The organism is Streptomyces sp. TRM70350, assembly GCF_019219825.1.
Lineage (GTDB): Bacteria > Actinomycetota > Actinomycetes > Streptomycetales > Streptomycetaceae > Streptomyces.
Window position 1 is genome coordinate 1 of sequence record NZ_JAHUXH010000040.1, and the last position, 54,690, is coordinate 54,690.

The following is a 54,690-nucleotide window of genomic DNA, read 5'->3' on the forward strand; positions in this document are numbered from 1 at the left end:
CACACCCGGCGGCGGGCTCACGATGGTGCTGAGCCTGCGGATGGCGCCGGGCCGGGCCGCGGCCGTGGTGGCCCAGGGGCGTACCGATGGTGTCAACACGCCGTCAGCGTCGGCCTGAACGGCGTCAGCATCCGCGTCAGGGGCTGCACCTGGCCTCCGGATGCCGGGCATAGCGTCGAAGGCGAGCCCCGGTCCGCCTCCCCGCGTCCGGGGCCATCACGCTGACTCCTCCGGAGGCATCCCATGACCGAACTCCTCTGCGGTGACGACCCCGAGCCCTCCGATCCGTTCCCGGCCGGACCCCTGTTCGTCCCGGTCCGGCCGGGCCCGGCGGGGTGTGCGGCCCGCGTCTTCCGCACACCGCTCGGCGACCGTACGGCCGTCGGTTTCACGTCCGCGCGCGGACCGGCCGCCGTACTCGGCACCGGCCAGCCCTGGATCAGGCTCGCCGAACCCGCCCTGCGCGCACTGACCGCCCCGCTCGGTGTCACCGCCGTCACGGTGGACCCGGCGTTCTCCGCCCCGGTCCCCCGGCAGCTCCCGAGCTGGGACGCCGAGGCGGCCCTCACCCCCGCCGAAGGGACCGCGCGATGACGACCCTTCACGAACCCGCCCGCACCGACCTGTCGGTGTGGCCCGCGTCCACCACCGAGCCCCGCCCGGGCGACCTCACGGTGGCCGGCGTACCGCTCGCCGAGGTCGCCGACCGCTTCGGCACCCTCCGCTACGTCCTCGACGAGGGCGAGGTGCGCGGGCGCTGCCGCACGTGTCTGCGCGCCTTCCCCGACGCCGATGTGCTGTACGCGGCCAAGGCGTTCCTGTGCCGGGCCGTGGTCCACTGGATGGCCGAGGAGGGAGCCTCGGTCTCGACGTCTGCTCCGCGGGTGAGCTGGGACTCGCGGTCACCACCGGCTTCCCGCCCGAACGGATCGTGCTGCACGGCAACGCCACGTCGCCGCACGACCTGCGGACCGCGCTGCGCCTCGGCGTCGGCCGGATCGTCATCGACAGCCCCTCGGAGATCGCCCGGCGGCGGTGGGGCCCGGGGCCACCAGAAGGTCATCGTGCGGGTGGTGCCCGGCATCGGCGCCGGCGGCCACGACAAGGTCCGTACCGGCACCGACGACCAGAAGTTCGGCCTCTCTCTGTCCGACGGCCATGCCCAGCACGCCATCGCCCGCCTCCTGGACGGGCCGCAGCTCGAACTGACCGGCCTGCACTGCCACCTGGGCTCGCAGATCACCAGCGTCAAGCCGTACCTGGCCGCTGTGCGCCGCATGGTGGGCCCGATGGCGCGGCTGTACGACCAGCACGGCCTGGTCCTGTCCGAGCTCGACCTCGGCGGCGGCCACGGCATCGCCCACCGGTCCGGCCCTGGACGTCACCGCCCTGGCCCGCCGGGTCCGCGCGGAGCTGATCGAGGCGTGCACGGCGGCCGGGCTTGGCGTGCCCCGCCTGCTCGTCGAACCGGGCCGGGCGATCGTGGCCCGGCGGGCATCGCCCTGTACCGCGTCCTGGCCGTCAAGCGCACCGGCCCGCACCTGTTCGTCGCCGTCGACGGCGGCATGAGCGACAACCCCCGGCCCGCCCTGTACGGCGTGCGGTACGCCCCGCGCCTCACGGCCGCCTCGGCACGGCACGCTCGGCCCGGACGACCGTCGTCGGCCGGCACTGCGAGGCGGGCGACGTCCTTGCCGCCGACGTCGAACTCCCCGCCGACGTACGCCCCGGGGACCTGCCGGCCGTCCCCGTGGCCGGTGCCTACCACCTGTCCATGGCCTCCGGCTACCACCTGGTCGGCCGCCCACCGGTGGCCGCCGTGGCCGACGGCCACGCCCGGCTGCTCGTACGCCGGGAGTCGCCGGCGGACATCCGCAGCAGGGACGTAGGCCTGTAGTCGCCCGGGGGCGTTCGGCGTCCTCCACGGCGTGCGCGGTCCGGGTGCGGGCGACCACGGGGAGTGACGAAGTCCGGACACGCGTCGGGGCCGGTGCGCGGTGGAATGCGCGTCCGGCCCCAGGTGTGTCCGGGCGGTGCGCTCTGGCGCCGCCCTTGTCGTGCTCAGGCGGCGGTCATCACCTGGCTGCCGGCCGGCAGCCGGTGCGGGGCGATGATCTGGCCGTCCGGCAGGAGCTCACCGGTGTCCTCGAAGAGCACGACACCGTTGCACAGCAGGCTCCAGCCCTGCTCCGGGTGGTGCGCCACGAGGCGGGCGGATTCCCGGTCGGCGGAGTCGGCGGTCGGGCACGGTGGCTGGTGCTGGCACATGGAAGGGATCTTTCGCTCTGTTGTGTCGTTCATGGCCGCCCCCGTTGCGATAAGTCGGTCGAACCCAGTGTTGCCCCACGGGCGTCTTTCCGCAGGGATTTCGCTGCACGGCTTCCTCACAGGTTGATGACGCATCGCCCGTGCGGACGGTTCATCCCAACTGCACTGTCCCTTCGGGTGGTTCGGGGTGGCCGGATGGGGCTAGTCCGGTGGGGGTGGAAAGCGTTTCCGGCTCTTTCGAGCGAATAGTCACTCGTACGAGCGAGCGTCTTTGCTCGGGTGAGTCATTATCTGCTCGTACGAGCAATTATCCGGGCGGGAAACGGGGCAACAGCGGAAAACGCAGCAACAACGGAAACAGAGAAAACGCCAGAAACGCCTGAAACAGCAGCGTACCTCGCCACCGGGAATCCGACGGCGAGGTACGGGAGACGGAGTTCGCTGCGTGACGTCCGGTCGGCTGTCAGGCCGGTGAGCCAAGCAGTGGGGTGGGCGGGGTCGGCGGCACCCGAAGGGTCAGCACCGGGAGCAGTTCGGCGACCCGGTGCGGGCGGTTGGCCGCGATGCCGGGCGGGGCGGGAGCCAGCGGGACGAGCAGGTCGGTCGCCGCGGGGTGGCCAGCGGTGCCGTCGGAGGTGCAGTCGCCGTGCAGCCAGAGCGTGAGCATGTACAGGCCGGGCACGGACAGCAGGCGCGGTTGGTACGACTGGGTGAGTGTCTCGGCCTGGCGCAGCGCACGCTCGGTGGAGACGACGTACGGCCCTTCGAAGAAGTGCGAGAAGGCCCAGCCGTCCGCCGTCAGCATCGTCTCCGCCGCGGCCACCGCGTGGTCGCCGGAGCGGATCAGAAAACGCCAGCCGGCCAGTCGGGTGACCGGCTCGCCCTTGGCCGTGATCCGCTCCAGTACATGGACCGGCAGCGGCAGCTCGGGCGTGACGGGGCCCTGGGCGCTGCGCAGGGCGGGGGTTCGGGCCTCGCGGACCGCGGTGGGGGAACCGAGGGCCGCGAGGACGGAGCGAAGTGCGGGCACGGGAGCCGGAGGGACATGCAGCGGCATGGTGGGTCGCCTCTCATTCGACAGGCAGGGTGGCGCGAGGGGGCGGGGGCGGACGGCGCTGTCAGCTCACGGGGACAGAGAGGCGGGGCCGGGTCTGCGAAGCGATGGTGTGAGTGTGAGGCCTGCCGGGCGTGATCGCGACGACAGTTTCCTCCGACCATGGGCGCCAGCCTTCTGCCCTGTCGACCGAGTTTATACGACATTTGTTCAGCCGGTGTTTCGTCTAACCGCTTCCGGGCACTCGCACAAGAGTTCATTCGGTCGGTGATACGTGGAAATCATCCCGATTCCGAAGGGGGAGCACCGCGATGACCTCGGAGAATGCCCGCGCCGCGGTCGGCCAATTCTCGTCGGCGTTTTTCACGAGGTCGCCGGCGGTGAAATTGCACGCTGTGCCATGCCGGTGGAATGTGCCGCCGATCTTCTCTGATCCAAGTGACCAGAGTAGCGGCTGCGGGCGTTCACCGGGGGCGTTATGGATCGCTCGGGCTGGGCATCATCCACCCTGACCCGGACACCGGCGGCCGGATCTTCGGCCTGCCCACCGAGGAGGGATGCTTCGATGGGGGAGAAGGTCGTGGCGGGCGCGTTCGACCTGTCCGATCGCCAGCGCTACCGCACGAAGCTCCGGCAGTGCCTGCGGGGGCTGGAGCGGCTGTTGGAGGAGAAGCGGTTCGATCGGCCGAAGAACCTCATGGGGCTGGAGATCGAACTCAATCTCGCCGGTGCCGACGGCATGCCCAGAATGCTCAACAGTCAGGTCCTGGAAAAGATCGCGAGCCGAGATTTCCAAACAGAACTCGCCATGTTCAACCTGGAAGTCAACATAGCCCCACACCGGCTGGGCGGGCGGGTATTCGACCGGCTCGCGGAAGAGCTCCGCACGTCCCTGGCGTATGCCCACCGGAAAGCGGGTGAGGTGGACGCCGGAATCGTGATGATCGGTATTCTGCCGACCCTCGAACGGGACGATCTGGTCTCCTCGAACCTGTCCGACGTGGACCGTTACGTCCTGCTCAACGACCAGATCGTGGCCGCCCGGGGCGAGGACTTCACGCTCGACATCGACGGGGTGGAGCATCTGACCTGCACGTCGAAGTCGATCGCGCCGGAGGCCGCGTGCACGTCCGTACAGCTGCACCTTCAGGTCACGCCGGGGCGGTTCGCCGACGTGTGGAACGCCGCGCAGGCCGCGGCCGCGGCGCAGATAGCCATGGGCGCGAACTCGCCGTTCCTGTTCGGCCGTGAGCTGTGGCGCGAGTCCCGGCCGCCGCTGTTCCAGCAGTCCACCGACACCCGCCCGCCCGAGCTCCAGGCGCAGGGGGTCCGGCCGCGCACCTGGTTCGGGGAGCGGTGGATCAGCTCGGCCTACGACCTCTTCGAGGAGAACCTGCGCTACTACCCCGCGCTGCTGCCGATCTGCGACGACGAGGACCCGCTGGCCGTGCTCGACGCGGGCGGCGTGCCCAGGCTCGCCGAGCTGGTGCTGCACAACGGCACGGTGTACCGCTGGAACCGGCCCGTGTACGGCATCGCCGACGGCGTCCCCCACCTGCGCGTCGAGAACCGGGTGCTGCCCGCCGGGCCCACCATCACCGACGTCATCGCCAACGCGGCCTTCTACTACGGCGTCATCCGCGCGCTCGCCGAGGACGCCCGGCCGGTGTGGACCCGGCTGCCCTTCGAGGCGGCCGCCGCCAACTTCGACGCCGCGTGCCGGTACGGCATCGAGGCGCGCTTCACCTGGCCGCGGCGGGGACGGTACGGCGGTACCACCGAGGTCGACGCGGTGAGCCTCGTACGCGACGAACTGCTGCCGCTCGCCGAGGCCGGGCTGGACGCGTGGGGTGTCGAACCGGCCGATCGGGACCTCTACCTCGGTGTGATCGACGAACGGTGCCGACGCCGGGTGAACGGGGCGTCCTGGCAGGTCGCGACCTTCCACCGGGCCCTGGAGAGCGGCCTGTCCCGCGAGGCCGCCCTGGCCGCGACGACGCGGCGCTATGCCGAGCTGATGCGTCACGGAGAACCGGTGCATACCTGGCCGGTGGGGGTGCCGGAGGCTGCGCGGCTGGGGTGAGCGTCGGCCGGGGCCGGGTGGGGTGAGTGGCTGGGCCCATGTCGTTCGGCTCCGCCCGGTCCGGGCCGTCGTGGATGGTCGCCGCTGTGGCGGAGAAGAGGTGTACGCGGACAACTCAGGGAGCCGTCGGCCCCCGCTACCCGACCTCCGCTACCTGGTCGCGTCCGACCCCTGCTACCTCGTCGTGTCCGGCCCCTGCTGCCTGGCCGCGGCCGTCGACAGTCCATGATGGGAGGCGTTACGCGACCACTCGACTGGAGGCAGGCGTGCAGGGTGAGGCGGGGACCGTGGAGGGGGCCGCGTCAGGCCAGGTGCCGTCGCGGCGGGTCTTGCGGGACGAGACCTTGCTCGTGCTCGGTGTCTCGCTGGGCGCCAGCGCCGTGTCCGCCGTCATCAGCTTCGTCGGGTCCGTCACCAAACCCGGTGGGCTGAAGGACCAGGCCGCCACCCTCAACGCCTCCGCCGCTCCGGGCCGCCCCTGGCTCGATCTGGCCTGGCAGCTGTTCGGGATCACCACCGCGCTCATCCCCGTCGTCCTCGTCGCGCACTTCCTGCTGCGGGAGGGGCAGAGCCTGAGGACCCTCGGCTTCGACCGCACCCGCCCCTGGCCGGACCTGGGGCGCGGAGCTGTCATCGCCGCGGTGATCGGCAGCACCGGCATCGCCTTCTACCTCGCCGCACGCGGCCTCGGTTTCAACCTCACGGTCGTCCCCGAGGCCCTGCCCGACGTCTGGTGGAAGTACCCGGTGCTGATCCTGTCGGCCCTGCAGAACTCCATCCTCGAAGAGGTCATCGTCGTCGGCTATCTGCTGCGCCGCCTCGACCAGCTGGGCTAGACACCCGGCGCCGCGCTGGTCGCCAGCTCCGTGCTGCGTGGGTCGTACCACCTCTACCAGGGCATCGGCGGCTTCATCGGCAACATGGTCATGGGCGTCGTCTTCGTCTACCTCTACCGGCGCTGGGGCCGCGTCGGCCCCCTGGTGGTCGCGCACTCGCTGCTCGACATCGGGGCGTTCGTGGGGTACGCGCTGCTCGCCGGCAAGGTGGACTGGCTGCCCACGGCCTGAGGCGCCGTCACGCGAGCAGCTCGCCCTCGATCACCGTCACCGCCCGCCCGCTCAGCAGCGTCCGGTCGCCGCGCAGCTCCGTGCGGACGCGGCCGGAGCGGGGCGAGGCCTGCAGGCCGGTCAGTTCGGCGCGGCCGAGGCGCTCCGACCAGAACGGGGCCAGCGCGGTGTGGGCGCTGCCGGTGACCGGGTCCTCGTCGATGCCGACGTTCGGGAAGAAGCACCGGGAGACGTAGTCGTACCCGAGAGCCGGGTCCTCGGCGCGGGCGGTGGCGATGACGCCGCGCGTCGAGTGGGCGCCGATGGCCTTGTGGTCGGGGCGCAGGGCGTGGACGGTCTTCTCGTCGGCGAGCTCCAGCAGCAGGTCCCCGACGTTCGGGCCGGTGTCGAAGGCCGTCCGCGGCCGCACGCCCAGGGCCTCGGCGAGCCCTTCGGGGACGTCGACCGGCGTGAGCGGGGCGGTGGGGAAGTCCAGGGTGATCGAGCCGTCGTCGCGGGGCGTCGCCATGAGGACGCCGCTGCGTGTGGCGAACCGTACCGGGCCCTCGTGGGCGCCCGTGGTGTGCAGGACGTGGGCCGTGGCGAGCGTGGCGTGACCGCACATCGCCACCTCGGTCGCCGGGGTGAACCAGCGCAGCGCCCAGTCGGCCTCGCCGCCCTCGGGCAGCGGGTGGGCGAAGGCCGTCTCGGCGTGGTTGACCTCCAGGGCCACCTTCTGCAGCCAGTCGTCCTCGGGGAAGGCGTCGAGGAGCAGGACCCCGGCCGGGTTGCCTGCGAAGGGGCGGTCGCTGAAGGCGTCGACGATTCGAATCTGCATGGGTCATGACGGTAGGAGCGCGTGAAGCCGCGGACCAAGGCCAATTCGCGGTCTCTGGACCGTTTCTGGACGCGACAAGGAGCAGTGGGCAGCCGGCCAGGACGGCGACCTCCTGACTGCGCGGACCGCGCGGGAGTTCGCCGTCACCCTGTCGCTGCTGCACGGGCAGGGAACGACATTCAGCACCCCAGCCCACAGCAGCCCAGAGGGCTTGCCAGCCGAACTGTTCCGATATATCGTTGAAGTATCGCGACAGATCAACGAACAGATGGAGTCATGGCAATGCACCACCACGGATACGAGCACGGACACAGCGGCCCCAGGCGCGGTCGGGGCGACTTCGACGGACGGCGTGCGGCCTTCGGGCCCTTCGGTCCGGGCGGACACGGCTTCGGTCATGGCGGCCCGGGTGGTTTCGGCGGCTTCGGTCCCGGCCCCTGGGGCGGACGAGGACGCGGGGGACCGAGGGGGCGGGCGCGGCGCGGTGACGTGCGCGCGTCGATCCTGGCCCTGCTGAAGGACCGGCCGATGCACGGCTACGAGATGATCCAGGAGATCGCCGAGCGCAGCGGCGGGGCGTGGAAGCCCAGCCCCGGCTCGGTGTACCCCACCCTCCAGCTGCTGGAGGACGAGGGGCTGATCGCCAGCGAGACCGAGGGCGGCAAGAAGCTGTTCTCGCTCACCGAGGCGGGCCGTGCGGCCGCCGAGGAAGGCCCGGACGCCCCCTGGGAAGAAGCCTCGCGCGGTGTCGACTGGGAGGCCCTCAGTGAGATCCGCCAGGCCGGTTTCAGTCTGATGGAGGCCTTCAGCCAGGTCTGGAAGACCGGCGACAAGGAGCAGCGCGAGAAGGCGCTCGCCGTCATCAACGAGGCCCGCAAGAGGCTGTACCTGATCCTCGCCGACGAGGACTGACAGCGGCAGTACGGCATCACAGGCGCCCCGCGGAGCGATCCGCGGGGCGCTGCCATGTGCCGTCTGTTCAGGCCACCAGCCCCGCCAGCTTCCGCAGTGACTCGGTCAGCGCGGCCGTCGCCGAGTCCTTGAGCTTGCCCGCCATCAGCGATACCGCCGCGCCGGTGAACTCGCCGTCGATGCGCACCGTCGTGGCGTCGCCGTCGGGGGCCAGGGTGTAGCGCGTGGCGACGGTCACGGACATCGGGCCCTTGCCGCGGATGGCCAGCACCCGGGCCGGTGTCAGCTCCTCCACGGTCCACTCGACCTCGGCCGGGAAGCCCATGAGCTTCATGTTCTCCTGGAAGGTCGCGCCGACCTCCAGGGTGGTGGGGCCGCCCTTGGGGAAGCCGGTGTGGGTCGCGTTCCACTCCCCGTACGCGGACCAGTCCGTGAGCTGTGCCCACACCTTCTCGGCCGGCGCCCCGATGCGTGCCTCCGCGCTGACTTCGGCCATGCGACCACCTCTTCGTGTCGGGCTTCGGTGTCGCGGAACGTAGCCGCAGGGTCTGGAACATTCAATACTGATGAACCGTCAGGAAATGGGGGCGCATGGCAAGGCTGCGCGCGCCCCCGTGGCCGAAACTGCCTGATCTCATCCGTAAGGAGGAGATTCCAGCCGGGGATGTCCCCTGTGCGTGGGACGCGAAAATGGTTCTGGCCGGGGATGACCGGATCCGAGGAGGCTGATGGGGTAGGGGGTGTGCACTCCCCCATCCCCCGGCAGCAGGCCGACGAACACTCCGGTGTGGACAACGATGCCAGGCTCAGCGCCGAGCTGACGGCGGTGGTCGCGGCTGCCCGCAGGCGGGCCGTTCGGGACGGGGACCGGCAGATCGACACCGCCCATCTGCTCCACTCGCTCCTGGAGTACGACCCCGAGGTCCGCGCCGCCTTCGACGGCGAGCCCCAGATCGCCCGGCTGCTCGGCTATCTCGTGCAGCGCAGCATCGGCTACGGCCTGCGCTGGCAGTCCGCCGTCGAGGACTCCGGCGCGATCCCCGTCGTGACCGGGGTCGCGGGCCACTCGCCGCTGGCCGCCACGGCGATGTCGTACGCCGAAGAGCGCGCCGCGCGCCGGGGCGACGACGCGGCCCGCGGGGTCGATCTGCTCGCGGGGATCGTCGTGGACCCGCGGTCGCGGGCCGTGGAGGTGCTGGAGCGTGCCGGGGTGGACGTGCCCGAGCTGTTCCTGCGGATCGAACACGGCTCGCAGGAGTACGCCGGGGGCACCGAAGCCGGTTACTGACGCCGACCGACGTCCAGCCGGTGAGACAGGAGTCATCAGGGGCGACGGTCATGTCGTCGCCTGTCATCATGTCCGGGTGCATACGTCAGTCAGCAGTCGGGGCAGCCGCGGCAAGGGCGCCGGGCTCGCGCTCGCGCTCGGGTCGGCCCTCGCCTTCGGCGGATCGGGAGTCGCGGCCAAGCCGCTGATCGAGGCGGGTCTCGACCCGTTGCACGTGGTGTGGCTGCGGGTGGCCGGCGCGGCCCTGGTGATGCTGCCGCTCGCCGTGCGCCACCGCGCGCTGCTGCGCCGCCGCCCCGCGCTGCTCGCCGGGTTCGGACTGCTGGCCGTCGCCGGTGTGCAGGCCTGCTACTTCGCCGCGATCTCCCGTATCCCGGTCGGTGTCGCGCTGCTCGTCGAGTACCTCGCGCCCGCTCTGGTGCTCGGCTGGGTGCGGTTCGTGCAGCGGCGGCCGGTGACGCGGGCGGCGGGGCTCGGCGTGGTCCTCGCGGTCGGCGGCCTCGCCTGCGTGGTCGAGGTGTGGGCCGGTCTCGGCTTCGACGCCCTCGGACTTCTGCTCGCCCTCGGCGCCGCCTGCTGCCAGGTCGGCTACTTCGTGCTGTCCGACCAGGGCAGCGACTCCGGCGCCGACGCCCCCGACCCGCTCGGCGTGATCGCGTACGGCCTCCTGATCGGCGCCGCCGTCCTGACCGTCGTGGCCCGCCCCTGGGGCATGGACTGGTCGGTGCTCGCGGACCCGGCGCACATGGACGGCACCGCCGTCCCGGCCGCCCTGCTGCTGGCCTGGATCGTGCTGGTCGCGACCGTCGTCGCGTACGTCACCGGCGTGCTCTCCGTGCGCCGGCTCTCCCCGCAGGTCGCGGGCGTGGTGGCGTGTCTGGAAGCGGTCATCGCGACCGTCCTGGCCTGGGTGCTGCTCGGCGAGCACCTCTCGGCGCCGCAGATCGTGGGCGGGGTGGTCGTTCTCGTCGGGGCGTTCATCGCGCAGTCGTCGACGCCCGCGAAGGGGTCCGTGGAGCCGGTGGTGGCCGGTGGCGGGGCCGAACGCGAGTTGTCGGCCCGGGGTACGGCCGCATAGGGTGCTGATCATGTATTCGGACGCACGCGTTCTTCCGCCTCCGGCCGCCTGAGGCGGGCCCTCCGGACATCCTTGCTCGGCGTGATCTCGCCGGGCCGAACGGTGCTGCCCGCGGAAGACGTCCGCGGACCCCGCTGAGCGGCGGTCCTTCCCGATCTTCTGCGCTCCCGCGCAACTGCGGAGAACACGCGTGTCCACTGTTGCTTCCGGCCTGCCCGTCGGGCGAGGCCTCCTGTATCTGATCGTCGCCGGTGCCGCCTGGGGCACCGCGGGCGCGGCCGCCTCGCTGGTCTACCGCGCCAGCGACATGGGCTCCGTCGCCCTGTCCTTCTGGCGCTGCGCGGCCGGCCTGCTCCTGCTGCTCGCGGCCCGTCACCTGCGCCCGCGTCCCGGCGCGGCCCCCACCCCGCGCCCGCGAGTTATCGCGGCCGCCCCCGAACCGCTCGCCCGCAAGGCCCTCCGGGCCGTCGCCACCGGCCTCGGGCTCGCGGTGTTCCAGACCGCCTACTTCGCCGCCGTGGACGCCACCGGGCTGGCCGTCGCGACCGTCGTCACGCTCGGCGCCGGTCCCGTCCTCATCGCGCTCGGCGCACGGCTGACCATGGGTGAGCGTCTTGGCCGCCCCGGCGTCCTGGCCGTCGCGGGCGCGCTCACCGGGCTCGGCGTGCTCGTACTCGGCGGCGAGGACACCGCCGTACGCCCGTGGGGCGTCGTACTCGCCCTGCTGTCCGCCGCCGGGTACTGCGCGATGACCCTGCTCACCCGCTACTGGGGCCGGGACGGCGGCGCGGACGCCTCCGACACCACCGTCCGGGCGTTCGCGGTCACGACCCTGTGCCTGCTGCCGTTCGCGCTGGCGGAGGGACTGGTGCCGCACACCGCCGAACCCGCCCTGCTGCTGTGGCTCATGGTGTACATCGCGGCGATCCCCACAGCCCTCGCCTACGCCCTCTACTTCGCGGGCGCGGCCGTCGTACGGTCGGCCACCGCGGCCGTGATCATGTTGCTGGAGCCGGTCAGCGCGGCGGTCCTGGCCGTCACCCTGCTCGGCGAGCGGCTCACCATCGCCACCCTGATCGGCACCTTGCTGATGCTGGGCTCGGTCGCGGGGCCGGCGGTGACCGAGGCGCGTGCGGCGCGGGCGGCGCCGGCCATCCGCTGACCGTGCCTCGCAGGGCGCACGAGGGTCGGCCCCTTGCTGGTGCGGGCCGACCCCCGTGGGGTCACGGCGCCGCGAGGTAGTCGGGCACCTCGGTTCCGGGCGCCAGGTCGGCGTCCGGGACCGGGGCCTCGTACCCCTTGCGCAGCGGGACCACGCCCGCCCAGTGAGGGAGGGCGAGGTCCTCGGGCTCGTCGTTGACGCCGCCGGTGCGGAGCTTGGCGGAGACCTCGTCGAGGTCGAGGCGGATGACGGCGGTGGCGGCCAGTTCCTTCTTGTTGGCGGGCCGGGAGTCGCGCGACCGGCCCGGCACGACGTGGTCGACCAGCGCGTCCAGCGCCAGCCGCTTCTCCTCGGGATCCGTGACGTCGTGGGCGATGCCGTGCACCACCACGGAGCGGTAGTTGATCGAGTGGTGGAAGGCCGAGCGGGCCAGGATCAGGGCATCGACGTGCGTGACCGTCAGGCACACCGGGAGACCGGGGTCGGCCTGACCGGTCATCCGCAGCGGGCGCGAGCCGGTCGAGCCGTGCACGTAGAGCCGCTCGCCGACCCGGCCGTACAGCGTCGGCAGGACCACCGGAGCGCCGTCGCGGACGAAGCCGAGGTGGCAGACGTAGCCCTCGTCGAGTATCGCGTGCACCAGGTCCTTGTCGTAGGACGCGCGGTTCGGGGAGCGGGTGGGGACGGTGCGGTCGGTCGGGGTGTAGGCGGCGGGCGGCGACGTCGTCTCCTGGGTCCCCTGCATGGACTCCTGGCTCCCCTGCATGGCGTCTCCATTGCACTAGTGCATACTTGGCTTTGTGCTAGGAGAGTATCCGATCGAAGGCCGGGGCGCAGCGGAGATCTCCGCGAGCGTGGAGCGCGCGGTGGCGGCGGGCGAGCTGGAACCGGGGCAACTGCTGCCGCCGCTACGGGAGTTGGCTGCGCGGCTCGGTGTGAACCCGAACACCGTGGCCGCCGCCTACCGGATCCTGCGTGAGCGCGGGGTCATCGAGACCGACGGGCGGCGCGGCAGCCGGGTGCGGCACAAACCGGCCACCACCGGGCGCGAGGAACTCGGGGTGGACGTACCGGAGGGCGTGCGGGACATGGCCGCCGGGAACCCGGACCCGGCGTTGCTGCCGTCGCTGGCCGCGGTCTTCGCACGGGCGGCGGACCGGGAGCCGGTGCTGTACGGGGACGAGCCCGTGGAGCCCGAGCTGGCCCGTCTGACGCGGGCAGAGCTGGACGCCGGGGGAGTGCCCGCGGGCCCGATCGTGGTGACCTCCGGTTCGCTGGACGCCATCGAGCGGGTCCTGGCCGCCCACCTCAAGCCCGGGGACGCCGTCGCCGTGGAGGATCCCGGGTGGGGCGGTTTGCTCGACCTGGTCCCGGCGCTCGGCCTGCGCACCCTCCCCGTCGCCCTCGACGACGACGGACCGCTCCCCGACCACGTGGACCGCGCCCTCGAGGCGGGCGCCCGGGCCCTCGTCGTCACGGACCGCGCGCAGAACCCCACCGGCGCCGCGCTGACCGCCGTACGCGCGCGTGCGCTGCGCTCCGTGCTCCGTAGGCATCCGGCGACCCTGCTGATCGAGGACGACCACGGCCACGGCTTCGTCGACCTGCCCCTGCACCCCCTGGCCGGTGTCACTCACCACTGGGCCTTCGTCCGCTCGGCGGCCAAGGCCTACGGCCCCGACCTGCGGCTCGCCGTGCTCACCGGGGACGAGGTCACGCTGGACCGGGTGCGCGGACGGCAGCGGCTCGGACCCGGCTGGGTCAGCCGGATCACCCAGCGGGCGGTGGCACGGCTGTGGGCCGACGGTGCGGTGGACCCGGCGGAGGTGGCGGCGGCGTACGGTCGGCGCCGGGGCGCGCTGATCGACGCGCTCGCACGGCGCGGGGTGACGGCGTACGGGCGCAGCGGCCTGAACGTCTGGATCCCGGTGCCGGACGAGACGGCGGCCGTCGCCCGTCTGCTGCACGCCGGGTGGGCGGTCGCCCCCGGCGCCCGCTTCCGGTTGAGCGCTCCCCCCGGTATCCGGGTCACTGTCTCGACGCTCACGGAGGCCGAGTCGGAACCGCTGGCCGAGGCGATCGCCGCGGCCGTCCGCGTGGCGTCGGTGCGGAGCTATGTGTAGGGGTGTGGAGGGGGCGGTCGTCGTTCGTCTGTTGTATGCCGGGTGGCCGCTTTGGGTTGGGCGCCCTGCCTGGTGTGCGGGGTGCTGTTTCGGCGGTCGCGGAGGCCGGGGTCGGAGTCGCTGGCCGGGGCGATCGCCGCGGCCGTCCGCGTGGCGTCGGTGCGGAGCTATGTGTAGGGGTGTGGAGGGGGCGGTCGTCGTTCGTCTGTTGTATGCCGGGTGGCCGCTTTGGGTTGGGCGCCCTGCCTGGTGTGCGGGGTGCTGTTTCGGCGGTCGCGGAGGCCGGGTCGGAGTCGCTGGGCGGGGCGGTCGTCGTGGCCGTCCGCGTGGCGTCGGTGCGGAGCAGTGCGGAGGGGGCGTCTGGGACGATGGCGGTATGGACGAGGACGTCATCCCGATCCTGCGCGTGGCCGACGCCGCCGCAGCGGTCCGCTGGTACGAGCGCCTGGGCTTCGCCCAGCAGTGGGAGCACCGTTTCGAACCGGGGCTCCCGGCGTTCGTGGAGGTGGCCCGGGGACCGGTGAGCCTGTTCCTGTCGGAGCACACCGGCGACGCCCGGCCCGACACGCTGGTCTATCTGCGGCTCGCCGACGTCGACGAGGTCGCCGCCGAGTTCGCCGTGCCGGTGCGGGAAGCCCCGTGGGCCCGTGAGGTCGAACTGCGCGACCCCGACGGCAACCGGCTGCGGATCGGCACGCCGAAGGACTGAGCGCCGGGCAGGCCGAAGGGGACGGACTGGCCGACGTATCAGCTCCGGGGCCGTACCTGCGTCAGGGCCGCCCCCGCGAGGACGATCACCGCGCCGACCGGCGTCGACCACGTCAGGGACTCGCCGAGGATGGCGACGCCCGCGGCCGTGGCGATGACCGGGATGAAGTAGGTGACCATCTGCGCGGTGGTCGGGCCGACCTCGGCGACCAAGCCGTACTGGATGAGCACCGCCAGGCCTGTGCCCAAGGCGCCCAGGGCCGCGACGGCGAGCAGCGGCACGACCGGGAAGCGGGTCGGCATGCTGGTGAACAGCGGTGTGACGACGGCCAGTTGGAGCGTGGCCAGCAGCAGCTGGGCCCCGGTCAGGGACAGATGCGAGTCGCCGGACCCGGCCAGGGTGCGGCGGACGTGGATCCAGCCGACCGGGTAGCTGAGCGAGGCCAGCAGCGCGAGGGCCGTGCCCGTGGGGTCGACGCCGGTGAAGCCCTGCCAGGCGCCCAGCACCGTCAGGACCCCGAGGAAGCCCAGGCCCAGACCCGCCACCCGCACCCGGGTGGGCCGGTCCTCGGAGAGGGCCACCAGGGACAGGGCCATGCCCCACAGCGGCGAGGTGGCGTTGCAGATGCCGGCGAGCGTGGACGGAATCGTCAGCTCCGCGTAGGCGAACAGGGAGAACGGCAGGGCGTTGAGCAGGAACGCGGCGACCGTCAGATGGGCCCAGGTACGCGCCCCGCGCGGGAGCCGCTCGCGCTTCATGGCCATCGCCGCCGCGAGCACCGCCGTACCGAACACCAGACGGCCGAGGGTCACCTGGAAGGGGGCGTAGCCGTCGGTGCCCACCTTGATGAGCAGGAAGCTGAATCCCCACACCAGCGACAGGGCGGCGAAGCGGATTCTCCAGTCGATCGTCCGGCGGGCGGGGGCGCGTACAGGACGGTGGGCGGCGTTGGTGGTGGCGGTGGTCACGGAAGCCACCTTGCTGAAAACAATCTCGTAGTACAAGCGAGATTTCGCACGCGGTATCTCGTAGCATTGCTTATATGTTGAGCCTGGACCGCCTCCGCACTCTCGACGCTCTCGCCCGGCACGGCTCGGTCAGCGGCGCGGCCGAAGGGCTGCACATCACCACCTCGGCCGTCTCCCAGCAGCTGGCCAAGCTGGAGCGCGAGGTCGGCCAGCAACTGCTCGCCAAGCACGGGCGGGGCGTGCGGCTCACCGACGCCGGCCGGCTGCTCGCCGAGCACGCGGCGCGCATTCTGTCGCAGGTCGCCCTCGCCCAGTCCGACCTGGAGGCACAGCGCGGCCAGGTCGCCGGTGAACTGCGCCTGTCGGCGTTCCCGACCGCCGCGCGCGGACTGTTCCCCACCGCGCTCGCCACGCTGCGCGCCGCCCACCCCGCGCTGCGGCTGCGTACATGCGAACTGGAGCCGGAGCGCGGCATCCAGGGCGTGGTGCGCGGCGACCTCGACCTCGCGGTGGTCCTGGACTGGTACAACAAGCCGATGGCGCTGCCCGACGGCCTGGTCAAGGCGTCGCTCCTGGACGATCCCGCCGACGTGGCGATGCCGGCCGGGCATCCGCTCGCCGGGCGGGACGAGGTGGACCTCGGGGAGTTCGCCGAGGACGAGTGGATCACCTGGGGCCAGGGCGAGTTCTGCCACGAGTGGCTGATGTTCACCCTCCGCTCGCGCGGCATCGAGCCGATCCTCGGTCACCGCGCCGCCGAGACGCACACCCAGCTCGCGCTGGTCGCGGCCGGGCTGGGCGTGTGCGTCGCCCCGCTGCTCGGCCGCCATCCGATGCCCGCCGGAGTCGTCACCGTGCCGCTGAAGCAGCGGGTGCGGCGGCATGTGTACGTCGTCTGGCGGGCGGACGCCGACCGCCGGCCGTCGATCCGGGCGGCGGTGGCGGCGCTGCGGGCGGCGGGGGAGAGCGTCGGCTGACGCCCGCTACAGCGACTCCAGCTTGAGGAGAGCGTCGGCTGACGCCCGCTACAGCGACCCCAGCTTGCGGAAGTCCCAGGAGACCGTCTTCGACGGCGTGAGCCGCATCCACGCGTGCCGCCCGTCGTGCGGCATCTCCTCCAGCCCGAAGTTCTTCCGGGCGAACAGCGTCTCCGGCACATCCAGCTCGGCGCACAGCTCCCCGGTACGCGGAATCTCGCCCACGAACGCGACGGTCCCGGACAGCTCGACGCCGCGCAGCTCGTCGTACTCCTCACCGGTGTCGACCACGATCGCCACCCGCGGATCACGGCGCAGATCGGCCCACCGCTTGCTGCGCACCACGGAGTACAGCCACATCGACGTGCCGTCCCAGGCGAACCAGAGCGTGCTCACATGCGGCGCCCCGTCGGCCGACACCGTGGCGACCCGGCAGGTGCGCTGGCTGGTCAGGAACTCGTCCAGCTCGCCGGGCGTCATCATGATCTTCCGGCCCCGGCGCTGCGTGGCTGTCATGCGTTGTCCCTCGACTTCCCCTCGACAGAACGGCACCTGACGGTACGTCAGAAAGGATGGGCCGTCTTCCGTCCCCCTGCAATGGTGGTTAATCTCACCCGCTCCCACACCGTCGGCCACGAGGGGGCACCATGCCGTCGTACGAACAGCTCAGCGAACTGCTCGACCCCCCGACCACGGTTCTCCTCACCGTCGAGTGCCAGCAGGGCGTCGTCGGCCCGGACAGCGCCCTGCCGGAGCTGGCGAGGGAGTTCCGTGCCTCGGGCGCCCTCGGCAACGTGGCCCGGCTGGTGGCCGCCGCCCACGAGAGCGGCGTCCAGGTGATCCACGCCATCGCCGAACGCCGCCCCGACGGCCGCGGCGCGAACCGCAACGCCCGCCTGTTCCGCGCCGCCGAGCGGTTGCCCGTCCAGCAGCTGGCCGGTACCACGGCGGTGCGTGTCGCGGCCCCCATCGAGGTCGCGGAGGATGACTTCGTCGTACGACGGCTGCACGGCCTGTCGCCGATCCACGGCACCGACGTCGACGCGCTGCTGCGCAACCTCGGCTGCCGCACCCTGATCGTCACCGGCGTCTCCGCCAACGTGGCGGTGCCCAACGCGGTGTTCGACGCGGTGAACCTCGGCTACACGGCCGTGGTGCCCGCCGACGCCATCGCGGGGGTGCCCGCCGACTACACCCCCGCGATGATCCGCAACACCCTCGCATTGGTCGCCACGGTCGCGACCACGGACGAGGTGCTCGGCTGCTTCACACGGCCGCGTCTGCGCTGACCGTCAGACGAGGCGGATCTCGTCCCCCTCCACGGTGATCTGCTCGGCGGCCAGCGGCTGGGTCGCCGGACCCTTCTGCACACTGCCGTCCGTGGCGGAGAACCGGCTGTCGTGGCAGGGACAGACGATGACCCCGTCCGTGACGTTCGCCACCGCGCAGCCCTGGTGGGTGCACTTGGCGGAGAACGCCTTGTAGTCGCCCGCCGTCGGCTGTGTGACCACCACGTCGCCGAAGACCTTCCCGCCGCCCTCGGGGACGTCGGAGGTCTTGGCGAGGACGGTGCCGGCACCCGCACCGGCACCGGAACCGGCGCCGGATTCGGAACCGGATTCGGACGAGTCGTCGCCCGACCCGCACGCGGTCAGCGCGACGGCGAGCCCGGCGGCCCCGGCCGCCGCCATGACGGTACGACGGGCCGGGCCCGACTCGGTGTGAAGCGTTTCGCTGGACATGCTGACGTTTCCTTCCACGGACGTTGCCTGATCTCCTAGCTGATCTGTTCAGCAGTACGGCCGCAAGGCGGCCCGGGTTCAGCCGCCACGGCGAACTTTCACCCGAACACCCCACCAACCTGGGCGATGCTCAAGGAAGTAAGGAAGTCTCGCGACCCGCTACGTCCCGCCGCCGAGTTCGGGACGTACCTGATGAGTCTTTTCAACCGCCCGTGACGCCGCCGGTCGCCGTCCGGGCGGGGCACTCGCCAGGAGGTGTCGCGCGGCTGAGGTCGCGTGGGGGACCGTCGGTCGGCAGGTGCTGCGGGCCTCTGCCGTGTTCGTCCACGAGCGGGGTGAAGGCGACGTCCAGCCGGGTGAGCCCGCGGAAGTTGAGGCTGCGCTGCCACTGTGGCGCGGTGCCGTCGAGGCGCAGGCCGGGGAACCGGGTGAGGAGTGCTTCCAGGGCGATCGCGCCCTCCAGCCGGGCCAGCGCCGCGCCGAGGCAGAAGTGCGGTCCGTGCCCGAACGCCATGTGCCGTCCGCCGGGCCGCTCGAAGTCCAGTACATGGGGATCGGGAAACACGGCCGGATCCCGGTTGGCGGCACCGGTTACGAGGAGCACTGTCTGCCCTTCGGCGATCGTGCGGCCCGCCAGGTCCAGGTCCTGCCGGGCCCGGCGCAGCATCAGCTGTACCGGGGCGTCGTAGCGCAGGAGCTCCTCGACCGCGGCGGGCATCAGATCGGGCCGGCGGCGCAGTTGGTCGGCGGCATGCGGGTGGTTGAGCAGGGCGAGGGTGGCGTTGCCGATGAAGTGGGTGGTCGTCTCGTGGCCGGCGATCAGGAGCAGGGCGCAGTTGGCGAGGAGTTCGTCGAAGTCCTGGTCGGTGTCCTGTGCCTGGGCGGTCACCAGCGCGCGCAGGGTGTGGGGGGTCGGCGGGGTGTCGTGGCGGGTGAGGAGTTCGCGGAGGTAGGCGAGCATGTCCGCCATGCTCTGCGAGGCCGCTCGGTTGCCGTCGGCCTCGAGCCGGGAGTTGCCGATGGCTTCGGCGATCCGCTCGGACCAGGCGGCGAGGGCGGGGCGGTCCTGCTGCGGTACGTCGAGGAGATCACAGATGATGGTGAGAGGCAGCGGGCGGGCGAGGTCCGCGACGATGTCCATCCGACCGGTCGGCGCGGCGTGGGTGATGATCCGGTCGACGGCTTCGACGATCCGGGCGCGGAGTGCTGCTGCCGCCCTGGGGGTGAAGGCCCTGCTGATCAGAGCCCGCAGCCGGGGGTGGTCGGGGGCGTCGCTGTAGAGCATCTGCCGACTCAGGACTCGGGCCAGCGGCCGCAGCTCCTCGGAGACGGCTGCGATGTCGGGATAGCGCACCGAGGACAGCCTCGGGTCACCTGCGGCGCTGCTGACCACCGCGTGCCCGGTCGCGACCCAGGCGTCCAGGTGGCGGTCCCAGAAGAGGTCGTCGGCGCCGCGCAGCTCTTCGTAGAAGTCGTAGAGGCGCTCTTGGACTTGGGGACGAAAAGCCCGTAGCAGCGATGAGGATGTACGCATTGTCCGATGTTAGTGGTTACGCCGGAGCGCAGGGTGTCGTCGGCGCTCTTCATCCAAATGAAGGGTTCTGGGCTCTTGGCTGGCAGAGGCGGCTCGGCGGCGGACGTTCACCGTGATCAGTCACGGGGACGCGGGCAAGTCGACGCTGACCGAGGCACTGGCCCTGCATGAGCAGGCCATCACCGAGGCAGGTGCGGTGCAGGGCCATGCCGGGCGGCGCGGGGTGGGTTCGGACTGGATGGAGTGGGAGAAGGCCCGCGGCATCTCGGTCACGTCCGCGGTGCTGCGGTTCGCTTGCTGCGGCTGCGTGCTGAACCTGCTCGACGCCCCCGGGCACGCGGACTTCTCCGAGGACACCTACGACGGGTGCTGGCGGCGGTGGACCTCGCGGTGATGCTCATCGACGCGGCCAAGGGCCTGGAGGAGCAGACCCGCAAGCTGTTCGACGTCTGCCGCCACCGGGCATCCCGGTGATCATCTTCGTCAACACGTGGGACCGGCCCGGCCGTGAGGTGTTGGAGCTGCTGGATGGAGGTCGAGCGCGAGTTCCGCCTCAAGCCACCCCCCTCGTCTGGACGGTGGGCGACGCCGGATATCTGCGCGGCCTGATCGACGTACGGGACCCGCGGCGGATGCTGCGCTATGCCCGCACGCCGGGCGGCGCTCATGAAGCGATCGAGGCGCCGGTGCCGCGCAACGGGCTGCGCTGGAGGACGAAGCCGACTGGGCCAAGGCCGTCGAGGAACCTGGACCTGCTGCAGGCCGACGGCGCGGTGCACGACCAGGAGGCGTTCCTTGTGGGCCGGACCGCGCCGGTGTTCTTCAGTGCGGCGATCTCCAGCATCGGCGTACGGCTGCTGCTGGACGCGGTCGTCGACCTCGCCCCGCTGCCTGGGCCGCGGGCGCTTCCTGCGGGGCATCTTCGAGCGCGGTATGAAGGTCAACCCGCGCCGCCTCCGGCGAGCCATTCGCCACCGCGTATGAGCATGTGCGCGGGGACCAGGCGCCGGTGCTCGTGGCCGTGGGGCCGATGCAATACGACGGGACAAGGCCCAGCTCGCCCTCTTCCCGGTCCGCTGGCAGGCCAACTGCTACTCCGTCCGAGTGGTGTGTGCATTCCGGATTTTCGTCGGGTGGCGCCGGACAGCGCCTCTCGATGGCTTTCCCAGCCGCGGGCTGACGGCTTCCGCGGGGTCGGCATGTCCCCGGTTCGGCGGCCCGCTCCCGACTTGCACGACGCCGATGGTGGCCAGCAGCCTGGTGATGGCCTGGTCCACTGCCCTGGAGGACGCGCCATGACCTCTCCCGATCACTCCGCGGACCGCTCCGGCGACCGGAACGTCGACGAAGGTGATGACCCAGACGGCTATGAGGCGTGGCGGGCCCGCAGCCGATTGGTGCTCACGCCGGTCGCTGCGCCGTCGATCCTGGGCTGGTTCGCCTTCGGCGCGGCGACGTTCACCGTCGCCTCGAACATGGCCGAGTGGTGGGGGAACAACGTCTTCTCACCGGTGATCCTCGCCCCCTTCGTGATCTTCGTCGGCGGAGTGGCCCAGTTGCTCGCCGCGACATGGGCCTACCGGGCCCGTGACGGCCTGGCGACCGCCATGCACGGCGTCTGGGGTGGGTTCTGGCTCGCCTGGGGCGTGCTCGTGCTGCTGACCGCGAGCGGCACGATGCCGGTCGTGGTGATCAGCGAGGCCGCCTTCGGCTTCTGGTGGATCGCAGCCGCCGTGATCACACTGTTCGGAGCGCTCGCAGCGCTGGGGCAGAACCTGAGCACGTTCCTGACGCTCGTCCTGCTCACCGCCGGGTCCTCGCTGGTCGCGGCCGGCCTGATCGGTAACGTGCCGGGCGTGCGGGTCGCGGCCGGGTGGGTGCTCGTCGCGGCCGGCGCGGCAGCCTTCTACACCGCCGGAGCCCTGCTGCTGGAGCAGTCCCACAGCCGGGTCGTGCTGCCCCTGGGCCGATGGGGCATGCGCGGCAACGTCCCCGGGCACAAGGCGATCCGGGACATCGGATATCCGGACGGGATGCCGGGTGCCAAGCCCGGCCAGTGACAGCCGCGGCGGGCAGAAGCCCAAGGGAACACCCCTTATGCGGACTCCGCCCGCGGTCGCTCCGGCACCCGCGGGCCGAGGGCGCGTACCGAAACGAGTGCCGAGGAGGTGACATCCGGATATGGCACGAGCCCGCAACGTGCTGTGTGTGGCACCGCGCTATGCCACGTCGTTCGGAACGTTCGACCATGCGTTCCACCTGGTGGGAGCTCGTGCGTTCATGCCCCCGCAGGGGCTGCTGGTGATCGCCGCCCGCCTTCCGGCCTCCTGGCGGGTGCGGGTGATCGACGAGAACGTCCGCCCGGTCACGGACGACGACCTGCGCTGGGCCGACGCGGTGTTCGTCACCGGCATGCACGTGCAGCGGGACCGGATCACGCGGCTGCTTGAGCAGGCGCACGCATGGAACCGGGTCACCGTACTGGGCGGCCCGTCGGTCTCCGCTTGCCCCGACTGGTATCCCGAGGCGGACATCCTCCACCTGGGTGAACTCGGCGACGCGACGGACGTCGTGATCGCGCGGGTGGAGCGGGACGTGACCCGCCCCGCGGCGCAGGAGCGGTACCGCACACAGGACCGCCTACCGCTGGACCGGTTCCCCGTCCCCGCATACCGTTCGATCGATCTGCGGGACTACTTCCTGGCAAGCGTGCAGTTCTCCTCCGGCTGCCCGTTCTCCTGCGAGTTCTGCGACATCCCCGCCCTGTACGGACACACGCCGCGCATGAAGACCCCGCAGCAGGTCACCGCCGAACTCGACACCCTGATGGCCTGCGGCAGGCCGCGCTGCGTCTATTTCGTGGACGACAACTTCGTGGCGAACCCACACGCCGCTGCGGCCCTCCTGCCCGAGCTGGTGCGCTGGCAGCAACGCAACGGTTACCCCGTCGTCTTCGCCTGCGAGGCCACGCTCAACATCACCAAGCGGCCCGAGCTGCTGCGGCTGATGCGTCAGGCCCGCTTCACGACCATGTTCGCCGGCGTTGAAAGCCCCGACACCGAGGCCCTGCACGCCCTCAACAAGCGGCAGAACCTGCGCTCACCGGTGCTGGACGCGGTCCGCATGCTCAATGCCCACGGCATCGAAGTGGTTGCGGGCATCATCATCGGCCTGGACACGGACACGCCCACGGCCTACGACCGTCTCATCCAGTTCATCGATGCCAGCGCCATCCCGCTGCTCACCATCAACCTGCTCCACGCCCTGCCCGGCACACCCCTGTGGGACCGGCTGGAGAAGGAGGGCCGGATCCTCGCCGACCCGGGCACAGGCGAGTCGAACGTCGACTTCCTGCTGCCCCACCCCGTGGTGCTCGACGGCTGGCGGCGCACCATCCGTCACGCCTACACCCCGCACCGGCTCTACTCGCGGTTCCAGCACCAGATGCGCCACACCTACCCCAACCGGCTGACAGTCCCGCGCCGCCCCTCCCGGGCAGACCTGCGCCACGGCCTGGAGGTCGTCGGCCGCGCCTTGTGGGAATGCGGGGTACGCGCCCCCTACCGCAGCGAGTTCTGGCGCATGGTCCGATCCGCCGCACCCCACGCTGATGTGGAGGGCTTCGTTCACGCGGCCGTGGTGGGCCACCACTTGATCACCTACGCCCGTGAAGCACTCGCCGGACGCGGGGAGAAAGCCTTCTACGCACCTCCGGGGGTGGGGATCACCACGTCCGAGACTCGGAGGTGAAGGGCGGGCGCACAGGATGAGCGCTCCTCACCCCCTGGGCTCCGGGCGGTCGGACAGCTCCCGGGTCTGCATACCGGCGCCAGAACGTCTGCGGGCCGCTGATCGTGCACCGCCGCCGCAGCGGGCAAGGGAGCCGCCGACGGCGTCCTTCTTGCCTCTCACTCGTGTCGTGTGCCGCCAGGTCAGCCCGTACGGCGCAGGCTCCGCCAGGCAGCGTGCGCTTCTCTCAGGGCGGGCGGGACGGCTGTGGCATGGCAGAGGGCAGCGACCGCGCACCAGGAGCACACGGCCCGGTGCTTGGTCAGCTGCTCGGTGAACAGCACGGCCGCAGCCGCTGCGTCCGCCAGGATCTTGCCTGTCGCGGCCAGCACGAGCCAGGGGCGGTCCCGGTGCCGTCCATGTCCGCCCGCCCCCGTCAGCGCCAGCGTGACGCCCGCGCTGGCCAGCGCGATCGCCGCGTCCGGGGTTCGCAGCAGGGCGTATGCCTCACCCGCGGCGTCGACCCGCTCGGCGTCCAGCCCCGGCAGGGGCGGCTCCGGGAGCCGCTTTACCAGACCGAACTGGTACAGGGCGACCACTCCGTACGCCGCTGACGCGCCCAGATTGAGCGCGGCCACCCTGCGGCGTTCGCTGAGGAAGCCGCCTCGCTTCAGCCGGAGATCGTCACTGACCGTCTCGGCCACCGCAGACGACCCGCGGCCGATCCCGCCGATGGCGCGAACCGCGGCCGCACGGATGGGTCCCTTCCGGTTCATCGCGTCCACTCCTTGGTGAGTCACGGGGAGCCAGGCCGCTGGGGCGTCGAGGGCGCCCACGCTGCCGCCCGGTGAGCGGTTCGCGTCGCTTCCCGGGGTTCTCCCAGGACCGCGCGAGGAAGAACGGCACCAGCAGCAGTCCGAAGATCGGTGGATGGACCAGTCCTTCGACCAACTGGAGCCCGTATACCAGGGGCGATGTGGTCTGCCGTCCCGGCCCGCGTACCCCTCCGGCATGGCTTGAAATGCTGTGCGGCGCCTCGATGAAACCGGACTCGGCGAAGCGCCGCGGCCCACAGGGCTACGCTGATCGACGGCAGCCGAACGCGTGCCTCAGCTGGGAGCCATGGCCGACGCAGCGCGCACCCATCGTTTCGAACAGCGCTCGCGCAGGCGCCCGCCGCGTCATTTCTTCCTCGCTCGTGGCGCTTCGGCGTCGTCCTCACCGCCCGAACCGGCGTCCTCGCGGTGGCCTGCCTCACCGGCGAGCAGCGGAGAGCGCGACAGCACCATCACCGCCGCCGCGGCGGCCGCGGCGGCCAGGACCGCCGGCAGGATGAACAGCCCGCCGCGCACACTCTCCTGGAAGACCAGCACTCCCCACAGGATGGCGACCACCGGATCGGCCATGGTCAGTCCGGGCTGGGTGGCCAGCAACCGGCCCGCGTGCAGAGCCGACTGCAAAAGGAACACCGCACACCCGCCGACGGCGATCATGGCCCACAGCTGCCAGCTGGTGAACAGGGCGACCAGGCCGTGGGAAAAGGCGTTCGTCATGCCCTTCATCAGCGCAGCCGTCAGCCCGAACGCGCATCCCGTGGTCGCCCCCAGGACCGCTGCCCGGCGCGAACCCGACACGCCCCGCGCCCACAGCACACCGACGACGATCACCAGCGCGTTGACTCCGCAGCCGATCAGCCAGCCCGTCCCCGACACGGACGACGTCTTCCCTCTGCCCGGCCCGAGCGCGATGATCAGCCCGGCCACGCCCGCAGCCATCACCGCCGACGCACCCCACTCCCGCCGCCCCATCCGGCCCCCGAGGAGAAACCTGGACACCATCAGCGCCGCAGGCAACTCCAAGGCGAGCAGCGGCTGCACCACGGAGATCCGGCCGGTGCCCAGGGCGGCGGCCTGCAGCAGGAAACTCGCGATGACCGACAGGATCCCGCCCAGCCAGACCGGACGGTGCAGCAGATGCCACACCAGGCGCAAGCTCAGATTGTCCTTACCGGGCTGATCCCGTGCCGCCTTACGCTGTAGGACGGACGCCAGCGCACTGGCCACAGCCGCCAGCACAGCCAGCAGAGGGCTAAGCATGGCGCCAGCCGACGCCGACTACTGGTGACGTCCGCCCGCGCGCGGACCGGGACAGAGACACGGCGACCAAGAGAGCCACCCACCCAGGGTGGCCCATTTATCCCTAATCGCGCTAAATAAAGGACTAATGCGCCTATTGCGTTGATCCCGAGCACCTGGGTACACGTTCCGGTGGTTACGGGAGTCGCGGGAACTGGGGGCACTCATGTTGATGGCGGACCCGGCGGTGCTGCGGAATCTGCTGGAGGAGTACGAGGCGCTGGCCTCCTCGCATACGGAGACCGGCGGAGCGCAGGCGCGGCAGCGCATGGAGGACCTGGCCTACACCCTGTGCGTCTCGACAGGGACAAAAGACGTGGACAGCGCCTTGGCCGCTGCGCGGCAGCAGTTGGAGAGCGCTGCCGGAGGATGAGCACCGGGCAGGTGTTGCTCGCCCCGGGAAGGCGGAGCGCGTCCAGCGGCCGTGCGGCGCCAGGATCAGCAACTCGGCGTCCCGGGCGCGACGACGACCTCGCGTTCGACCCGGCCGGAGCGTTCCCGTCGGGTGCACGGGCGGTCCAGACGCTCGGCGGCGGACTCAAGGAGCCGCAGCGTGACGAACACGATCACCACGGCGGCGGTCGGTACGGCCACCACCGCCTCCGGCCGGCCTCACGGCCGTATCACCGCACATGCCGGCACCAGCACCAGCAGGGCAGCGGACAGCACCTCGGCGAGTGACGCGTTCAGGAGCGATCCTTTCCAGCTCAGGCGGTCACCGCTGCATCGAACGAGGCCAGCCGTGGGCGTGCCTGGACGTGGACACCGGGTGAGGACCGCGCATGGCCAGGTCTCCAGTTTGGGGCACATCAGCCGCCGTAGCGCGACGAGCCGAGTGTCACCTGGTGACCGACGAGGCTGATCTCGATGCCGTCCGCGGTGGCGCGCGCCGCTGTGAAGTTGACGCCCTCCGGGAGACTGACCCGCCAGGCGGTGCCCGCCCGGTCGGCGCCGGGGATGGTCAGGGAGAGTTCTGTGCCCTGCGCCAGGAGCGTCCCCGTGGTGTTCAACGCCGTGCCACCGACCGTGCCCGAGACCTTGACGCGTGCCGCCTGGCCGTTGGATCCCGGTGCCCGGGACACCTGCAGCGGGCCGCCGTTGCCCGTGAGCCGGGTCACCGCGCCGGACAGTTCCTCGTACGAGAGGGTCAGGGTGCCGGTGGCGAGGTTGGCTTCGGCGCTGCGCCCTGTCAGCGACGTGAGCCGCACATCACGCAGGTCCAGGTGGAGCCGGTCGATGTGCAGATAGCCGCCCTGCGTATTGGACGTGGTGTCGATGTAGAACCCGCCCGCGGTCAGCGTCACGTGACCGAAGTCCTGCCCGGCCGCCTGGGTCAGGAACGGAAAGCCCTCGATCGACACGTCCAGGTGGCCGTCGGTGGTGTTGCCGTAGCCGTACTTCTCCTTCGCGAGCTGCGCGGCCTCCTTGTCCGCGTAGTGCACGGCGAGCCGGTCGGCAGCCGTGAACAGCACGGCGAGCACCACCACCGTGATCGCCAGAACCTTCACCCATCGACGTCTCACGCCGATCCCCCGATGCTGTCGTGTGTCGTTGTGGCGGCCTGTGTGGTGGCCGCTCCGGGACGGTATAGGGCCGTTGGACACGAACTCATGTCCGGTTACTCAAAGCTGGGTCAACTTTCCCGGACTTCAGCTCAACTGTCGGCGGACCGTGGAGCCGCCATAGACTCAAAGGAGCGGTTCGGGAACGCAGGAGCGGGGAGCTCGTGATCCGGACCGGCGACCGGGGGGATGGCCACCCCAGGAGGAACGCGATGCTGCGGCACACCAGACTGGCCGACGAATCGGCGGACTACCTCGACGCCCGCGAGGAGCTGCGCCTGGCCGAGATCGACCTCATGCGCCACCGCGAGAAGGTCGCGGCCCAGCGGCGGGCGCTCCCTCAGGGGCCACCCGTCGACGACTACGTCTTCATCGAGGGCCCCGCCGACCTCGACGCCGGCGACACACCGGTCCGCGAGGTCGCTCTGAGCGAGCTGTTCACCGCCACGGACCGCCCGTTGATCGTCTACCACTTCATGTACGGCAAGCTGCAGACCGACCCCTGCCCGATGTGCACCCTTTGGATCGACGGCTTCAACGGAATCGCCCACCACCTCGCCCGCAACGCCGACTTCGCCATCGCTGCGGCCGCCGACGTGCCCACCCTCCGGCAGCACGCCCGCAACCGGGGCTGGCACCGGCTACGGCTCCTGAGCTGCGGTGACAGCACGTTCAAGTACGACCTGGGCAGCGAGGACAAGGACGGCGAACAGGACTCCACCATCTCCGTGTTCACCCGCGACGGCGACGGCACGGTCCGCCATTTCTACTCCGCGCACCCACGCATGGCCGACGACATCGATGAGCGCGGCATCGACCTCCTGACCCCCGTCTGGCACCTCCTCGACCTGACCCCGCAGGGCCGCGACGACTGGTACCCGAGCATCGATTACTGACCGTGAAGGACGCCGTTGACCGCTGGCTCGCGGCGAACCAGATCAGGGGCGGCACAGGATCAGCCGTTGGATGCGATCACGGTCCGGAGCCCTCGGCGGGACTCGGATTGATCGTGTCGAAGTAGACCGTGTCCGTGCCCGGATCGAAGTGGAACGTGCCGGAATAGGTTCCGTTGGTCATCTCGCTGTCGAAGGACTCGCTGCGGACCCACCTTGCGCTCTTGGGCATGAACTGCGTGAGGACACCCGGCGGTTGGTACGGTGCCGCGGGCTGGAAGTCCCGCTGCGGCACCCGCAGGCCCACGACACGAACTGACCCGGCGCGGACACCCGTGAGCCGGAGCCCATTGCAATGCCGAGCCAATCGCCACCGCCGCGCCGAGCGCAAGCACTGCCCGGCGTCCGAAATCTACCGAGCCGCCCATGAGACACCCTCCCCTGCAGTCCTCACGTACAAGGCCCTGATCGTGGCGATCCACTCAGAGCCGCACCCCATCGAACCGAGCAGGTGTGGGCGTTCAGCAGGCGCCCTCGCGCACCGACGCGGACAGCTCGACCCACGGGCGAGTTTGCCTTGGCGCTGCACGGCTCCACCACGAACACCACCGCCTCGGCACCGCCCTCGCACAGCGGCCGATAGTCCACCGGGTCGAAGTCGTTGATCATGTCGGCACCCTGGGTGCTCCCACTGGCAGCCGAACGACGGGCCGTCACCGTGACGCTTCCCGTCCACCTGCGGCCGGAACTGCCCCAGAGGGCGACGAGGTCGAGCGGGAAGTGCGGGAGCGGACGCCTCTCTGAACTGGTGAGCTGATGGCCGTAGTAACGGTGTCGGCCGGTGAACACCAGGGGAGCCGTGATCGGCCCTGGACGTGGTGCTTCAGTCTTGAGTCCCTGATGGCTGCCCGGAGCCTGAAGTTCGGGGTGCGGTGCGGAGGGTCGGGCGGTGTCGGTCGTGTTGCTGTTGCCGGGGGTTACAGGTGGGGTGCGATGGACGGCAGCAGGTCCTGGAAGGTGCGGCCGGTGGCGGGTTCACCGATGGCCTTCATCTGCCAGGTGCCGCCGGTGCGGTGGACCTTCGCCATGATCTGGGCGGTGTGGTGGCCACCGCCGGTGAGGGTGTGGCGGGCGAGTTCGGCGCCGGTGGACTCGTCGACCAGGCGGCAGAAGGCGTTCTGTACCTCGGTGAAGGTCTGGCCGGTGAAGGAGTTGACGGTGAAGACGATCTGGTCGATGTGGGCGGGGACCCGGGCCAGGTCGACGAGGATGCTCTCGTGGTGCAGCATTGCTACGAAGTCCGCTCGGTCCTCGGGGCGCAGGCGGGGCGGGCCGGTCACGTGGTCTCGCTCTCCTGACTGGCTGGGGCGGAAGGCGGTGCACGCCGGCGTCCGCGGACGGCCGCCGTGCGGAAGGCGACCGTCGGGCCCGTCCCCGAGCGGCGGGCCCGACGGCGCGGTCGGTACCAGGTCAGACGTTGACGCCGAAGTCGGCGGCGATGCCGGCCAGTCCGGATGCGTAGCCCTGCCCGACCGCGCGGAACTTCCACTCCGCGCCGTTCCGGTACAGCTCGCCGAAGACCATCGCGGTCTCGGTGGAGGCGTCCTCGGAGAGGTCGTAGCGAGCGATCTCGGCGCCGCCGGCCTGGTTGACGACGCGGATGAAGGCGTTGCGGACCTGGCCGAAGCTCTGGCCGCGGCCCTCGGCGTCGTGGATGGAGACCGGGAACACGATCTTGTCGACCTCGGCGGGCACGGCCGCGAGGTTCACCTTGACGACCTCGTCGTCGCCCTCGCCCTCACCGGTGAGGTTGTCGCCGGTGTGCTCCACCGAACCGTCCGGGCTGGTCAGGTTGTTGTAGAAGACGAAGTGCCGGTCGGACAGGACCTTGCCGGACGCGTCGCACACGAGGGCGGAGGCGTCGAGGTCGTAGTCGGTGCCGGTGGTGGTGCGGACGTCCCAGCCCAGGCCGACCAGGACGGCGGTCAGACCCGGCGCCTCCTTGCTGAGTGAGACGTTGCCGCCCTTGGACAGGGAAACTCCCACTGCGAACTCCTCCTTGGCGTGTGCGGTCGGAGCCCGCTGCACGGGCCCGGACCAATAATCTACATGTCTGTAGAAGATGTGGAAGGGTGACGCGGCCGTGCCGGCGGTGTGATCCGGTCGCTTGGAAGGGTTCGGTCAGTCCCGGGAGTTGCCGAACGGGAGGCGATAGGCGATCGGCAGCACAAGTGTGCCCGCGATGGCCGGGCCCCAGGTCGCGGCATCGAAGAACTCCCGCTGGGCCGGCCGGTCGAGGAGCCTGGCCGACAGCCGGCCGCCCACGAAGGCTCCGGCGATGCCGGTGACGGTCGTGCCGAGGCGGCCGCCCGGGTCGCGTCCGGGCAGGATCGCCTTCGCGCTCGCTCCGGCGAGGAGTCCCAGTACCGGCCATGCGATGACACCCATGTCTCCCGCGCTCCTTCCGGCGGTCCCTGCCTGCGGTGGGGCGTGCCCGGGCAGCTTACCTTCTACACTTTTGTAGAGGCTGTGGTGGTGGGCTGGGGAGGTTCGTCGGGCGGCATTCGGCAGCCCGGGTGTCTATACGATGTCGGGTCGGGAAGCGGGCGGCCGTGGAAGGGAGACGGGGCATGGCGGACGACCGGCGGCGTGCCCGGCGGCGGGGGCAGGGTGAGCTGGAGGCGCAGGTGCTGTCCGCGCTGCGGGAGGCGGACGGTCCGGCGACCGCGGGCTGGGTACAGGAGCGCCTCGGTGGGGATCTCGCCTATACGACCGTGATCACGATTCTGACCCGGTTGCTGGCCAAGGGGGCGGTGACCCGGGAGCGTGCGGGCCGGTCCTTTGCCTGGACGGCGGCTTCGGATCAGGCGGGTCTGGCGGCGCGGAAGATGCGCAGGCTGCTGGATGCCGAGAGTGACCGGGAGGCGGTGCTGGCCAGCTTTCTGACGGGTCTGGGTCCGGATGACGAGCGGCTGCTGCGGGAGTTGCTGGGTCGGTCGCGGGGTGAAGGGGAAGACTGAGGCCTCATGGGGGTGTTCGTCTTTCTGCCGTTGGTGCTGCCGTTGACGGCGTGGCCGGTTGCGCGTCTGGCCGAGCAGCATCTGCATCCGCGTACCGCGACCTGGTTGCTGGCGGGGGTGGCGGGGGTGATGGCGGTGTGCAGCACGGTGTGTCTGGGGCTGGTGATGGTGGTGGGGACGGCGCAGTTGCCGGGTAATCCGTTGCCTGATGGCTGGTCGGATCCGGAGGTGCGTGCGGCGGTGCCGTTCGATGAGGTGGTGGGCAAGGCGGCGATTCCGGCGTTGTGTGGGGTGGTTGTGGCGTGTGGCAGGGTGTTGTGGCGGCATGGCCGGGTGCGTCGCCGGGCGCATCGGGTGCTGGCGGGGGTGCGGGGTGCGCGGGTGGCGGTGTTGCCGGACGAGGTGCCGTATGCGTACGCGTTGCCGGGTGGCGGCGGGGGGCGGGTGGTGGTGACCACGGCGTTGCTGGGCTGTCTGGAGCCGGCTGAGCGGCGGGCGGTGTTCGCTCATGAGCGGGCGCATCTGGCTGCCCGGCATCATCGTTTCCTGCTGGCTGTGCAGCTCGCGGCGCGGGCGAATCCGTTTCTGCGGCCGCTGTGTACGGCGGTGGCGTATACGACGGAGCGGTGGGCGGATGAGGAGGCGGCGCGGGTGGTGGGCAGCCGCCGGACGGTGGCGTGTGCGATCGGCAGGGCGGCGTTGGTGTCCCGGGGGACTGCGGTGGCGACGTTGGCGGGTCTGGCGGCGCCGGGGCCGGTGCCGCGTCGGGTGGCGGCGTTGCTGGGTCCGGCTCCGTTGATGCGTAGCTGGCCGTCGGTGTTCACGTCGGTGGGCTTGGCGGCGTGGGGTGCGGCGGCGGGTACGGCCGTGTCCGCGATGTCGTCGGCGAACTCCGCGGTGACCATGTTCTTCATCCTGCACGCCGCGACACCCCTCTGAGCGGGGATGGGTGCCGGTCAGACCTGGTCCGCCAAGACGGCCAGTCCGACGTCGAGCCCCACGGGCCAGGGCGCAAGCAGGCGACGATCAGCACCAGCCCATCGGCCAGAAGATCACTGTTCCCGTTCCCGGCGATGACGGGGTGCCGGGCCGACGTCGTCGCTGGCGTCCGCCCGGCACAGGTGTCGTAGGGCGATCAGAGGTCGAACTCGTGCGGCGGCAGTTCGAGGATGTGGCACGCCTCGCGGACGACGGCCTGTTCGGTCTTGTCGAAGTCGCCGTCGGCGCCGCCGATGACGATGCCGATCTGGATCACGGCGCGGGCCTCGGCGGGCTTCTTCTTCGCCTTGGCGATCTCCTGCAGCACGCTGACCTTGCCGAAGTCGAAGTCGGCGGTGAGCTTGTCGAGGTTGTCCTCGAAGCGCCGCTGCAGGTCCATGGCGTCGAAGTTCTGCAGTACCTCGTTGCTGGCGATCAGCTGGGCCACGCGGCGCCGCTCGGAGGGGTCGATCGTGCCGTCGGCGGCGGCGACCAGGGCGCACATCGCCATGCTCGCGTCGCGGAAGGCGCCGCTCTTGAGGTCGTTCTTCTTCGCCATCAGCTGGGTCTGCATCGTCGATGCGGACTCCTTGATGCGGTCCCACAGGGCCATGAGAACTCCGTACGTGTCAGGGGTGAGTTCAGACCGAGCCGCTCCGGCAGCGGTCTTCTACGTCGATGTAGAAGTTATCAGCGGGCGGGGAATCGGGGCCCTCCGCCCCCGCTGCCGATGCCGGTCGGCCTTCCTCTTGATCGCCGTGGCCGTGACCGTGCGCATGCGGGTCGGCGTGGTGGCCGTAGGCGGCGTGCTCGTGCTGGACGACCTGCTGGCCCGCCTCCCGCACCCGCAGAGCGGCGTAACGGGAACCCTCAGCGCCGGAAACGGAGTTCATGTCCCGGACACTGCGCGGGCGGGCGCGCTCACTAAGATCGACTGCCGGCGGGACGCACCACATGGCATCCATGTGAGGAACCTCGCGCTGCCGTGCCATGACCGAGGCCCGTTGGTTCGCCCTCTGCGTCTTCGCGCTCATCCTCGCCAACGCCGTCGTCCTGGGCGTGGCCGCGATCCGTGGAACCTCTTCGACGCCGCCGTGGTCCTGTGCGCCTACCTGCCGGTCGTCCGGGAGAACGCCACCGTGCTGCGGTTGCTGCGTCTGGCCCGAGTCCTGCGTGCGGCCCGCTTCCTTGCCCCAGTCGCTCTCTCGACGAAGCCCGGCAGCCGGAGCGGGAGGAGCTGGAGCAGGAAGGCGACGCGCCCGGCCCGGCCGTCACCGAGGCGGCGGACCTGCGTGAGCGGGAGCTGCGTGACCGTATCGCCGTGGCGCGGCGAGCCCTCGACGAGCTGGAGGAAAGCCTGGCACGCCTCCCCGCGCCCTGTGAGCACGCCCTGGATGGGAGTGCTCCTTCTGCATCGGGGCACACCTGACGTGTAGGGATCGTGCGTCGGGAGGCTGTCATGGAGATCTCCGGAATTATCAGCGCCCTCTTGATCGGTGTCGTCATCGGCGTTCTGGGCCGACTCGTCCTGCCGGGCCGCCAGCGCATCGGCGTGCTGTGGACGATCCTCGTCGGTATCGCCGCCGCGTTCGTCGGTACGGGCATCGCTGCCGCCGTCGGTGTCGCGGACACCAGGGGTGTCGACTGGATCGAGCTGGCCTTCCAGGTCGGCCTGGCGGCGCTGGGCGTAGCGGCGCTGGACCGCGCCAAGGCCCGTCGCTGACCGGGCCCGTCGGCCGCCGTCACGGGGAACCTTGTGCGCGGGTCCTGCGCGTCATACGGCCAGCGCGGCGACCGTGATCGCGTAGATCGCGATGAGCAGGATGCCCTCGAAGCCCAGCCTCCACCAGCCGCGCCGCTGCCGTACCAGCAGTCCGCCGAGCAGGACGGCGGTCATCACCAGCGCGCCGGTGGTCAGGAACAGTTGGTCCGGCTGTGCCGCGTGGTACAGGGAGCCGTCCCGGTAGGCCACGTCCCCGATGGCGAGATTGAGTACGTCGAGGCAGTTGCCGCCGACGACAGCCGCGAGGGCCAGGGTCAGTGCGCCGCGCCTGACCGCGGCTACCGCGGTCACCGTCTCGGGCAGGGCGTTGACGATGCCCATGAAGACCGCGCCGACCAGCCCGGCCTTCAAGCCGGTGGCCGCCACCAGACTCTGCGCGGCGTGCGCCACTGCCCAGCCGCCCACCACGACGACGACCGCCACGCCCGCGAACTCCGCCCAGATGCCCGCGGTACGCCGCCGGGAGGACGCGGGGGAGGAGTCGGGGACGTCCGCCACGGTGTCCTCGGTGCGCACGGCGCGCCACAGCGGCCGCTTGGTGGCCCGGATCAGTCGCACTGCCGCGAGGTAGAAGGCGATCAGCACCGCGGAGGCCGGATGCACCCCCAGGACCGTCGCCTCAGGGCCGAGGGAGGCCATGAGCGCGACGCCGAGCAGGGCCACGAGCAGGCAGCCGAACAGCAGGTTCTGTGAGGATGCCGCACCACGGTGACCGGGCAGTGCGCGTGATGGAGTACACGGTCACTTCAGGGTGCTCCTTCCGGTGGCCGGACAGGGCCTCGTCCAGGAGGCGCTCTTCGTGGGCCTGAAGCGTCTCGACGTCACCGGTCGGGTCCACCGGTTCCGCCGGGCGTGCGTCACAGTGCCGTCCACCGCCACCAGCACGGGCCCGTCCCGCGTCGGTCGGTCCCGCACCACCATGACCGGGCCGTGGCTGTGAGCGGCCAGATGGACCGACGTCGAACCCAGCAGCAGCCCCGCGACACCGCCCGAGCCGCGATGGTCCACCATCATCAGCTGCCGCCAGTCCGCGACTCCGCCTCCAGGGCTGTGACCGCCTCGCCCGCGATGTCCGCGTGGTCGGCCGGCACGCCGGGCGCGGCAGCCAGGGCCCAGCGGCGAGCCGCCGGGCGGAACGTGCATGGCGGGCCGGACGAAGGCATGCACCGCACGCGGTCGGACTCCCCTCATCCGCGCCTCTTGCGCCGCGACCTCCACGGCGGCCGGCGCCGAGGGGGAGCCCCGTCGACGCGGGCCACGGCCTGGCACCTTGCTCTCCCAGCCTCGCGCACCGCCGATACGGGTGCCACCGCGGGCCGGTCCCACAACGTGGCTGCAGGCGCGGCTGCGCGTGGCAGTCGGTTTTCGTGGTCGGAGGATCCGCGAGGCATGAGCCCCCGGCGTGTCATGCCTCGTGAGGCACTATGCCGCAGACTCGTGTGAAAGGTCGGCGAATTCCCGGCACCGGCCGCGGGGAGGCTGGCGGCGTGTACGACGTCCCGCTCTGGCTATGGTTGGCGTTCGCCGTGACCGTGGTGGTGTCGCTGACGGTGGACCTGCTCGCCCACCGCACCGCGCATGTCATCCGGTTCAAGGAGGCCGCGGCCTGGAGCGGCCTTTGGGTCGGCCTCGCGCTGCTCTTCGGCGCCGTCGTCTTCGCCGTCCTTGGCACGACGGCGGGAACCGAGTACACCACCGCCTGGCTGCTGGAGAAGAGCCTGTCGGTCGACAACCTCTTCGTCTTCGCCGTGATCTTCGCCTACTTCAAGGTTCCCCGCGCCTACCAGCACCGTGTGCTGTTCTTCGGCGTCATCGGCGCCCTGGTCTTCCGCGCCATCTTCCTCTCCCTCGGGGTGGCCGTCGTCAGCCGCTTCACCGCCGTCCTGTACGCCTTCGCCGCCGCCCTCTTCTACAGCACGTACAAACTCCTCAAAGGAGAGGAGGAGTCCTTCGACCCCGGCAAGAGTTTCGCCGTGAGAGCACTGAGAAAGATCATCCCGGTACGCGACGCGTACGCCGGTGAGAGGTTCTTCGTCAGGGAGGAGGGCAGGCGTGTGGCCACGCCGCTTCTCGCGGTCGTGGCCGCCATCGAGGGGGCCGATCTGATCTTCGCCGTGGACAGTGTTCCCGCCGTGCTCGCCATCAGCGATGACGCCTTCATCGTCTACACCAGCAACGCGTTCGCGATCCTCGGCCTGCGCGCCCTGTACTTCATGCTCTCCGGGCTCCTGGACCGGTTCCACTACCTGAGCGTCGGCCTGGCGATCATCCTCTCCTTCATCGGCGTCAAGCTCGTCCTCCAGGCCTCCCACAAGATCATCAGTCCTGCCGTCCCCGAGATCCCCTCACCGGTGAGCCTGGCCGTCATCGTCGTGGTGCTGGCCGCATCCGTGGGGCTGAGCCTGTTGCGGTCCGCCGGACCCAAGCCCGATCAGCACCCCGGCCCGCCTCCGCCCGGAGCCTGACGAACGCGTCCGCGCCGCACGGGGCCTCGGCGCCTTGTAACAGGACTATCCTTAAAGAATGGGTAAAAAGCAGCATGAGACGGGCCAGCAGGGTGTGCTGGTATGCCCAGTCTGCAAGCAGCGTGTGGACATGGTCGTCAAGCGGCGGCACAAGACACTGGGGGTCTTCGTGCCCGTATGGGCGCCCGGTCCTTGCCGTAATCCCGACTGCCCCGAGTACCTGGAAACCCCCGAGTACACCAGGACGCAGAATGAGCCTTGATGGCTCGGCTACCGACGCGGCGGTCGCAGACGCACGGTCGTGATGGCGTGCCGATGGATGCCGGTGATCTCGACGGACAAGCCCGCGAGGTCGATCTTCTGCCCGGGACGCTGCGGCAGGTTCCCCAATCGGGCCAGGACGAGGCCGGCGATGGTGGTGTAGGGGCCGCGGGCGAGGTCGCCGACGTCGATTCCGAGGTCGGGCAGGTCGTGGAGGGGGAAGCTGCCGGGCAGGACCAGGGACCCATCGCGCTGTGTGTGCACGGTCATCATGTCGCGGTCGGTCTCGTCGTAGATCTCGCCCACGATCTCCTCCAAAAGATCCTCGATGGTCACGATGCCTCCGACGGATCCGTGCTCATCGACGACGACAGCGAACTGCTGGCGGGTTGCCATCAGGCGCCGCAGTGCGTCGGAGACCTTCATGAAGTCGGAGTAGAAGGGCGCGGGGTGGGCGAGGTCGGCGACCGAGGTGCTGTCATCACTGGTGATCAGGTCGCGCAGGTGAACGATGCCGATGACCTCGTCGATGTGACCGCCTCGAAGAACCGGGGCACGCGAGTGCCCGGAGCGGGCCAGATCGAGGCGGGCCTGCGCGGCCGGCATGCCGTCGGGCAGGGTGAACACCGAGCGGCGCGGGATCAGGACGGCACGCAGGGGACGCTCGTGGATTTCCAGGGCGCCGGAGATGATGGTGCGCTGTTCGGTGGTCAGCCCCCGGTGGCTGACGACCATGTCGCGCAGTTCTTCGGGGCTGGGGAGCTGCTCGGCCTTGCGCGGGTTGCCGCCGAGCAGGCGGACGACCAGGTCGGTGGTCCGGCTCAGGGCCCATACGGCCGGACGGGAGACGGTGGCCAGCACGTCCAGGGGCGTGGCTGCCAGCAGCGCCCACCGTTGTGCGTACTGCATGGCCAGACGCTTGGGCGCGAGTTCGCCCGCCACCAGGGTCACAAAGGTCAGGATCAAGGTCACCAGGCCGATCGCCAGCGGCTCGGCGGCCGGCCCGGCGAAGCCCAGGGCGCGCACCAGGGGCTCGGCCAGCGACACCGCTGCGGTCGCCGAGGCCAGGAATCCCGCCAGGGTGATGCCGATCTGGATGGTGGCCAGGAACCGATTGGGGTCCTCCGTCAGGCGCACCAGCCGAGCCGCAGAGGTCCCTCCACCGCGGGCCAGACGTCTCACCTGACTCTCCCGCAGGGAGATCAGCGCGATCTCACTCCCGGCGAACAACGCATTCAGCACGATCAGCGCGGCAACGAGTACGAGGATCAACCAGTAGCCGTCCATAACGCCACAGTGCCATCGGAAGGCGCCTGGCGCCGTGCGCGGCGGCAGCACCCCGCACCGGCGCAGTGGGCGGCGGCGATCTGCTGGGGGATGGATCGGGCGCCCCGACCGAGCGGAAGCACGCCTGCGCTGTGTCCGAGTTCACCCCCGGTGCGCTGTCTCCGTGTTCACCTCCGGGCCGGGCCGACGGAGCGCCTCAGCTGCCGTCAGCCGGTTCGGCGGTGGCCTGCCGCGCGGGCCGCGCGGAGGAGGGCCGCCCCGGCGAGGAAGCAGACCAGGGCTGTGGTCGGCAGTCCGAACGGGCCGCGGTCGGCGGGACCGGCGACGGCCACGCCGAGCAGGCCGAGTACGCAGGCGGCGTAGCCGGCGGTGGTCGCGGTGGCGCGCGGCCTGGACCGGCCCAGTGCCCTCGGCGTCCACCAGGGGCGTGAGGCGACCTCGCCGCGCCGCATGCCGCGCCTTTCGACCCGGCCGAAGACCGCCACCAGCGCGCCGAGCACGATCAACAGGACGGCAAGCCAGGGCAGTTTCCACAGCAGCCAGGCGCCCGTGTCGGTGGGGGGCTGGGGCAGCGGGACCAGGCCGGAGGCGTACGCGGCGGCGGCGACGAGCACGAATGTGCTCATGTGCCACAGCAGCACGGTGAGGATCACGGAGTTGACGGCGATCACGGCCATCCACGGCCCGAGGTGTCGCATCCCCCGGTTCCCGGCGTCGCGCAGCAGCAGGACCAGCCCGAGCTGTGCGGTGGCCAGCGCGAGCAGCGCGAGGGTCGGCGGTGAGAGGTTGCGCAGCGTCGTGCCGGGAATGTCGACCATGCTGACCGGGTAGGGGCCGGCCACGGTGAGCAGCACGGCGACTGCGGCACCGCCCACCAGCAGCGCAACGGCCGCCCTGGGCCGGGCCGGTAGTGTCCCGTCCTGCCAGGCGAAGCCGGTCTGGTGCACCGCCAGCCAGGCGAACAGGTAGTTGCCCTGCTGCAGCGTCGGCGCGTCGAAGGCCAGCCGTGCCACGTCCCCCGCGGCGACCAGTGCCACCAGCGCCAGCGGTACGGCCGGGCCCGCGCGCCGGTGCAGGCGGTGCATCAGTGGCGTGAAGAAGACCACGACGAGGTAGACGAGCAGGAACCACAGCGGGATCGAGGCCAGCCACACCGCCCGTCCTACCTGAGCGGGATCGACGCCCGCCGACCGGGCGACCAGCGCGGCGGTGGCGAGGGTGACCAGCAGCAGGGTCGTCGGCCGTACGAGTCGTGCGCTGCGGTCGAGCAGCCAGTCGGCGGTGTCGCCGCCCCGGCGGGTGTGCGAGGTCAGCGAGGCGGCGTTGGCGAACCCGCCGACCATGAAGAACACCGGCATCACCTGGACCAGCCAGGTGATGGGGCGGCCCCATGGGAGCACTTGCAGGGCGCTGAAGCCGTCCACGCCGTGTGCCCCGTCGGTGACCACGATGACCGTCCAGTGGCCGAGCACCACGATGAGGATGGCGAGCGCCCGCAGCAGGTCGACGTAGCGTTCGCGCTGCGGCGGTGTGCGCTCCGCGAGCTCGCGCAGGCCGGGCATGGGGCCATCATAGGAACGGGCGGCCGACGAAGATCGCAACCAGCCCCGGGCGGCGCACACCGTGGCTGACGGTTGTCACCGGGCGGGCGGGTTGCCCAGGACCGGTGCCGAGGTGCGTACGCTGGGCGCGTGCAGTTGCTTCCGGAGCCTGTTCGTCGGCTTGCCGCCTGGTGTGCCGTGATCCTGTTGGTCGCCGGGGTCGTCTACATCGGGATCCAGGTGTGCGTGGCGCTCCGGCCGGCCGTCGTTCCCGTGCTGCTCGCCCTGCTCGGGACCGCGCTGCTCCTGCCCTTGCACCGGTGGCTGGTGAAGGCGAAGGTCAACCGGTCCGTCGCCGCCGGCCTCACCTGCGCCGCTGTCCTTGCCGTGGTCGGCGGTGCCGGGTACGCGGTCACGGTCGCGCTGGTCGACACCTGGGACCAGATCGTCGCCTCGCTGCGCAGGGCGGTGCGGCAGCTTGCCGATCAGTTCGGTGCGTCCGGCACCACACTGGAGGATCTCGCCGACGATGCCCTGGACCTGCTGGGCAGGTTCGGCGGGACGGCCGCCTCCGGTGTCGTCACCGGGGTCGGCGTCGCCCTCCAGGCTCTGGGCATGGCGGTGCTGGCGCTGCTGCTGGTCTTCTTCTTCCTGCGCGACTCCGACCGGGCCGCCAACACCCTGCGCTCGCTCGTCCCGCGCGGCGGCGCCGATACCGTCGAGGCGATGGCCCGGCGGGCTTTCGAGGGCGTCGAGGGGTTCATGCGGGGCACCACCGTGGTGGCGCTCATCGACGCGGTCTTCATCACCGCCGGCCTGCTGATCCTGCGTGTGCCGGGTGCCCTCGGGCTGGGCGCGATCGTCTTCATCGGCGCCTACGTCCCCTACCTCGGCGCCTTCGTCTCCGGGACCGCGGCCGTGCTGGTGGCGCTCGCCGACCGAGGGCTCGTCATCGCGCTGTGGGTGCTCGGGGTGGTGCTGGTGGTCCAGATGCTGGAGGGCAACATCCTCCAGCCGATGGTCCAGAGCCGGACCGTGCGGATGCATCCCGCGGTGATCCTGGTGGCGCTCACCGCGGGCGCGTCCGTGGCCGGGATCGTCGGAGTGCTCCTGGCGGTACCGGCCACCGCCGCCGCCTTCGGAGTCGTCCACGAGCTGCGCACACGCTACGCGCCGTCCGGGGAGCCGCCGCCCACTGCGGGGCCCTGACGCGGAGCTGTCTGCGGACCCATGGAGGTCGAACGCCTGGTCGCCCGCGTCCGGCAGTGGGAAGCGTGGTGCCGTAGCCCTTTCGGCGCCCCGCCCACTGCTTCACCGGGTTGCCGTTGCGTCGTCGTCCTGGAGGCGTTCGGTGTTGAGGGCGTCCACGGCAGCGCGTGCGTCTCCGATCGTCGCGTAGTCCACGGCGACGAAGTTGACTGGCCTGCCGCGTTGCCGTTCGCAGGCGTGGGCCCGGTTCAGCACGTACTCGCGGGAGTTGATGGTGCCGGCGTCCAGTCGCCGTCCGCCGTCGGCCGTGATGAAGTGGTTGAGCAGGAACAGCCGTTTGCCGGTGCCGCCGCGGTGGGGAGTGCAGGTCATCTCCGCGGGGCTGCGGAAGGCGAACGGCGTCTCCATGCCGTACCGGTAGAAGTTGCGGTACCACGGTGCCGGCCCGTCCGCCTTCTCCGCGAAGACGACGAGGCGCCTGCCGCTGTCGATCATGTCCTTCATCGTCGGCCACGCGTGGTGGGGGTCCTCGCCCGGTTTGTACAGCAAGTCCGCAAGTCCTGCCTGTTCGAAGGCGCTCCGGGTCTCCCGCGGGGTGATCCCGTCCTGCACGATCAGGGTGACGACCTCTGTGGGGTGGGTGCGCAACCAGTCGCCGATCTGCCGCAGTGCGGGGGCCAGTTCGAGGGCGCCGGCGCCGCAGACCGAGTGGCACAGCCACAGCCCCGGACGGTGCGGGTTCACCCGGGCCAGGGCCCGGGTGAGTTGCCGACGCAGTTTCGGGGAGAAGTCGGAGGTGGCCAGGCGGTTCGCGACCTGCTCCGGCCGCTCCCATCGGTGGGTGTCGATGAGCAGGGCGCGCACGCCGATGTTCAACTGGCCGACGATGTCGGGGTCCTGGAGGGGGCCGATGAACCGGTCCGCCGTCGTGGCCATCGCATTGTGCGCCGCGAGCTGGGCGATCTCGTCGTAGCGGACGTCGCACAGCCGGGAACTGCCCTGGCAGACGCGGGGGGCCGGGCCGGTCATCGCCACCGGGGCCAGCATCGTCCCGACGAGCGCGGACGCCGACACGACAGCGGTCAGGACCAGACGCTGGCGTGGCTCGATGCGGATGCGCACGGTGGGCCGGGTCTGCCAGGCCCAGCCGAGGCTGACCAGCAGCGCTCCGGCGGCCAGCAGGATCAACGCGACGACGGTGGCGGTGGTCAGCAGCCGGTCGACAGCGGTGGCCTGGATGTCCTCGAAGAGACGTGCCGCTGTCGGGGGCCAGGAGGACGGCGGGCGGTACGGTGAGTCGCCCACCGTGACGCGGATGACGAGCACCGCCAGTGCGGTCAGCGTCGCGGCAGCGGCCAGGGCCCAGCCCAGCGGAATCAGCCGACGCGGGGTAGGCCGCGGGGAGACGGACCACAGCAGGATCAGCGCGGCGGCCCCGAGCACGGCGGCGGCCGGTTCCACCACCTCCTGGAACAGACGCGTGACGGACCGTGCCCGGTGTGCCTGCGCCGGCACGTCACCCGAGGGAGCGAGATCGGTGGTGATCACCCAGGTACGTCCCCCCGCATCCCGCAGCAGCTCCGCGGCCGCCGCCTGCACCCGCTCGGAGACGGCGACCGGAGCGACGGCTGCCAGTGCCGAGGCCACGTCCCCGCTGACCAGGGCCGCTTCGACCTCGGACCGGAGCCCGGAACGTTCCGCCTCCGGCACCAGATGCAACAGCACGGTCGTCGCCGCGATCGCCTGGTCCTGGGAGAGCGCCAGCGACGGCAGCGCCCCGGCCGGGGCATCGCCCGCGACCACACGCGCCGCAACGTCGGACAAGCGCGCTGTGAAGACCTCGAAGTCGGGTTCGGAGCGCTGCTGCAGCGAGGCGACGGCATCGGCGAAGTAGACCTGGCTGAGGCGCTCGATGTTCGCCACGAGCGGCCCGAGGTCGACCATGAGGCGGAGCCTGGCGCGGTCTCCCTCCAGGTAGTGGACCACCTCGGTGATCTGCCGGTCACCCATGGCCCGCAAGGTCTCCGGCGGAATCACGACCTTGATGTTCGAGGTGACGGTGGACTGGGGGACGGGCAGCAGGCCCAGCAGATCACGGAGTGTCGGAGTGAGCTGCGGGTCCACCAGCACCTCGTCGTAGACCCTCTGGTAGGCCCGCTCCTCGTCGAGTACCCGGCCATGGAAACCGGGGTCCAGTACGGTGCTCCGCACCACGGCAGCGGCGGCCAGCACGGTCAGGCTCAGCACGGCCACGGTCCAGACCAGGTGCTGGATCCACGGCGGGTGGCGAACTGGTCCGTCCATGGCCCCATTCTCGATGCGCCTGGCGAGAAGCCGCCCGACGAGGAAGCGTTCTATATGTCGCGTCGAGCACTTGTAGACCCACTTGTCGGGATCGGCGACGTCCGGACGCTTCCGGCCGGGTCCCCGTCCGGTGGGGTGCGGCTGCGCCCACGGCCGATCTCTGTGAGAGTCGAGGCGAGCCGTGTGCATAGACGTCCCGAGCGGCATGATGAGGGCGGACAGGAGGGTGACTGGAGCGTGGCCGGTCCGATCAGACGTGTGGCGGCTGCCGTCGCTTCGCCGCTGCGGGCGTTCCTGCACGCGGAGAGCGCGGGCGGGATCGTCCTGGTCGTTGCCGCGGTGATTGCGCTGGTGTGGGCGAACAGCCCGGCGGCGGACGGCTACGCCCAGTTCTGGCAGCAGGAGGTCAGCCTCGGCGGCGGCGAGGCGAGGGTGACCCACGACCTGCGGCACTGGGTCAACGACGGCCTGATGGTCCTGTTCTTCTTCGTCATCGGCCTGGAGATCAAACGCGAGCTGGTCGTGGGGGAGCTGCATGACCGTCGCGCCGCGACGCTGCCCGCGCTGGCCGCCGTCGGCGGCGTCGTGGTCCCGGCGCTGACGTACGTGGCCATCGCCGGTGGTGGGGAAGCGGGGCGCGGGTGGGGCATTCCGATGGCCACCGACATCGCCTTCGCTGTCGGGATCCTGGCGCTGCTGGGCCGCCGCGCCTCCAGCGGGGCGAAGCTGTTCCTGCTCAGCGTGGCCATCGTCGACGACATCCTGGCCATCGGCGTCATCGCGATCTTCTACACCGAACGCGTCACCCTCGGGTGGCTGGCCGGCGCGGTGGCCGGGCTGCTGGTCGCCGCCGGTATGCGACGGCTCGGGGTGAGCTCGCCCTGGGCATATGTCCCCGTCGGCGTGCTGGTCTGGTTCGCGACCCTGGAGTCCGGGGTGCACGCCACCATCGCCGGGGTCGCGCTCGGACTGCTCACCCCCGCCCGGCCCGTGGCCGGGCGCGACGTCCTGGACGACCTGGAGCGCTCCCTGCACCCGGTCAGCGCGTTCCTGGTGGTTCCGGTCTTCGCCCTGGCCAACGCCGGGGTCGACCTGCGCGGCGGCGTGCTCGGCGACGCCTTCGGCCGGCCGGTGACGTGGGCGATCATGGCCGGTCTCGTCCTCGGCAAGATCGTCGGCATCGGTGGGGTGACCTACCTGGTGCGCCGCCTGGGTTGGGGAGCCCTGCCCGCGGACATGCACCACCGTGAGATTCTCGGTGCCGCCGCGCTGGGGGGCATCGGGTTCACCGTCTCGCTGTTCATCACCGACCTCGCCTTCACCGACGCCGCCCTGGTCGCCCAGGCCAAGGTCGGTATCCTCACCGCCTCCACCGTCGCCGCCCTGGCCGGAGCGGTGCTGCTGCTCACCTCCCCGGCGGGCACCGGCGCCACCACCACGTCGCCCCGCCGCACGACGACCGACTGAGACCGACCCGGAAACCGAATGGAGGACCGGTGCTGGACATCAGCGCACTGACCTGGGCCGTCACCATCGGCCTGATCCTCGCCCTGCTGGCCGTCGATTTGATCCTGGCCGCCGTACGCCCGCACCGGGTGGGCTTCGGCGAGGCCACCGCATGGTCGGTGTTCTACATCCTCGTCGCCATCGGCTTCGGCCTCTGGTTCGCGGCCCGGTACGGCGGCGAGTTCGGCACCGAGTACTTCGCCGGTTACATCGTGGAGAAGAGCCTGTCGGTCGACAATCTGTTCGTCTTCGTGATCATCATGACCACCTTCGCCGTGCCGGCGGAACACCAGCACAAGGTGCTCACCTTCGGCATCGTGCTCGCCCTGGTCATGCGTGCGATCTTCATCGTGCTCGGCGCCACTCTGCTGGCGCTGTTCTCGTTCATGTTCCTGCTGTTCGGCCTGCTGCTGATCTACACGGCCGTGCAGTTGTTCCGGCACCGTGACGAGGATCCCGACATCGAGGACAACGTCATGGTCAAGGCCGCCCGCCGGCTCCTGCCGGTCACCGACGACTACGTCGGCGGCAGGCTCACCACCCGCGTCGACGGGCGCCGGATGGTCACCCCGCTGTTCATCGTCCTGCTCGCCATCGGCAGCATCGACCTGCTCTTCGCGCTCGACTCCATCCCCGCGGTGTTCGGCGTCACCCAGGAGCCCTACATCGTCTTCGTCGCCAACGCCTTCGCCCTGCTCGGCCTGCGCGCCCTGTTCTTCCTCGTCAAGGGGCTGCTGGACCGGCTGGTGTATCTGTCCGCCGGGCTGGCGCTGATCCTCGCGTTCATCGGCGTCAAGCTCATCCTGCACTGGGCGCACGTCGACGTGCACGAGGCGGTCCCCGAGATTCCCACCCCGCTCAGCCTCGCCGTGATCGCCGCCGTGCTCGCCGTCGTCACTGTGGCAAGCCTGATCAAGACCAGGCAGGACCCGACCGCCAAGGCCCACCCCGGCTCACTGCGCGCACATCCCCCGAAACGCGAGGACTCCGACCAGGAAGCCGACGCCCGCTGAACCGCGCTGGTTGCCGATGCAGGCCCTGGGGCGCGAGACAGGCCCGCCCGGCGTGGCGGCTGCCGCGGTTCGCCGCCGGGCGGGCCTGCGCCACGCGGTGCGTACACGGAGCCGTGCGGGCACTGGTAGGTGCCACCGGGAGTGCTTCCACGGCAACCGCGGGCAACGCGATCTCCGCCCCGTCCTCCGCGTCACCGCTTGGCGCTTCTCCGGCGCGGTCCCCGGCGGTCGCCGGTGTCAATGCGCACAGACAGGTTGCCCAGCGTCGACCATGGGTGCTTGATGCGATACATGCGACATGCGATCACGCCGACCATGGCGGTACACCCGGCGGAGGTCAGCGCCGCCCGTTCGGCGTGTCCGGGCCGGAGTCATGGCCTGGTGGCGAGGACCTCCAGGGGCCTGCGGCGTGACGGTCTCCGGGCTGCCCGCGCCCCGGCTCCGGGTCGGCCGTGCCGTCCCCGCGTACACCGGCGCCGTCGGACCTGGCCCGCACGGTGAACTGCGGCCTGCGCCACGGCCGCGGGGAACGGCGGCGTCGCTGCGGCCCACCCTGTGCGGCGGGGCGGGCCTGCCTCCGGCCACGGTGGCCGTACGCGCGGTGGGTCCCTGATGACGGGCCGGTCACCCGGCCCTCCGAGCGCCGCCGCGTGGCATGCCCTCGGCTTGGTCCGCGCAGCAGTGAAGCCGGGGCGCCGTTGTGACGCTCCAGGAGCTGTACGTGACGTTGCTGGTCGCCGGCACGGTGCTGCTGGCCAGCATCGCCGCGGCCCGCACCGCCCACCGCGTCGGTCTGCCCAGCCTGCTGCTGTTCCTCGCCGTCGGTGTGATCGCCGGTGAGGACGTCATCGGCCTGCATTTCGATGACGCGCAGCTGGCCCAGGCGCTGGGCACCGCCGCGCTGGCCGTCATCCTCATCGAGGGCGGTCTGACCACGCAGTGGAGCGACATCAGGCGCCTGCTGGCGCCGGCCGGGGTGCTCGCCACCGTCGGGGTCGCCGTGTCGGTGGTCGTCACCGCCGCGGGCGTGCACTGGCTGCTGGGCATGGACTGGCACCTGGCGCTGCTGCTCGGGGCGATCGTGGCCTCCACCGACGCGGCGGCCGTCTTCGCCGTGCTGCGCTCGCTGCCGCTGCCGCAGAAGGTGACCGGCCTGCTGGAGGCCGAGTCCGGCTTCAACGACGCACCGGCCATCATCCTGGTGATGGTCTTCTCCACGGCCACGTCCGAGCTGCCCGGCGCCGGGTACATCGCAGGGAACGTCGTCCACCAACTGGCCGTGGGCGGGCTGCTCGGCGTGGTGCTCGGGCGCCTGGGTGCGGTGGCGCTGCGACGCATCGCCCTGCCCGCGACCGGCCTGTATCCGCTCGCCACGCTGGGCTTCGGCATCATCGCCTTCGCCGCCGCCGGTGCCGTGAACGCCAGCGGCATCATCGCCGCCTACCTCGCCGGCCTGGTGCTGGGCAATGCCAAGCTCCCCCACCGCGCCGCCACCCGCTCCTTCGCCGAAGGCGCCGGCTGGCTGGCCCAGATCGGCCTGTTCGTCATGCTCGGCCTGCTCGTCACCCCCCGCCAGCTGCCCTCCGCGATCCTGCCCGCCATCGTCACCGGCCTCGTACTGCTCCTGGCCGCGCGCCCCGCCTGCGTCGCCGCCTGCCTGAGCCCTTTCCGTGTGCCGTGGCGCGAGCAGGCGTTCATCTCCTGGGCCGGGCTGCGCGGCGCCGTCCCCATCGTGCTGGCCACCTTCCCCGTCGTCGCGGGCGTCGACGGCGCTCAGGACCTGCTCGACATCGTCTTCGTCCTGGTCGTCCTGTTCACCCTCATCCAGGGCCCGGCCCTGCCGGCCGCGGCCCGCCGTCTGGGCCTGACCCTCCCCGGAGCCCTGCGCGACGTCCAGGTCGAGACCGCGCCGCTGGACGTGCTCGACGCGGACCTGCTCACCGTCACCGTCCCGCCGGGCTCCCGCCTGCAGGGTGTGGCGGTCTTCGAACTCCGCCTGCCCCCGCCGACCGTGCTCACCCTCGTCGTCCGCGACGGCACCGCCCTCGTTCCCGGCCCCGACACTGTGCTCCGCACCGGTGACGAACTCCTGCTGATCACCACGCCACAGACCCGGGAGGCCGCGGAGCGACGACTGCGCGCCGTCGGACGCAGCGGCAAACTCGCGCGCTGGTTCGGCGAACAGGGCGACCCCGAACCGGGGCCTGGGTAGCCGGGTTGTCCACCGGACACGGATCTCGTATCAGCAGTGGGCGTCGGGGCGAAGGGCCTGTCGGACATGGCGGTCGACGATCGCTGCTCGCTGCTTCGTCGTCTCCTGTGCCGGGGCGGCAGGGCTGGTCGGTCATGAAGCGGTGCGCTCCTGGTCGGTCGTAGGGGTGTCCTCGCGATGCAGGAACGTGGCCAGGAGATCGCCGACCGGGTGGTCGGCCTCCGCGGGGTGGCGCAGGGCGACGGTGGGATCGATGGTGTAGCGGTTGCGGCGGCCGACGCGGGTGCGGGTGAGATATCCGGCCGCTTCGAGGTCGGCGACGATGAGCTGCACGGCGCGTTCGGTGATGCCGATCAGATCGGCGACGTCACGCAAGCGGGTTTCAGGGTCCCGGGCGAGGGCGATCAGGACGCGGGCGTGATTGGTCAGGAACGTCCACTGATCACCGCGCACGGAGGAGGACCGCCGGTGCCGGGCAGCCCCGGCTGCGGGCCGCGGCCGGGGTGCTGGCACTGGCCGCGCGGCACCACTCCCCGCTGGTGGTCGCCTCCAGCCGGGGACCGGCCGGCCTGGACGCGCACAGCCTGATCGAGGCATCCGCCGGCCGCGGCGGACCGTTCGTCTACGCCGTCGCTCCCACCCGCTGGACGGTTCCCGTGACCGGCCCAGGCACGGGACCGGCCGATCTGTCGCCCGTCGTGACCTTGGCACGCCGGCTCCTGCACTCTCGCCCGCGATCACGCTCGGTCACTATGCTCACTTCCTGCCGGAGGCCGGAAGCAAGGGGCGCACTGCCATCGACGGACTGCGATTCCCGCTTCTGCGTCCATCCGAAGTTGGCTGTGGATTGCAAGGGTGAAGAAACGGGTGGCCTGGGAAAATGCTGAAAGAGGTCACTGCGACCCGCTACATCACACCGCTGCGTGAGGGCAGCTCGCTGCCGGGACTCGTCGAGGCCGACGATTTCGGGACGTACGTGATGAAGCTGTCCACCCAAGGGTGCTGACCTGCGGTGTTACGGTTACTCCCGTAGCTGACCTGCAGTGATGAGTCTTTCAGCGACTTTCACGGGCGGGCGATGTTATGCGCTCGATCCTCCCCACGCGCTCCCCAGCAGCGCGGATACTCCCCAGATTCTCCCCAATGAGTGTCGTCGTCACGGGCAGCGGTGATAGCGGAACCGCCGCTGCCCTGGGCACACTGAGTGACTGCCGTTGAGGCGGGGCGATGCATGGAGCCAGCTCCCACCGGGTCAGTTGTCCCGGGAGGGACCGGCCAGCGCCATGACCTGCGGCGATGGCCGGTCGCGGGGCGCTGACCTGTGCGAATGGGCTTTCGGTTGTTTCACGCTCGTGCCTGTTGATGCAGCCGGAAGTCCCAGGAAAGTCCCAGGGGACTCCCATTGCTCATGGCCGACCACCCTTCAAGCGCCATAACGGGCAAGGCCAAGGCCGAAACCTGCTGTGAGGCCGAGTGTCACCCGCCGCTGCGCTCCGTTTCCATCCACGAGCTGCCGAGGAACGGGCTGGGCCTGCCGTGCCAGAAGACGTCCACGCTGTCGCGTGCCCGGGTCGCGGCCACGTTCCCGCACGAGCAGATCGCGATCTCCTGCCGAAAGAGCATATGCTCACGGTGCCGTGGCTCGGGATGCCGACGTCGGGAGATGCTCAGTTCATAGCGGTCCGGTGCCTCCTCCGACGCAAAGTCCGACCAGACGCCCTCGACGCCGAAGGAGATCTTCGACACCGGATTCCGGCCGCCCCGGAACGCCAGGGCATCGAACCCACCGCGCTCCTGCAGGGCCGGCTCGATCCCCTTCCGGGTTACGTCCCCCAGGAACTCCAGCGCGTGCAGCACATTTGACTTGCCCGCTGTGTCCGGGCCGACCATCACGGTCAGCGGCCCGAACAGCAGCTTGGTGTCGGTCAGCGTGCGGAAGTTCCGCACGGTCAGACCGAGTGTCCGGTGGTTCACGCCTCGCGCCCATCGTGGAACGGCCGGGCGCTCACGCCTGGTCAGCGAACTGTCCGGCGCACGGCGGACGGCCCACCCTGGGGTGCGCTCCGTTACACGACCGACAGCTCGTACTTCGTCGTCAAGACGCTGACCCGAGGGCCGGACCGGGTCGCCGTCAACCGTGTCGCGGCCCGCCGGATCATTGAACTGCCTGAATTTCGGGGTTCTGGGGCCGGGCAGGGTGAGGAGTGGCTGAGTGACTGTGCGAACAGCCCGCTATCGAGCAGTGAGGGTGTGGGCGGGCCGACGGAGTGGCTGAGGGCGGGAAACCTCCAGCACATGACGTACGTCGTACGGAGCCTGTCCGACGGTTGAGCGGGCCGTCGGCCAGGCTCCGAGGAGCCCGGCTGTCCTGTGCGCGGCTCAGTCGAACAGCGGTGCCGGCGCGGCCTCGCCCGACAGTATCCGCCAGGCGGGCACCCGCACCGTCCGGCTCACCGGGCAGGGTTTGGCGCCGTGGCCCCCGGAGGGCAGGCCGGTGAGCAGGTCACCTCGCGCGTGGAGGAGCCGGAGGTGCCGGGTGGGGTCCGCGCCGGGCCCCGGTCCGGGGTCGATGAGTACCGCCGTGTTCTCGCCGGCGTCGGTGAACAGCAGGTCCACCGGGTGCCCGCCCACCAGCACGGCCTGCTCCAGATCGGTGATCCCCCGTCCGGTCAGGTACCGCTGCAGGCGGTCGGCGGAGTCCTCGCGGGCCTCGGCCACCGGGCCGGGCGTGCCCGCTTCGGCCGGAGCGCCGTCGTCGCCCGCTCCCAGCGGCGCCGAGCGCGTGGCGCGGAGGACCGGCAGGCCGCTCTGCTCCTGCCAGAACGCGACGCCGCCGACGGTGATCAGCTGCGACTTGGCCCGGGTGACCGCCACGTTCCAGAGGTTGACCTGGCTCGCGACCCAGTGCGTGGTCCGGGGCGGGGTGTTGGGCGCCGCCACCGGGCTGAGCACCATCACGTCGCGCTGTCCGCCCTGGAAGGTGTGGACGGTGCCGACCCGGACCCGGTCGTCGTCCCGCCACATCCGGGCCAGCGCCTCCTTCTGCGCGCGGAACGGCGTGACCACTCCCACCGTCGCGTCCGGTTCGAGTCCCGCCAGCAGTCCGTCGACCACGTGCCGCACGGTCTCCGCCTCCGCCGCGTTGCGCCAGGACCGCCCGTCGCCGCCGCGGGCCGAGCTCCCGGAGGGGACGTCGACCCAGCCAAGCACCGGTGTCGGGTCGGCCGCTCCCACCGGGTCGTGCGCCGGTACCTGCCGCCGCACGTCGGTCAGCACCCGCAGCCGGCCGCCGTAGCAGTGGCCGTTGACGACGTCCGCGATCCGCGGGTGGCAGCGGTAGTGCTCGTCGAGGAGCAGCGCGCCCTCGCCGTGCTGTTCGGCCGCGTGGTACGAGGAGTGCACGTGATAGGTGAGGCGGTGGTGCTCCAGTTGGGCGGCGCTCAGCCCGGCCCGCGTCCGTGCCTGCCGCTCCTGCTGCGGTGACACGCCGGGGATGTGCCCGAGCTGCATGGGGTCACCGATGATCAGTGCCCGGCGGGCCCGGAAGAGCAGCGGCAGCACCGAGGGGATGGAGCACTGGCTGGCCTCGTCGATGACGACGAGGTCGAACAGCTTCGGGGTGAGTTCCAGCTGCCGCACCGAGTGGGTGCTGACGGCCCACCCTTTGATGTGCGTCATCAGGTTCTTCTGGCTGCGCTGGTAGCCGGCCCGGCGCCGCAGTGCCTGGAGCCGCTGGTTCATGAGTCCGGTCGCGGCCGAGGGCCTCGGCGGACAGCGCGCGGGACAGTTCCGCCGACAGGCCGGTCAGCGCCTGAGCCGTCGCCAACCGGGACGCCTTGAGCCCGTCCTCGTCCCATTCCCCGTGCTCGCGGACGAGTTCCCGCACCTCCCGCTCCACGGACACGACCTCGGCCAGCGACTCCAGCAGTTCGGGCGGCACAGGTCGTTCCGTGGCCCAGGTCGGCCACGCCGTCCGGACCCCTCGGACTGCCCCGCCCCCGCCGCGACCAGCGCGGCGAGCGCCCGCCCGCGCCGCCACGCCCCGAGCTGCCACCAGCGGGCCGCGGCCGTCTTCCGCGCCCGGTCCGCCCACCGGTCCAGCGGGGTTTGGCTGTCCGGGGCCGCCGCCCGGGCCCCTTCGAGGAGGGGCAGGGGCAGCTCCAGGGCGGCGGTGCGCTCCTCCCGGTCGCGGAGAAGTTCCAGCAGCCGCGTTTCCTCACCGACGCGCCGAGCCGCTTCTGCCCGCAGCCGGTCGGCCGCTCCCCGGGTGTTGCGCAGCTCGCCGCCCACGGTGGCCGATCCGCGTCTCGGCGCTCCGGTCGGCCCGGCGAGCAGCCGTTCCAGTTTGGCCGCCTCCCGCTCCAGCGCCTCCGCGTTGCCCGTCCGCATCAGCAGACCGGGCGCGATGTCGTCGCAGCGCTCGGCGACGACGTTCACGGCCTCGTTGTTCGTGGAGGCGACCAGCACCGACTGCCCGGCGGCGACGCAGGTGGTGACGACCGCCGTGACGACCTCGCTCTTGCCCGTGCCGGGCGGCCCGGTCGCCACCGTCAGCGGCTGGGTCATTGCCGAGGAGATCACCTGTTCCTGGCTCTCGTTGCACGGCCCCGGGGCGACGGGGGTCACCGCGTCCGCCGGTGCCGAAGTCGTGTCCGGCGCCTGCCGGGCCCCGCCGTCCAGCAGCGCGTCCAGGGCGGTGCCCGGGATCTGCGCGGTCCGTGTGGAGATTTGCAGCAGGTTGTCCACCAGCGCCTGGGTGGCCATGGCCTCCGCGCCCGAGGGCACCAGCAGCACGGCCGCGTTGTGCGCGCCGGGCCGCAGTGCCTGCATGACCGTGCGGTCGCTGAGCGCGGACGGGTCCAGCGGTTCGAGTTCCGGTAGGCCCAACTCCTCCAGCAGCTCCCGTACGGCGCGCAGCATCTGGGCGTCGTTGCCCTCCTGCCAGGCCGGCTGCCAGCGGGCGACCAGGTCAGCGGCGTCGCCCGCGTCGAGGAGTTCCGAAACGACCCCGCTGTGCAGGGACGGCACGCCGCTGGGCCGGAGCACGTCCCGGCCGTCCTCGTCCGGTGCCAGCTCCATCTGCTGGACGAGTAGCGGCGCCAGCTCCACCGCCGCGCGCCGCCCCGGCCGCCGTCCCGCGCGGGCAGCGTGATCGCCGGATAGCCGTACCAGTACTCCTGCCGCGTCCCTGTCTCGCTGCCCGACCCGGTCCGCCTGTCCTGGGGCCGGGTCAGCGAGCCGGGCGCGACGATGTGCGGTCCGCGGCCCGACTGGACGGTCTCCTCGCCCTGGGCCAGCAGGAAGTACTTCGTGTTCCGGCCGGCGTCCCGGTCCGGCCGCATCCCGGCCGCCGCCTGCGCGGTGAGGCAGTCCGCGTAGTACCGCAGCAGCCGCTGCGGGTCGACTCCGTCCCGTTCGTCCGCCTCGGCCGCCTCCCGCGCCTTGAGCAGCGCGGGGGAGCGCCGGGCGGCCCCGGTTGCGTCGTGGGGCAGCACGGGAAGCCGCACCGGTCGTGCCACCGACCGGGCGAAGGGCAGGCTGTCGACCCATGAACTCTCCCGCCGCTACGGAGTGCACCGGCGGCTGGTCCGTGAGGCTCTGACCTCGCCGTGGCCCACTGCCCGCAAGCCGATGCCGCCACGTGCGTCGGTCTTGGACCCGTACAAGCACCTGATCGACGCGATCCTGCGCGCCGACCTGGACGCTCCACGCAAGCAGCGTCACACGGCCAAGCGCGTCTTCGACCGGCTGGTGGACGAGCACGGCATGGACAACGTCTCCTACGGACGGGTTCGCGACTACATCAAGCGCCGCAAGCCCGAGATCTGGGTCGAGGAGGGCCGCGGCCCGCCCGCTGTGTTCATGCCGCAGACCCACCGCCCCGGCGAAGAGGCCGAGGTCGACTTCGGCGACGTCTACATCACCCTCAACGGCGTGCGCACCCTGTGCTACCTGTTCGTCTTCCGGCTGTCCTTCTCTGGAAAGGCCGTCCACCGCATCTTCGTCTCACAGGGGCAGGAAGTCTTATTCGAAGGCCATCTCCACGCGTTTGAAGTGCTGGGAGGCGTGCCGCGCGGGAAGGTCCGCTACGACAACCTCACCTCCGCAGTCGCCCGGGTCCTCGGCTTCACCCGCGCCCGGGTGGAGACCGACCGCTGGACGGCCTTCCGTTCCTGGGCCGGCCTGGAGGTCTTCTACTGTCGGCCGGGTATTGACGGCGCTCACGAGAAGGGCGGCGTCGAAGGCGAGGTCGGACGGTTCCGCCGCAACCACCTGGTCCCCGTCCCCGACGTCATCAGCCTGGCCGATCTCAACGCCCAGGTCGACGCCTGGGACCGGCAGGACGACCAGCGCCGGATCGGCGAGTGTCCCCGCACCGTCGGCGAGTACTTCGCCATCGAGAAGCCCCTGCTGCAGCCGCTGCGCGGTGCGCTATGTGGCCGACAGCGGCGTGAAGTGGGCCAACCTGCCTGTGGACTTCCCGCCGTATCGGCGCGTGCATGCTTTCCCGCCGTTGGCAGGTGACGGGTCTGCTCGCCGAGCCCCATGACCGGCTGCGCGACCGCGTCCGGGAGAAGGAAGGGCCGCTTGCCGGATCCGACGGCCGCGATCGTGGACTCGCAGTCAGTGCGGGCGGCGGCGAGCATCCCGCGCTCGACCTCCGGCTGGGACGGCGGCAAGAAGGTGGGCGGCCGTAAGCGGCACCTGGTGGTGGACTGTCTCGGCCTGGTCCTGGCCGTCGCGGTGAGTGCGGCGAGCGTCCAGGACCGCGACGCCGCCGTCCCGCTGCTGGAGCAACTGCGCACGAGGTACTTCTCCGTCCACCTGGTGTGGGCGGACGGAGGCTATGCCGGGCGGCTCGTCGACTGGGCCCGAGAGGAGCTACGGCTCACCCTGGACATCGTCCGGCGCACCGATGACACGACGGGGTTCGTGGTGCTGCCGCGCAGTGGGTGGTGGAGAGAACGCTGAGCTGGCTGATGCGCTCGCGACGCCTGGTGCGCGACTAG

At 71.2% G+C, this 54,690-nt stretch carries 52 protein-coding genes and 7 pseudogenes; 31 read left to right on the forward strand and 28 right to left on the reverse strand.

The window, feature by feature from the left end:
- The first annotated feature begins 243 nt into the window (after positions 1 to 243).
- Both KWI83_RS34145 and lysA read left to right on the forward strand, forming a co-directional pair.
- Positions 244 to 594: an SAV_915 family protein gene (locus KWI83_RS34145; protein WP_218518268.1), complete on the forward strand. Its 351-nt coding sequence runs from the start codon at positions 244 to 246 to the stop codon at positions 592 to 594.
- Positions 591 to 1,897 (forward strand): annotated as a pseudogene (gene lysA, locus KWI83_RS40145) (diaminopimelate decarboxylase). Before KWI83_RS34145 ends, lysA begins: the two are co-directional and overlap by 4 nt.
- A 164-nt stretch (positions 1,898 to 2,061) precedes the next feature.
- On the opposite strand, the gene KWI83_RS34155 reads toward lysA, so the two are convergent.
- Together KWI83_RS34155 and KWI83_RS34160 are read right to left on the reverse strand one after the other, a co-directional pair.
- Positions 2,062 to 2,268, reverse strand: coding sequence for a DUF5999 family protein (locus tag KWI83_RS34155; protein WP_141311624.1), 207 nt, complete (start codon positions 2,266 to 2,268; stop codon positions 2,062 to 2,064).
- 463 nt (positions 2,269 to 2,731) lie between these two features.
- Complete coding sequence (locus KWI83_RS34160) at positions 2,732 to 3,325, reverse strand: hypothetical protein (RefSeq protein WP_218518269.1); 594 nt, start codon at positions 3,323 to 3,325, stop codon at positions 2,732 to 2,734.
- Between the two features lie 562 nt (positions 3,326 to 3,887).
- On the opposite strand from KWI83_RS34160, the gene KWI83_RS34165 reads away from it, so the two are divergent.
- Both KWI83_RS34165 and KWI83_RS34170 read left to right on the forward strand, forming a co-directional pair.
- Positions 3,888 to 5,405: a glutamate-cysteine ligase family protein gene (locus KWI83_RS34165; protein ID WP_218518270.1), complete on the forward strand. Its 1,518-nt coding sequence runs from the start codon at positions 3,888 to 3,890 to the stop codon at positions 5,403 to 5,405.
- Positions 5,406 to 5,671: 266 nt separating this feature from the next.
- Positions 5,672 to 6,472 (forward strand): annotated as a pseudogene (locus tag KWI83_RS34170) (CPBP family intramembrane glutamic endopeptidase).
- A 7-nt stretch (positions 6,473 to 6,479) separates the two neighbouring features.
- Here KWI83_RS34170 and KWI83_RS34175 read toward each other — a convergent pair.
- Positions 6,480 to 7,289 (reverse strand): PhzF family phenazine biosynthesis protein, encoded by an 810-nt coding sequence (locus KWI83_RS34175; RefSeq protein ID WP_218518271.1) that lies wholly within the window; start codon positions 7,287 to 7,289, stop codon positions 6,480 to 6,482.
- 282 nt (positions 7,290 to 7,571) lie between these two features.
- Here KWI83_RS34175 and KWI83_RS34180 point away from each other — a divergent pair, with 282 nt between their 5' ends.
- Positions 7,572 to 8,201 (forward strand): PadR family transcriptional regulator, encoded by a 630-nt coding sequence (locus KWI83_RS34180; RefSeq protein ID WP_218518308.1) that lies wholly within the window; start codon positions 7,572 to 7,574, stop codon positions 8,199 to 8,201.
- Positions 8,202 to 8,268: 67 nt separating this feature from the next.
- Here KWI83_RS34180 and KWI83_RS34185 read toward each other — a convergent pair whose 3' ends face one another.
- On the reverse strand, positions 8,269 to 8,697 hold the full coding sequence (locus KWI83_RS34185; RefSeq protein WP_218518272.1) for an SRPBCC family protein: 429 nt from the start codon (positions 8,695 to 8,697) through the stop codon (positions 8,269 to 8,271).
- Positions 8,698 to 8,943: 246 nt separating this feature from the next.
- Here KWI83_RS34185 and KWI83_RS34190 point away from each other — a divergent pair, with 246 nt between their 5' ends.
- From KWI83_RS34190 to KWI83_RS34200, 3 genes are all read left to right on the forward strand, one after another.
- Positions 8,944 to 9,489, forward strand: a complete 546-nt coding sequence (locus KWI83_RS34190) for a Clp protease N-terminal domain-containing protein (RefSeq protein WP_308122339.1) — start codon at positions 8,944 to 8,946, stop codon at positions 9,487 to 9,489.
- 76 nt (positions 9,490 to 9,565) lie between these two features.
- Entirely contained in the window at positions 9,566 to 10,567 is a 1,002-nt protein-coding gene (locus KWI83_RS34195) for a DMT family transporter (RefSeq protein ID WP_218518274.1), read from the forward strand.
- Between the two features lie 190 nt (positions 10,568 to 10,757).
- Positions 10,758 to 11,729: a DMT family transporter gene (locus tag KWI83_RS34200; protein WP_218518275.1), complete on the forward strand. Its 972-nt coding sequence runs from the start codon at positions 10,758 to 10,760 to the stop codon at positions 11,727 to 11,729.
- A 61-nt stretch (positions 11,730 to 11,790) separates the two neighbouring features.
- Here the strand turns inward: KWI83_RS34200 and KWI83_RS34205 are convergent, their stop codons facing one another.
- Positions 11,791 to 12,474 (reverse strand): pyridoxamine 5'-phosphate oxidase family protein, encoded by a 684-nt coding sequence (locus KWI83_RS34205; protein ID WP_218518309.1) that lies wholly within the window; start codon positions 12,472 to 12,474, stop codon positions 11,791 to 11,793.
- Between the two features lie 55 nt (positions 12,475 to 12,529).
- On the opposite strand from KWI83_RS34205, the gene KWI83_RS34210 reads away from it, so the two are divergent.
- On the forward strand, positions 12,530 to 13,852 hold the full coding sequence (locus tag KWI83_RS34210) for an aminotransferase class I/II-fold pyridoxal phosphate-dependent enzyme (RefSeq protein WP_218518276.1): 1,323 nt from the start codon (positions 12,530 to 12,532) through the stop codon (positions 13,850 to 13,852).
- 376 nt (positions 13,853 to 14,228) lie between these two features.
- Positions 14,229 to 14,561, forward strand: a complete 333-nt coding sequence (locus KWI83_RS34215) for a glyoxalase superfamily protein (RefSeq protein WP_218518277.1) — start codon at positions 14,229 to 14,231, stop codon at positions 14,559 to 14,561.
- Positions 14,562 to 14,599: 38 nt separating this feature from the next.
- On the opposite strand, the gene KWI83_RS34220 is transcribed toward KWI83_RS34215, so the two are convergent.
- Positions 14,600 to 15,538, reverse strand: coding sequence for a DMT family transporter (locus KWI83_RS34220; RefSeq protein ID WP_374106434.1), 939 nt, complete (start codon positions 15,536 to 15,538; stop codon positions 14,600 to 14,602).
- Between the two features lie 65 nt (positions 15,539 to 15,603).
- On the opposite strand from KWI83_RS34220, the gene KWI83_RS34225 reads away from it, so the two are divergent.
- Positions 15,604 to 16,506 (forward strand): LysR family transcriptional regulator, encoded by a 903-nt coding sequence (locus tag KWI83_RS34225; RefSeq protein ID WP_218518279.1) that lies wholly within the window; start codon positions 15,604 to 15,606, stop codon positions 16,504 to 16,506.
- A gap of 48 nt (positions 16,507 to 16,554) precedes the next feature.
- Here the strand turns inward: KWI83_RS34225 and KWI83_RS34230 are convergent, their stop codons facing one another.
- Positions 16,555 to 17,022, reverse strand: coding sequence for a pyridoxamine 5'-phosphate oxidase family protein (locus KWI83_RS34230; protein WP_218518280.1), 468 nt, complete (start codon positions 17,020 to 17,022; stop codon positions 16,555 to 16,557).
- 131 nt (positions 17,023 to 17,153) lie between these two features.
- On the opposite strand from KWI83_RS34230, the gene KWI83_RS34235 reads away from it, so the two are divergent.
- Complete coding sequence (locus KWI83_RS34235; RefSeq protein WP_218518281.1) at positions 17,154 to 17,795, forward strand: cysteine hydrolase; 642 nt, start codon at positions 17,154 to 17,156, stop codon at positions 17,793 to 17,795.
- A gap of 3 nt (positions 17,796 to 17,798) precedes the next feature.
- On the opposite strand, the gene KWI83_RS34240 is transcribed toward KWI83_RS34235, so the two are convergent.
- Complete coding sequence (locus tag KWI83_RS34240; protein ID WP_218518282.1) at positions 17,799 to 18,248, reverse strand: Rieske (2Fe-2S) protein; 450 nt, start codon at positions 18,246 to 18,248, stop codon at positions 17,799 to 17,801.
- Positions 18,249 to 18,450: 202 nt separating this feature from the next.
- Complete coding sequence (locus tag KWI83_RS34245; RefSeq protein ID WP_218518283.1) at positions 18,451 to 19,782, reverse strand: cytochrome P450; 1,332 nt, start codon at positions 19,780 to 19,782, stop codon at positions 18,451 to 18,453.
- A 79-nt stretch (positions 19,783 to 19,861) separates the two neighbouring features.
- Between KWI83_RS34245 and KWI83_RS39410 the strand changes: the two genes are divergently transcribed.
- The 3 genes from KWI83_RS39410 (at position 19,862) to KWI83_RS34260 (ending at position 23,532) form a co-directional block, all read left to right on the forward strand.
- A complete protein-coding gene (locus tag KWI83_RS39410) occupies positions 19,862 to 20,176 on the forward strand; it encodes a GTP-binding protein (protein ID WP_374106435.1) in 315 nt (104 codons plus the stop codon).
- A gap of 901 nt (positions 20,177 to 21,077) precedes the next feature.
- Complete coding sequence (locus KWI83_RS34255; RefSeq protein WP_256363200.1) at positions 21,078 to 21,842, forward strand: acetate uptake transporter family protein; 765 nt, start codon at positions 21,078 to 21,080, stop codon at positions 21,840 to 21,842.
- 121 nt (positions 21,843 to 21,963) lie between these two features.
- Positions 21,964 to 23,532 (forward strand): B12-binding domain-containing radical SAM protein, encoded by a 1,569-nt coding sequence (locus tag KWI83_RS34260; protein WP_256363201.1) that lies wholly within the window; start codon positions 21,964 to 21,966, stop codon positions 23,530 to 23,532.
- Positions 23,533 to 23,714: 182 nt separating this feature from the next.
- Here KWI83_RS34260 and KWI83_RS34265 read toward each other — a convergent pair whose 3' ends face one another.
- Both KWI83_RS34265 and KWI83_RS34270 read right to left on the reverse strand, forming a co-directional pair.
- Positions 23,715 to 24,287, reverse strand: coding sequence for a vitamin K epoxide reductase family protein (locus KWI83_RS34265; RefSeq protein ID WP_218518284.1), 573 nt, complete (start codon positions 24,285 to 24,287; stop codon positions 23,715 to 23,717).
- Between the two features lie 405 nt (positions 24,288 to 24,692).
- Complete coding sequence (locus KWI83_RS34270) at positions 24,693 to 25,607, reverse strand: DMT family transporter (RefSeq protein ID WP_218518285.1); 915 nt, start codon at positions 25,605 to 25,607, stop codon at positions 24,693 to 24,695.
- 205 nt (positions 25,608 to 25,812) lie between these two features.
- Between KWI83_RS34270 and KWI83_RS34275 the strand changes: the two genes are divergently transcribed.
- Complete coding sequence (locus tag KWI83_RS34275) at positions 25,813 to 26,019, forward strand: DUF5133 domain-containing protein (protein WP_218518286.1); 207 nt, start codon at positions 25,813 to 25,815, stop codon at positions 26,017 to 26,019.
- 65 nt (positions 26,020 to 26,084) lie between these two features.
- On the opposite strand, the gene KWI83_RS34280 is transcribed toward KWI83_RS34275, so the two are convergent.
- Together KWI83_RS34280 and KWI83_RS34285 are read right to left on the reverse strand one after the other, a co-directional pair.
- Entirely contained in the window at positions 26,085 to 26,240 is a 156-nt protein-coding gene (locus KWI83_RS34280; protein WP_256363202.1) for a hypothetical protein, read from the reverse strand.
- 215 nt (positions 26,241 to 26,455) lie between these two features.
- Positions 26,456 to 27,169, reverse strand: a complete 714-nt coding sequence (locus KWI83_RS34285) for a DUF2993 domain-containing protein (protein WP_308122342.1) — start codon at positions 27,167 to 27,169, stop codon at positions 26,456 to 26,458.
- A gap of 251 nt (positions 27,170 to 27,420) precedes the next feature.
- Between KWI83_RS34285 and KWI83_RS34290 the strand changes: the two genes are divergently transcribed.
- A complete protein-coding gene (locus tag KWI83_RS34290) occupies positions 27,421 to 28,104 on the forward strand; it encodes a DUF899 family protein (RefSeq protein WP_218518287.1) in 684 nt (227 codons plus the stop codon).
- Positions 28,105 to 28,180: 76 nt separating this feature from the next.
- Here KWI83_RS34290 and KWI83_RS34295 read toward each other — a convergent pair whose 3' ends face one another.
- The 4 genes and pseudogenes from KWI83_RS34295 to KWI83_RS34310 all read right to left on the reverse strand — a co-directional run bounded on the left by KWI83_RS34295 (position 28,181) and on the right by KWI83_RS34310 (position 30,549).
- Entirely contained in the window at positions 28,181 to 28,408 is a 228-nt protein-coding gene (locus tag KWI83_RS34295; RefSeq protein ID WP_218518288.1) for a hypothetical protein, read from the reverse strand.
- Positions 28,409 to 29,078: 670 nt separating this feature from the next.
- Positions 29,079 to 29,378 (reverse strand): annotated as a pseudogene (locus KWI83_RS34300) (TerD family protein); the annotation flags it as partial.
- A 193-nt stretch (positions 29,379 to 29,571) separates the two neighbouring features.
- Positions 29,572 to 30,147 carry a TerD family protein gene (locus tag KWI83_RS34305; RefSeq protein WP_218518289.1) on the reverse strand — a complete coding sequence of 192 codons (576 nt, stop codon included), beginning with the start codon at positions 30,145 to 30,147 and terminating at the stop codon, positions 29,572 to 29,574.
- Positions 30,148 to 30,282: 135 nt separating this feature from the next.
- Positions 30,283 to 30,549 (reverse strand): GlsB/YeaQ/YmgE family stress response membrane protein, encoded by a 267-nt coding sequence (locus KWI83_RS34310; RefSeq protein ID WP_218518290.1) that lies wholly within the window; start codon positions 30,547 to 30,549, stop codon positions 30,283 to 30,285.
- Positions 30,550 to 30,731: 182 nt separating this feature from the next.
- Between KWI83_RS34310 and KWI83_RS34315 the strand changes: the two genes are divergently transcribed.
- Both KWI83_RS34315 and KWI83_RS34320 read left to right on the forward strand, forming a co-directional pair.
- Positions 30,732 to 31,121: a BlaI/MecI/CopY family transcriptional regulator gene (locus KWI83_RS34315; protein ID WP_218518291.1), complete on the forward strand. Its 390-nt coding sequence runs from the start codon at positions 30,732 to 30,734 to the stop codon at positions 31,119 to 31,121.
- Positions 31,122 to 31,127: 6 nt separating this feature from the next.
- On the forward strand, positions 31,128 to 32,060 hold the full coding sequence (locus KWI83_RS34320) for a M56 family metallopeptidase (protein WP_218518292.1): 933 nt from the start codon (positions 31,128 to 31,130) through the stop codon (positions 32,058 to 32,060).
- Positions 32,061 to 32,256: 196 nt separating this feature from the next.
- On the opposite strand, the gene KWI83_RS34325 is transcribed toward KWI83_RS34320, so the two are convergent.
- Both KWI83_RS34325 and KWI83_RS34330 read right to left on the reverse strand, forming a co-directional pair.
- Positions 32,257 to 32,712, reverse strand: coding sequence for a tellurite resistance TerB family protein (locus KWI83_RS34325; protein ID WP_218518293.1), 456 nt, complete (start codon positions 32,710 to 32,712; stop codon positions 32,257 to 32,259).
- 28 nt (positions 32,713 to 32,740) lie between these two features.
- Positions 32,741 to 32,992, reverse strand: a complete 252-nt coding sequence (locus KWI83_RS34330; RefSeq protein WP_218518294.1) for a hypothetical protein — start codon at positions 32,990 to 32,992, stop codon at positions 32,741 to 32,743.
- Positions 32,993 to 33,077: 85 nt separating this feature from the next.
- On the opposite strand from KWI83_RS34330, the pseudogene KWI83_RS39415 reads away from it, so the two are divergent.
- Both KWI83_RS39415 and KWI83_RS34335 read left to right on the forward strand, forming a co-directional pair.
- Positions 33,078 to 33,289: pseudogene (locus KWI83_RS39415) on the forward strand (ion transporter); the annotation flags it as partial.
- A gap of 269 nt (positions 33,290 to 33,558) precedes the next feature.
- Positions 33,559 to 33,822: a GlsB/YeaQ/YmgE family stress response membrane protein gene (locus tag KWI83_RS34335; RefSeq protein WP_218518295.1), complete on the forward strand. Its 264-nt coding sequence runs from the start codon at positions 33,559 to 33,561 to the stop codon at positions 33,820 to 33,822.
- A gap of 51 nt (positions 33,823 to 33,873) precedes the next feature.
- Here KWI83_RS34335 and KWI83_RS34340 read toward each other — a convergent pair.
- Positions 33,874 to 34,584, reverse strand: a pseudogene (locus KWI83_RS34340) (cation transporter); the annotation flags it as partial.
- Between the two features lie 61 nt (positions 34,585 to 34,645).
- Between KWI83_RS34340 and KWI83_RS34345 the strand changes: the two are divergent.
- Positions 34,646 to 34,822, forward strand: coding sequence for a hypothetical protein (locus tag KWI83_RS34345; protein ID WP_218518296.1), 177 nt, complete (start codon positions 34,646 to 34,648; stop codon positions 34,820 to 34,822).
- A 20-nt stretch (positions 34,823 to 34,842) separates the two neighbouring features.
- Here the strand turns inward: KWI83_RS34345 and KWI83_RS40500 are convergent.
- Positions 34,843 to 35,073, reverse strand: a pseudogene (locus KWI83_RS40500) (hypothetical protein); the annotation flags it as partial.
- Between the two features lie 296 nt (positions 35,074 to 35,369).
- On the opposite strand from KWI83_RS40500, the gene KWI83_RS34350 reads away from it, so the two are divergent.
- Positions 35,370 to 36,347, forward strand: coding sequence for a TerC family protein (locus KWI83_RS34350; RefSeq protein WP_308122343.1), 978 nt, complete (start codon positions 35,370 to 35,372; stop codon positions 36,345 to 36,347).
- 270 nt (positions 36,348 to 36,617) lie between these two features.
- Here KWI83_RS34350 and KWI83_RS34355 read toward each other — a convergent pair whose 3' ends face one another.
- The gene (locus KWI83_RS34355) at positions 36,618 to 37,895 is read right to left on the reverse strand and encodes a hemolysin family protein (protein WP_218518298.1); all 1,278 of its coding nucleotides are present in this window, start codon (positions 37,893 to 37,895) and stop codon (positions 36,618 to 36,620) included.
- A 206-nt stretch (positions 37,896 to 38,101) separates the two neighbouring features.
- The gene (locus KWI83_RS34360) at positions 38,102 to 39,457 is read right to left on the reverse strand and encodes an acyltransferase (RefSeq protein ID WP_218518299.1); all 1,356 of its coding nucleotides are present in this window, start codon (positions 39,455 to 39,457) and stop codon (positions 38,102 to 38,104) included.
- Between the two features lie 129 nt (positions 39,458 to 39,586).
- Between KWI83_RS34360 and KWI83_RS34365 the strand changes: the two genes are divergently transcribed.
- Positions 39,587 to 40,645 carry an AI-2E family transporter gene (locus tag KWI83_RS34365; protein WP_218518300.1) on the forward strand — a complete coding sequence of 353 codons (1,059 nt, stop codon included), beginning with the start codon at positions 39,587 to 39,589 and terminating at the stop codon, positions 40,643 to 40,645.
- Positions 40,646 to 40,747: 102 nt separating this feature from the next.
- Here KWI83_RS34365 and KWI83_RS34370 read toward each other — a convergent pair whose 3' ends face one another.
- Positions 40,748 to 42,949: a PI-PLC domain-containing protein gene (locus KWI83_RS34370; protein ID WP_218518301.1), complete on the reverse strand. Its 2,202-nt coding sequence runs from the start codon at positions 42,947 to 42,949 to the stop codon at positions 40,748 to 40,750.
- A gap of 258 nt (positions 42,950 to 43,207) precedes the next feature.
- On the opposite strand from KWI83_RS34370, the gene nhaA reads away from it, so the two are divergent.
- The 3 genes from nhaA to KWI83_RS34385 all read left to right on the forward strand — a co-directional run bounded on the left by nhaA (position 43,208) and on the right by KWI83_RS34385 (position 47,680).
- The gene (gene nhaA / locus KWI83_RS34375; RefSeq protein WP_218518302.1) at positions 43,208 to 44,416 is read left to right on the forward strand and encodes a Na+/H+ antiporter NhaA; all 1,209 of its coding nucleotides are present in this window, start codon (positions 43,208 to 43,210) and stop codon (positions 44,414 to 44,416) included.
- Positions 44,417 to 44,448: 32 nt separating this feature from the next.
- Positions 44,449 to 45,468: a TerC family protein gene (locus KWI83_RS34380; RefSeq protein ID WP_218518312.1), complete on the forward strand. Its 1,020-nt coding sequence runs from the start codon at positions 44,449 to 44,451 to the stop codon at positions 45,466 to 45,468.
- Positions 45,469 to 46,168: 700 nt separating this feature from the next.
- Positions 46,169 to 47,680, forward strand: a complete 1,512-nt coding sequence (locus KWI83_RS34385) for a potassium/proton antiporter (RefSeq protein WP_218518303.1) — start codon at positions 46,169 to 46,171, stop codon at positions 47,678 to 47,680.
- A 132-nt stretch (positions 47,681 to 47,812) separates the two neighbouring features.
- Here KWI83_RS34385 and KWI83_RS34390 read toward each other — a convergent pair whose 3' ends face one another.
- Entirely contained in the window at positions 47,813 to 48,133 is a 321-nt protein-coding gene (locus KWI83_RS34390) for a helix-turn-helix domain-containing protein (RefSeq protein ID WP_218518304.1), read from the reverse strand.
- Between the two features lie 427 nt (positions 48,134 to 48,560).
- Between KWI83_RS34390 and KWI83_RS39420 the strand changes: the two genes are divergently transcribed.
- Positions 48,561 to 48,686 (forward strand): hypothetical protein, encoded by a 126-nt coding sequence (locus KWI83_RS39420; RefSeq protein ID WP_256363215.1) that lies wholly within the window; start codon positions 48,561 to 48,563, stop codon positions 48,684 to 48,686.
- Between the two features lie 470 nt (positions 48,687 to 49,156).
- Here KWI83_RS39420 and KWI83_RS34395 read toward each other — a convergent pair whose 3' ends face one another.
- Complete coding sequence (locus KWI83_RS34395) at positions 49,157 to 49,654, reverse strand: AAA family ATPase (protein ID WP_256363203.1); 498 nt, start codon at positions 49,652 to 49,654, stop codon at positions 49,157 to 49,159.
- On the opposite strand from KWI83_RS34395, the gene KWI83_RS34400 reads away from it, so the two are divergent.
- Complete coding sequence (locus tag KWI83_RS34400; protein WP_218518305.1) at positions 49,646 to 50,011, forward strand: beta family protein; 366 nt, start codon at positions 49,646 to 49,648, stop codon at positions 50,009 to 50,011. The two genes, KWI83_RS34395 and KWI83_RS34400, sit on opposite strands and share 9 nt — an antisense overlap.
- A gap of 48 nt (positions 50,012 to 50,059) precedes the next feature.
- Here the strand turns inward: KWI83_RS34400 and KWI83_RS39425 are convergent, their stop codons facing one another.
- Positions 50,060 to 51,421 carry a DEAD/DEAH box helicase gene (locus KWI83_RS39425; RefSeq protein ID WP_256363204.1) on the reverse strand — a complete coding sequence of 454 codons (1,362 nt, stop codon included), beginning with the start codon at positions 51,419 to 51,421 and terminating at the stop codon, positions 50,060 to 50,062.
- Between the two features lie 726 nt (positions 51,422 to 52,147).
- Positions 52,148 to 53,230, reverse strand: a pseudogene (locus tag KWI83_RS40505) (peptidase C14); the annotation flags it as partial.
- A 21-nt stretch (positions 53,231 to 53,251) separates the two neighbouring features.
- Here KWI83_RS40505 and istA point away from each other — a divergent pair.
- Both istA and KWI83_RS34415 read left to right on the forward strand, forming a co-directional pair.
- A complete protein-coding gene (gene istA, locus KWI83_RS34410; protein WP_308122345.1) occupies positions 53,252 to 54,205 on the forward strand; it encodes an IS21 family transposase in 954 nt (317 codons plus the stop codon).
- 63 nt (positions 54,206 to 54,268) lie between these two features.
- A complete protein-coding gene (locus KWI83_RS34415; RefSeq protein WP_218518307.1) occupies positions 54,269 to 54,652 on the forward strand; it encodes a transposase in 384 nt (127 codons plus the stop codon).
- Positions 54,653 to 54,690: the final 38 nt, after the last annotated feature.

Bases quoted from the DNA above. Each gene is read 5' to 3' on its own strand.
- KWI83_RS34180 (WP_218518308.1), top strand. From the start codon at position 7,572: ATGCACCACCACGGATACGAGCACGGACACAGCGGCCCCAGGCGCGGT.
- KWI83_RS34255 (WP_256363200.1), top strand. From the start codon at position 21,078: ATGACCTCTCCCGATCACTCCGCGGACCGCTCCGGCGACCGGAACGTC.
- KWI83_RS34360 (WP_218518299.1), bottom strand. From the start codon at position 39,457: ATGCCCGGCCTGCGCGAGCTCGCGGAGCGCACACCGCCGCAGCGCGAA.
- KWI83_RS34320 (WP_218518292.1), top strand. From the start codon at position 31,128: ATGGGGGTGTTCGTCTTTCTGCCGTTGGTGCTGCCGTTGACGGCGTGG.
- KWI83_RS34215 (WP_218518277.1), top strand. From the start codon at position 14,229: ATGGACGAGGACGTCATCCCGATCCTGCGCGTGGCCGACGCCGCCGCA.
- KWI83_RS34325 (WP_218518293.1), bottom strand. From the start codon at position 32,712: ATGGCCCTGTGGGACCGCATCAAGGAGTCCGCATCGACGATGCAGACC.
- KWI83_RS34260 (WP_256363201.1), top strand. From the start codon at position 21,964: ATGGCACGAGCCCGCAACGTGCTGTGTGTGGCACCGCGCTATGCCACG.
- KWI83_RS34355 (WP_218518298.1), bottom strand. From the start codon at position 37,895: ATGGACGGCTACTGGTTGATCCTCGTACTCGTTGCCGCGCTGATCGTG.
- KWI83_RS39420 (WP_256363215.1), top strand. From the start codon at position 48,561: ATGCTGAAAGAGGTCACTGCGACCCGCTACATCACACCGCTGCGTGAG.
- KWI83_RS34310 (WP_218518290.1), bottom strand. From the start codon at position 30,549: ATGGGTGTCATCGCATGGCCGGTACTGGGACTCCTCGCCGGAGCGAGC.
- KWI83_RS34185 (WP_218518272.1), bottom strand. From the start codon at position 8,697: ATGGCCGAAGTCAGCGCGGAGGCACGCATCGGGGCGCCGGCCGAGAAG.
- KWI83_RS34155 (WP_141311624.1), bottom strand. From the start codon at position 2,268: ATGTGCCAGCACCAGCCACCGTGCCCGACCGCCGACTCCGCCGACCGG.
- KWI83_RS34265 (WP_218518284.1), bottom strand. From the start codon at position 24,287: ATGAACCGGAAGGGACCCATCCGTGCGGCCGCGGTTCGCGCCATCGGC.
- KWI83_RS34235 (WP_218518281.1), top strand. From the start codon at position 17,154: ATGCCGTCGTACGAACAGCTCAGCGAACTGCTCGACCCCCCGACCACG.
- KWI83_RS34290 (WP_218518287.1), top strand. From the start codon at position 27,421: ATGCTGCGGCACACCAGACTGGCCGACGAATCGGCGGACTACCTCGAC.
- KWI83_RS34335 (WP_218518295.1), top strand. From the start codon at position 33,559: ATGGAGATCTCCGGAATTATCAGCGCCCTCTTGATCGGTGTCGTCATC.
- KWI83_RS34175 (WP_218518271.1), bottom strand. From the start codon at position 7,289: ATGCAGATTCGAATCGTCGACGCCTTCAGCGACCGCCCCTTCGCAGGC.
- KWI83_RS34205 (WP_218518309.1), bottom strand. From the start codon at position 12,474: ATGCAGGGGACCCAGGAGACGACGTCGCCGCCCGCCGCCTACACCCCG.
- KWI83_RS34165 (WP_218518270.1), top strand. From the start codon at position 3,888: ATGGGGGAGAAGGTCGTGGCGGGCGCGTTCGACCTGTCCGATCGCCAG.
- KWI83_RS34330 (WP_218518294.1), bottom strand. From the start codon at position 32,992: ATGAACTCCGTTTCCGGCGCTGAGGGTTCCCGTTACGCCGCTCTGCGG.
- KWI83_RS34275 (WP_218518286.1), top strand. From the start codon at position 25,813: ATGTTGATGGCGGACCCGGCGGTGCTGCGGAATCTGCTGGAGGAGTAC.
- KWI83_RS34145 (WP_218518268.1), top strand. From the start codon at position 244: ATGACCGAACTCCTCTGCGGTGACGACCCCGAGCCCTCCGATCCGTTC.
- KWI83_RS34240 (WP_218518282.1), bottom strand. From the start codon at position 18,248: ATGTCCAGCGAAACGCTTCACACCGAGTCGGGCCCGGCCCGTCGTACC.
- KWI83_RS34245 (WP_218518283.1), bottom strand. From the start codon at position 19,782: ATGCGTACATCCTCATCGCTGCTACGGGCTTTTCGTCCCCAAGTCCAA.
- KWI83_RS34160 (WP_218518269.1), bottom strand. From the start codon at position 3,325: ATGCCGCTGCATGTCCCTCCGGCTCCCGTGCCCGCACTTCGCTCCGTC.
- KWI83_RS34370 (WP_218518301.1), bottom strand. From the start codon at position 42,949: ATGGACGGACCAGTTCGCCACCCGCCGTGGATCCAGCACCTGGTCTGG.
- KWI83_RS34270 (WP_218518285.1), bottom strand. From the start codon at position 25,607: ATGCTTAGCCCTCTGCTGGCTGTGCTGGCGGCTGTGGCCAGTGCGCTG.
- KWI83_RS39425 (WP_256363204.1), bottom strand. From the start codon at position 51,421: ATGAACCAGCGGCTCCAGGCACTGCGGCGCCGGGCCGGCTACCAGCGC.
- KWI83_RS34225 (WP_218518279.1), top strand. From the start codon at position 15,604: ATGTTGAGCCTGGACCGCCTCCGCACTCTCGACGCTCTCGCCCGGCAC.
- KWI83_RS34315 (WP_218518291.1), top strand. From the start codon at position 30,732: ATGGCGGACGACCGGCGGCGTGCCCGGCGGCGGGGGCAGGGTGAGCTG.
- KWI83_RS34230 (WP_218518280.1), bottom strand. From the start codon at position 17,022: ATGACAGCCACGCAGCGCCGGGGCCGGAAGATCATGATGACGCCCGGC.